This is a genomic window from Spongiibacter sp. (assembly GCF_984394615.1).
The window spans coordinates 1-56,219 of record NZ_CFHTQA010000015.1; the positions used below are offsets into that span (position 1 = coordinate 1).

The following is a 56,219-nucleotide window of genomic DNA, read 5'->3' on the forward strand; positions in this document are numbered from 1 at the left end:
TCGACCACATCGCCGACGATGTGCAGCGCAGTAATTTGATGCTGCCCATGCAGCACTTGGCACTGGAGCCGGACAGCATGGACATTGCCATTCTCAATGCCAAGGGCTTTGGCGGCAACAATGCCAGTGCCTGTCTGCTCTCCCCCTCGGTGGCGGAGCGCCTCGTCAAGGGACGTCACGGAAGCGCTGCTTGGTCTGCCTACTGTGATCGCCGGGAGGCAGTTGTCGCTCAGGCCCGCGCTTATGACGAGGCGGCACTGCGCGGTGACTTAAGCGTTCGCTATCAATTTGGTGAAGGTGTGTTAAACGAGAATGACCTCGATATTCAGCGGGGAAGTATCGGTATTGCCGGTTGGGCTGAGCGCGTCAGCCTTGAGCTGGAGTCCCCCTACGCAGACTGGCTGTCCAAGGACTGAGTCGCGAGTGGCCGTTGCGCTCGGCGCTAGTTGCCCCTCGGATAGCGGCTAGCGACGGGGCGGCAATTACGGATAGGTGACAAATTGCAAATGTGGCGCAATAGCCCTAACCGCAATTCACGTCGCAGGGGTCCTGGCTATGCGAGGATATATCCGACACCCAGATGCCATTCCAGTAGAGGTTGTGCCGGTCGACAACGATATGCTGCCAGACAGTGCGGAACTGCCGGGTCTGTGCTGTCGGGTGGAGCGTCCTTTCGCTCGCGGCAGTGCGGTACGATTTACCCTTCCATCAATGCCTGTTGATTTCACCGGCATCGGGCGAATCAGCTGCTGTTGCCGCCACGGCGACAGCTGGCTGGCCAGAATTTCCCTTTCCTCTGAGCAAGCGCTCTATCATCTGCGTATGGTGGAGCAGCTCTGTCAAATTGAAGCCTATCGGCACTGTGTGTCCGAGCATCAGGGGCGACAACTCAATGCCGAGCAAGCCGCCGCCGAGTGGATATCTCGTTACGCGGCGGACTTCGATCAGTATTTTGCGATGAGTTAGTGCTTTTCGCAGAATATCCCCGCATTTATGAGCAAGACAGCCGTACGCATTCATGGTTGAATACTCCCCCCTGACAACCTTGGGGCGTGAAAGGAGTCCGTGAATGAACTATGAAGCCAGCGCGCGCGTGGTGATTGATTTGCCCAAAGACCGAGTGTGGGCGATGTTGCAGGATTTGACCTTGGCTCATCACTATGTCCCCGGTGTACAGCGCTGTGAACTGCATGAAGGTCCGGCATCCGGTGTCGGTGCCAGTCGTCGTGTCTACCAGAAATTTGGCCGCTGGCTGGACGAGAGCGTCGTGGAATGGAATGAAGGGCGAGGATTTGTGCTGCGCTTGCATCGCAAAGACAAAGGCGCTCCGGCTCCCTTCCGTCAGGCGCAATTTCGCTATCAGATAGATGATGCCGGCAATAGTCAGACGGCATTTACTGCCCGCTTGAGCTTCTCCATGCGCTGGGGGAGGATAGGTGCATGGCTGTATAAACGTGTCATGCGTGGCCCGGTCAATCGCATGATTCGCGATGTGGCGGCGGGCATGAAAGACTTCTATGAATCTCGGGCCGATGCGCCCTCTGAGGCTGTGAGAAAACTGGATTGACGATGGATGCACTGCGCCTGCTTCAGCAGCGAAATTCCGCAAGTAAACTCTGCGAGCCAGCGCCGGGTAGTGAGGTGCTGGACGAGGCGTTTGCCGCCGCAGCACGAGCGCCGGATCATGCGAGGCTGAGACCCTGGCGGTTTCGCCTCGTAGAAGGGGAGGCCCGCTCCCGCCTTGGCGATATCTACGCCGACGCCGCTGTGGTGCGGCGCCCGGAGAGCACAGAGGCCGAACTGGAGAAATTCCGAAAACAACCGCTGCGTGCGCCGATGATTCTGATTGTGTCGGCGGTGATTCAGGAGCATCCAAAGGTGCCGGCTGTAGAGCAGCGGTTGGCGACTGGCTGTGCCGCCTACGGTTTTCTGCTGGCGCTGGAGGCCCAGGGGTATGCGGGAATCTGGCGAACCGGGGATCACGCCTTCGACCGCGGAGTTATGTCAGCCATCGGAATGTCAGATAACGAAGAAATAATAGGCTTTCTTTATATCGGAAGTCGCGATGGCAGTGCCAAGCCCCTGCCTGAGGTGGCGACGTCAGATTTTGTTGAGACATGGACGGGACTATGAATACGGTCACACCCCCAGTATTTGAAACATTGGCGCTGCGTATGGAGCAGCATGTCGCATGGGTAGCCCTCAACCGCCCCGACAAAGCTAACGCCATGAACGAGGCCATGTGGGCAGAGCTGCAACAGTGTTTTGAGTGGCTCGATGCCGAGCCCTGTGTGCGCGTGGTTGTGCTTTGCGGTGAGGGCAAGAATTTCTGTGCGGGTATTGATCTGGGCATGTTTGCCGGATTGGCAGACCTGATGTCCCAGCAGCCGGAGCTGGGGCGGCGTATCGAGTGGTTCCGTCGCCACATTAAAATGTTGCAGGGCAATCTCACTGCTATAGAGCAGTGCCGTAAGCCCGTTATTGCGGCTATTCAGGGCAACTGTGTGGGTGGTGGTATCGATATGATTTCCACCTGCGATATGCGTTTTTGTGCGCAGGGCGCCAATTTCTCTATCAAGGAAATTGATATTGGCATCGTGGCTGATGTGGGTACATTACAGCGCCTGCCCAAACTGATTTCTCCGGGGCTGGTCAGTGAGCTGGCGCTGAGCGGGCGCAATGTCGATGCATCGGAAGCGGAACGGATTGGCTTGATTAACCGCGCTTACAATTCCTATGAGGAGATGGTCGACGCGGTGTCTGAGCTGGCCCAAAGTATTGCCCGCAAGTCGCCTCTGGCTGTTCGCGGAACCAAGGAAATGATCCGCTATTCGCGCGACCACAGCGTAGAAGACGCGCTGAATTATGTCGCGACATGGAATGCTGGCATGCTCAGCCAGGAAGACGCCATGTTGGCAATTTCTTCAGCGCCGGGTGAGTCTCCAGACTTCAAAGACTGATCTCAATATTAATAATCGTTCAGGAATGGGGGTAAGCGCCTTACTGCGCTTGTTCCCTGACTTGGTGTTGGTAAACTACCTGTAACCAATTGCTGCACCCTGTGCAGTGTTGGTGCCATAGTGATATGCAAAAAAATACGATATTCAAAAATTCACTGCTGACTTTCCTGCTTCGTCCACTGTTTCTGTTCACCTCCCGGCTGATTGGCTGGAAAGTGCTGGGGCAGAAGCCGGAACAGAAAAAGTGTGTATTGATAGCGGCGCCACATACCAGTAACTGGGACTTTCCCACCATGATGGTGATTGCTTTCGTGCTGGGCCTTGATGTGCACTGGATGGGTAAGCATACCTTGTTTCCCAAAGGGCCACTGGGCGCCATTATGCGCTGGTTTGGTGGCATCGCTATCGACCGCCGCAAGCGTCATAACACGGTAGAGCAGATGGCTGAGGAATATCGTCGCCGTGACGAACTGTTGGTGGTCATTACGCCGGAGGGAACGCGGAGTGAAGTTGACCGCTGGAAAGGCGGTTTTTATCACATTGCCTGTGCGGCGAATGTGCCCATCGTGTTGGGCTTTGTCGATGCCAAGACAAAGACCACAGGGCTGGGGCCAACCTTTTATCCCACCGGGGATTACGAGGCTGACCTGAAAGAAATTATGGCGTTCTACGAGAATATGCAGGGCCTGAAGAAACGCTAGTGCGAGTGCTCCGGGTCGGCGTTTCTTCGTAGATAAATAACAAAAAAACGAAGACACCTTATACCGGGGCAATTTATGAGCGTAAGAAACCGCTGGTCGACCACCCTGTTGACCATCGCCAGCCTGATTCTGGCGCATTCTGCCAGCGCCATGCGCGCCGCCGATGTTAATACCGGCACGATCGCAGACAATCCCTCTGACAACTGGCTTGCTCACGGTAAAGATTACCGCGAGCAGCGCTACAGCGAGCTCAAGCAGATCAATCGCGAATCGGTGACTGAGCTGGGCCTGGCCTGGTCCTTTGATACTGATTTCAATCGCGGCCTTGAAGCAACCCCGATAGTGGTTGATGGCGTGATGTATGTCACCGGCAACTGGAGCGTGGTGTATGCCTTGGATGCCCGCAGTGGTGAGCTGCTGTGGAAGTACGATCCCAAGGTTCCCCGGGAGTGGGCCAAGATGGCCTGCTGCGATGTCGTAAACCGCGGTGTCGCTGTCTACGAAGGCAAAGTGATTGTCGGCACGCTAGATGCCCGCCTGATCGCCCTGGATGCCGAGAGTGGTGAGGTCATCTGGTCCGTACAAAGTGCTGATATTGAGAAATATCCGTACACCATTACTGGGGCTCCCCGTGTCGCCAAAGGTTTGGTATTCATTGGGAATGGTGGCGCAGAATACGGTGTTCGCGGCTTTGTCAGCGCCTTTGATGTGAATACTGGCGAGATGCGCTGGCGCTTCTACACCGTCCCCGGCAACCCGGCCGACGGGTTCGAGAATGATGCCATGGCGCGAGCCGCTGAAACCTGGACGGGTAAATGGTGGGAGTTCGGTGGTGGCGGCACCGTCTGGGACTCAATCGTCTACGACGACGAGTTGGATCAGTTGTACATCGGTGTCGGTAACGGCTCTCCCTGGAACCAGCGTATTAGAAGTCCTGAAGGTGGTGACAACCTCTATCTGTCGTCGATTGTCGCGCTGAACCCCGATACCGGTGACTACCTTTGGCACTATCAGGAGACCCCTGCCGAGACTTGGGACTTTACCGCCACGCAGCATATTATGCTGGCCGACATGGAAATCGATGGTGAACAGAAGAAGGTTATCTGGCATGCGCCGAAAAACGGCTTCTTCTTTATCATCGATCGCGAGAACGGCAAGTTGCTGTCGGCTGAACCCTACGCCAAGGTGAACTGGGCAAGCCACTACGATATGGCGACCGGTCGGCCGGTTGAAACCGATATCGCGCGTTATGAAGGCAAGCCGGAGCTGATTCGGCCATCGTCCATGGGCGCGCACAACTGGCACCCGATGGCGCACAGCCCCGATACCGGCTATGTCTATATTCCCGCCATTGAAGCTCTGTTCCAGTACGCGGATGTCGAGGAATACCTGCACCGCTGGGGGCAGTGGAATCTGGGCGTGCCTCTGGAGCAGCCTGCATTGCCCGACCCGATTCTGGCGCAGTTGCTGACGACGACGATGACTCGAGGCTCATTGCTGGCCTGGGATCCGAAAACACAGAGCGCTGCCTGGGAAATTCCGCATAAACTGACCTGGAATGGCGGTCTGCTGGCGACGGCGGGAGGGCTGGTCTTTCAGGGAACGGCGGATGGGCAATTCATTGCTGTGAATGACAAGACCGGTGAAAAACTTTGGAGCCATGATGTCCGCACGGGCGCCATGGCGGCGCCAGTGACCTATAGTCTTGACGGCGAGCAATACGTGACTCTGCTGGTCGGTTGGGGTGGTGCTTTTGGCTTGGTCGCGGGTCTGGAGCGTGAATACACGCCACCGCCGAGCCGGGTTCTGACCTTTAAATTGGGGGGCAATGGCCAATTGCCGCCAAATCCCGAAAAGCAGCTGCACGAGCCGCCGCCGCGTTTGACTGAGGATGAGGCTGTGCTGGAGCAGGGGCGCAAGCTGTATTACGCCTACTGCGCGGCCTGTCATGGTACTGAAGTGATTTCCAACGGCGCCATCCCTGATTTGCGTCATTTGCCGCGCGCGTTTCACGACAACTTTAACGCTATCGTGCTGGACGGCATCATGAGCAAGCTGGGTATGGTCGGCTTCAAGCAGGTGATTGATGAAGATCAGGCCTACGCCATTCACGCTTATATCCTTGATGAAGCAAACAAGGACAAAGAGTCCCGTGAGCTACCCGAGTGGTGGCGCAGCTTTAAAGCTTGGGTATATAGCGGACTCGCTTGGTTGATAGGCTTAATTAGCTAGAAAAACGATCTGTGATTTTGAAGGGGCCGCTGGCCCCTTTTTTGTGTATAGAAAGCGGGTGTTAGTGAAATCTGGCTAGCATAAGCGATGCGTCCCATGAATAAGTGTTTGTGTATTTGGTGTTGGGGTTCAGTTAGTTAGACTGCCTGCTAACGTATTCCCTATGGTAACGGCAGGAGTTTTACACTGGGGTTACGGGTTTTCCACATAATCTGTGGATAAGTTGGTGGGTAAGTTGTCAGTTTGGCCCGCTAAGCGCGATAGACTCGGGGTTGTAACAAATTGGTCAAATTTTAATCATTATATTAAATTCTATAAAAAACATATAGTTACGATGTTTTCTTGATTTTGCCTGTGATTTTTTGCCGCTAAGCGATGAACTTTGGGTTATTGGGCCCTATCTGTGAATAAGTGTTACGTCAAGAGTTGACTTATGTAACGTGTTACCAATTGCAACGCTGCATAATTCTGGGGCTTTGGCGGGCATCAAGATGGTGCGCGTGTCAGTTCTCGGGGCCGCTATAGCTGCAGCCACTGGTGCAGGTTTCACGCATTTCGATACGTTTTAGTGCGGGCAGGGATGGCTTCAGCGCTCGCCAAATCCATATCGACAGGTTTTCGCTGGTGGGGTTTTCAAGGCCAGGGATGTCATTCAAGTAGTAGTGGTCAAGCTGGTCCAGAATAGGCGCTATCGCCTGCTTGATATCGCCAAAATCCATGATCCAGCCTGTGTGGGAGTCGGGCTCGCCACCAACAACGACCCGTAGCTGGAAGCTGTGGCCGTGCAGGCGGGCGCATTTGTGGCCCTCGGGGACGTTGGGTAGGCGATGGGCGGCTTCGAAACTGAACTCTTTGAAAATTTCCACGGATAAAGGACCTGAGCCTGAAGTTAGGGCGAGCTATGGTAATCAGCCTTACTAAAGCTGTACAGAACAGCGTGCTTCGCAGGGTGTTCAAAGGCTGCGCAAAGTGGCGAATTATTGGGCTTCATGTAGTACAAAAAATGAGCAAAATCAGTTGGATAGGCTTTTTTTACAGTTTTTTAAAAAAAATCCCCTAGAAGGTTTGACAAGCAAGGTCATTACTGTAGAATGCGCCTCACTCGATTGAGGGGTGATTAGCTCAGCTGGGAGAGCATCTGCCTTACAAGCAGAGGGTCGGCGGTTCGATCCCGTCATCACCCACCAAATCGATCGAGTGTAAGAGTATGCGGACCGGTAGTTCAGTTGGTTAGAATGCCGGCCTGTCACGCCGGAGGTCGCGGGTTCGAGTCCCGTCCGGTCCGCCAACTTTTACCACTGCTTGCAGTGATTTTCTGACCTCCTTTCTGTTTTTAATATTCCTTTATTTTTACCTGCTTTGTCAGTGCGTCGAATTTCCGCTGCACGCGTCTGCGCTACTTGAATGAATGTGATTGCCACGCCGTATTTGTGCGTCAAATCGCGCTATCATCGGCTTCTACTATAAAAGCTGGAAGGCGAGTGCCCTATGTCATCACTGACAGAAGCCATTCTTTTTTTTCGCGACGATGACATCGTCAAAGAAATGTATTTCTCTGAGTTTGAAGCTGTTCTCGACGACGTCGTCGGTGTGCCGGACTTCGCCGGCGAGCAGTTACAGGCTGTGTTCGTACAGATAAATGGCGCATTGAAGGTCACGGGTGCGGTTTTCTTTACGATCAGCTTTGACAAGCGAGGCCGTATTGCCGGCAGCTGGAATATCCCCCTTCGCCATTTGTTAGACCACGCGAACTTTGGCCCTGACTTAGGTGCGGGCATGATTCGGGTCGCCTGCCGCAGTGCCTGTCCGGTGTCCTGGTATCGCCAGCAACTCTGGGACCCGGAGATGGAGAACAATCAAACGTTCATAGCCATCAGTGTGGCGGTGCAGCGCAATCGACTGGGTATTGTCAGTGATGAAGCGTCGGCACCGACCGCGGCGGCAGTATCGCCATTTTTTCAGGAGAGTGCGCCTCTGGCACCGCCTGCCGCTCGTGCCGATTCTGTCGATGCCGATCAACCGATATTTCACCGGGCTTACCGCGCAAGATTGAAAGCGCTGCGACAAGCTGAGCAGCTTCGGCTGGCGACCCAGGCTGAACGCTTTGAAACGCTCGCCGAAAAGCAGGCCGAACAATTCGCTGAAAAATTGGCGGCGACTGAAAAGGCGCTGGCACGGGCCACAAAGACCGGGGCTGAGCTGGAGGCTCGCTGTCGGCAATTGCAGACACAAATGACCAAGCAGCAGGCTGAGCTGGAGAGTCGAAATGCCGAATATGAGGCGTTGCTGGAAAAAGGCGGGGAGGCTGCGCAGAGTGAGCTTGACGCGCTGAAAACTGGCTACCAGGAGCGCCTGCAGAGAGAGCTGGAGCACCACGCTGCCGATTACGAGGAGCGCCTGCGAAAGCGTGAGACAGAATTGTATCAGCGCGCCACTGAAATCGTCGGATTGCGTGATGAGCTGGGGCGCCTGCGCGAGCAGAACAACGAGCTCATGCTCAAGGACGATAATGCGATTCTGACCGAAATGGCGGAGAAGGGAGTGGTGTTTGTTGCCTATCACCCCGGCATTGAGCATCTGGTGATCGATCGTCATGACATGCCCGCCTATCTGCGTGATCCACAAGCCTATGCCGCCGAGCGCTGTGAGGTCAGCTTGGAGCAATATCAGCGATGGTTGGTCCACTACCGCCTGCCGGTGTGCTGTTATCAGGACGAGCGCGGGGAATACTGCGGTCAACCGCTGGATAAGGTGATGAAGCCGAAGTTATTCCGCTCGGGAGACAGCGACCGCTGCGAGGCGCACAAGCTTGGCTGAGGTGGCAGTCACCTCACTGATTGATGCCTTATATACCGATACTCCCTGCGTGGATGTGTTGCGCTTGGATCGTCAGCACGCGCTGGCGCCTGGCAATAAATGGTTCAAACTCAAGGCCAATCTGAGCGAAGCGCGGCGCCTTGATGCCCACTGTCTGGTTAGTTTCGGTGGTGCTCACTCCAATCACCTTCATGCTTTGGCGGCGGTTGCTCGGGAAGCGGCCTTTCCGTGCTATCTGTTTGTGCGCGCAGATGCGGGGCAGCAAACGCCCTGCCTGCTAGATGCGGCGCGCTGGGGGGCGACGATTATTCCCCTCAGTCGGAGCGATTATCGGCGCCGCCATGATCCGGAGTTTGTCGCCTCCTTAGTGCATGAGCTTCCAAAGCCTTATGTGATTCCGGAGGGTGCGGCGAATGTCCTTGGGGTGCAGGGTTGTGCGGATATTGCAGCGTTGCTGCCAGATCGGGCTGCGGCGTATGACCTGGTGATGCTGGCTTGCGGTACGGGCAGTACCCTTGCAGGCTTGGCTTGCGCCGTTGCTGACGGCGTGGCTGTGCGTGGTGTGCCGGTAGTGAAAAAGGCTGAGCAGTTCATGCCCGCCGATATTCAACGCCTGCTGACCAAGATCGATCACTTCAGAAATAACTGGTCTTTGGACTACCGTTTTATTGGCAAGGGGTTCGGGCAACTGACGCCAGGACTGATTGAGTTTATTAAGACGTTTGAGCAGCGCAGTGGTATCCCTCTCGACCCGGTGTACACCGCTAAGCTTTTCTACGCAGTGGAAACCTTGACGTTGTCGGGGGAGCTCAACGCGTACTCGCGGATACTGGCGGTGCACACCGGTGGTTTACAAGGAAGGCGAGGCTATCCCGGGGTGTTTGGCTGCAGTTAGTCGCGAGGCCAGTCATCGGGAACGACAAAGCAGCGTTCGAGGTGCTTATTGATCAGCATGACGGGGCGCAGTTCTGCTCGATCGAGCTGACGCTCATCGAGCGGCCGGGCATTTTCGTAATCAGCATCTAGCCAATAGGGCTTTTCCAGCAATCGCCATTGCCAGTGTTCGTCCGACCGTTGGCGAAATTTCCCGATGTGGAACCAGTCCCCGGTGGGGTGATCTGGGTTCAGGCCGTGACTCCAGGCTTTTTGTTGTTCCGGATAGAACAGCATCCCCGCCACGCGCACTTGGGGCTCGCATTTAACAATCCCCGCAGTTTTCAGCGCTTGTTGGCCGGCTGGGGTCTGCGACAGCTCTAGCTGGTGCGAGAGCAGTCGTTCCAGTTTGCGGTCCAGACGGTCGGCGCTGTTGGGGCCGAGCCATTCTCGAAAGGGCAGCTCGCCGGCGTGCCGAGCAAGGAAGAACTTCACGGCCAGTTCTAAGTGAAATGTGTGATCTTTCAACATGTCGTGATAAAGCACGTCGAACTCGCCCAGTGTTCGTCCGTCCTGCCTGACTGGCAGGTTGTGGGTCAGCAGTTCGGTATGTGGGTCTTCAATCAGAAAAAAATGCCAGAGTGATTCAAACACGAGGCCCAGCCTTGGACTCCGGCAGTGCTGCTCGAGGTGATCGCGCAGGCGGCGATCATTCCGGTCCAGCTGCTCCAGCCATTCCCGTCGTTGGCTCGTCAGCGGGAGATCCGGAGCGGCAATCCCTGTCGTCTCGTTGAGAAGTGGGGGGGGCAAAGCAGCTCCATGCCAAGGCGCGCACAGGGGGCGAGTTCAGCTGGGGGAGGCTTTGTGGGAAGGCATTTGCCATCATCCGCGGGTCGTTGCTCGATCAAATGTTTCCGCCATTGTAGACAGAAATTGCGTCGTAATTTTACTTTTCAGGGTGAGGTCGTCGCCGGGAGCACAATCGGTGTTTGCATTGCCTTCCCGCTGGGCGGTTATAATGAGCGCCCAGCGCATGGCAGCAGGTGTTATGGAACAGTTCCGCAATATTGGGGTGATCGGCCGTGAAGGTAATGGCGTTGCCGAAACCCTTCGTCGTCTGTTGGATTTTCTCCAGCAGCGTGGCCTGAGTGCCGTTCTCGATGAGCAGATTGCCGGGCTGATGGACAGCCATGCACTGCGAGTTTGCAGTCGCCGGATGATTGGCGAGATTTGCGATTTGATTATTGTGGTGGGCGGCGACGGCAGCCTGCTGGGAGCGGCGAGAACACTGGCTCGGCACAATGCGCCGGTGCTGGGGGTCAACCGCGGCCGTCTCGGTTTCCTGACGGATATCTCGCCTGACGATATTGAGGCACAGGTGGGCGCAGTGCTTGACGGGCATTACCGTCTTGAAAAGCGCTTCCTGCTCGATGTGGAGTTGATCCGCAACGGTGAGCGAGTGGGCAAGGGCGATGCCCTCAATGATGTGGTCCTCAACTCCGGGACCTCTGGCCACATGATGGAATTCGAGCTGTTTGTCGACGGGGAGTTTGTCTACCGTCAGCGCTCAGATGGCTTAATCATTTCCACACCGACCGGTTCTACGGCGTATTCCCTCTCGGCGGGCGGCCCGATTATGCATCCGCGCCTGGATGCCATTGTTATCGTGCCGATGTTTCCTCATACGTTGAGCAGTCGGCCGATTGTGATCGATGGCAAAAGTGAAATCACCATGGTGGTCAGCGAACGCAATACGGCGAAGCCGCCAGTGACTTGCGATGGTCAGCTGCGCATGACCAGCGAGCCGGGAGATATCATCACCGTTCGCAAGAAACCTCACCGTATGAAGCTCATCCATCCGCTGGACCACTCCTTTTACGCCAGTTGTCGTGACAAGCTCGGTTGGGGGGCGCATTTGCCTGCCGGGGATGACGATGACTGAGTACTTTATTGCGCTGGATTTGCCGTTGGGCGAGGATCTGGCAGATTTCTCCGCACTGCTGTGGCAACAGGGCGTTGCCCATCATATTGCCGAAGAAGGTAATCGCCAGTTGCTGCGAGTCGGGGACGCCCAGCAGCAGGAACAGGTACGCGCCTTGTACGCACGTCTGAAGACTGGTGAGCTGCACATAGAGCGCCGCTCGGCTCCAGCGCGTTCGGCGCCCGTGTTGCAACGTCGAAGTGGTCCCGTGGTATGGGTGTTGTTGCTGCTGAGTATTGCCGGGGCGTTGCTGCCGCAGCTTGATCGCAGTTTTGAGTCTGTGGCGCTGTTGACGTTTTACCCGCTAGACCTTGAAAGCGGCCAGCTGCTCGCTCAATGGCCAGTGGGCGAGCCCTGGCGTTTGCTGACGCCGATGTTTCTGCACTTTGGTTTGATGCACATTGCCTTTAACGGTCTTTGGTTGTGGGAACTGGGGGGCATGATCGAGCGCCGCCAGGGTGGCATGGCGTTGCTGGGGCTGGTGCTGCTGGTCGCCGCGGCGTCAAATATGGCGCAGGCAATGATGACCGTGTCGTTGTTCGGCGGTATGTCCGGCGTTATCTACGGACTGCTCGGTTACATTCTTGCCTGGAACCGCCTGCGCCCGGTGGAGGCTTTCCCGTTGGTACGCGGTGTGGCAACGGTCATGCTGATCTGGCTGTTGGTGTGCATGGCGGGTTTCACCCGCCTGTTGGGGCTTGGCGAAATTGCCAACACGGCCCATTTCAGCGGTCTGGTTATGGGGTTGTTGCTGGGAGTGGCAGCATCTTTTCTGCGCCGTCGCCCCGTATAACCGCCGCGGGGTTCGTCCTGTCTCTGGTATAATCTCAAGCTTTTGTTTCAGCCGTCTGCGGAGGGCACCATGGATTTTGAAAAGCTGATCGATAACCTCGATCCCAGCATCTATGAATCGCTCAAGCGAGCGGTGGAAATTGGTAAGTGGCCGGATGGTCGCACGCTTACACCCGAGCAGCGCGAGCGCTGTATGGAGGCGGTGATTGCCTACGATTTCCGTCGCAAGCCGGAGCAGCAGCGCGTTGGCTACGTGGATCTGGGCAGCAAAGCCGAGGGCGAAAGCTGCAGCGGTCACGGCGATACCGATGCTGAAAAACCCATCAAATGGACGGAGAGCTGATGGCTTTGTCGAGTGTTGCCGGTGCGGCTTCGAAAATGCATACGCACCTGGACAATCAACTGGCGCATTATCAGTTGCCGCTGGGTGAACATAAGGTAGATATGAACCGCCTGATCGGCCATCCGCTCCGGCTGGAATATATCCATCAAATCAACTGCGTGCACTGTGGTCGTCTGACCAAAAAGAGCTTCAATCAAGGTTACTGTTACCCCTGCTTTCAGCGGCTGGCGCAGTGCGACAGTTGCATTGTCAGCCCGGAGAAATGCCATTATTTTGAGGGGACCTGCCGGGAGCCGGAGTGGGGCGAAACCCACTGCATGATCGATCACATTGTGTATTTGGCGAATTCATCCGGTGTGAAAGTGGGCATTACCCGCAACACACAGCTTCCGACGCGCTGGATTGATCAAGGTGCGGTGGCAGCTCTGCCGATTTTTCGCGTCAGCAACCGCCTGCAGTCGGGGCTTGTCGAAACGGTGTACAAAAATCACGTCGCCGATAAAACGAGCTGGCAGGCCATGTTGAAGGGTAGCCCGGATAACATGGATCTGGCAGCGCGTCGCGATGACTTGGCGGGGGAATGCCAGTCTGAGATAGCTGCGCTGCAGGAACGCTTTGGTTTGCAAGCGATTCAGCCCATTAGTGATGTTGACGTCTTGCATATTGAGTACCCCGTGGCGGAATATCCGACCAAGGTCAAATCATTTAATCTCGACAAAAATGCCCTGGCCGAGGGCATCCTGATGGGTATTAAAGGTCAGTACCTGATTTTTGATACCGGCGTGATCAATATTCGCAAATACGGCGGTTACCACCTGGAGCTGAGCAGCCCAGCGCTGTAAGCCGCCGCATTGAGGAGAGCAGTATGCGCGACGCGCAGCCCAGCACTATCTACCTGAAAGATTACCAAGTTCCCGATTACCTGATCGACAAGACGGCCCTGCGCTTTGAGCTTGGCGAGGCGCATACCGAGGTCAGTGCAACACTGAGCCTGCGCCGTAATCCCGATGCGGTACCGGGTTCGCCGCCGCTTCGCTTGCATGGTACCGAGCTGGAGTTGTTGTCGCTGTCTATTGATGGCCGGGTGCTGGCTGAAGGGGACTGGCGTCAGGAAGGCGAGGAGCTGGTGATTGCCGAGGTGCCGGAGCAGTTCTCCCTGCACTGTGTGACGCGCATTTATCCCCAGAACAATACCTCGTTGGAAGGCCTGTATAAATCCAGTGGCATGTTTTGTACTCAGTGCGAAGCCGAGGGTTTCCGCAAGATTACCTACTATCTGGACCGCCCCGATGTCATGGCCGAGTTCGAGGTAGAAATTCTTGCCGATAAAGGTCACTACCCGGTACTGCTGTCGAACGGCAATTGCGTGCTCACCGAAACCCTGGCGGATGGCCGCCATCGCAGCGTTTGGCACGACCCCTTCCCGAAACCCGCCTATCTGTTTGCATTGGTCGCGGGCAAGCTGTCGCGAATCAGCGATCGCTATACCACCATGAGTGGTCGGGACGTTGACTTGCATATCTACGTCGAGGACAAGGACCTCGATAAATGCGATCACGCCATGGCCTCGTTGAAAAATGCCATGCGCTGGGACGAAGAGGTCTACGGCCGTGAGTACGACCTGGAATTGTTCAATATTGTCGCTGTTGACGATTTCAATATGGGGGCGATGGAGAATAAGAGTCTCAATATCTTCAATACCTCCTGTGTGCTCGCCAAGCCGGAGACGACGACTGACGCCGGCTTTCAACGCGTGGAAGGAGTGGTTGCCCACGAGTATTTCCACAACTGGTCTGGGAACCGGGTCACCTGCCGTGACTGGTTCCAGTTGAGCCTGAAAGAAGGATTTACGGTATTCCGCGATGCGGCTTTCTCGGCCGATATGGGGTCGCCCACTGTAAAGCGGGTAGAAGATGTCACGCTGCTGCGCACCGCCCAGTTTGCCGAAGATGCCGGACCGATGGCGCATCCGGTGCGGCCGGACTCCTTCATCGAAATCTCCAACTTCTACACCGTGACCATTTATGAGAAGGGTGCGGAAGTCGTGCGCATGATCCACACCCTGCTCGGGCCGGAACGCTTTCGGGCGGGCAGTGATCTGTATTTCGACCGCCACGACGGGCAGGCCGTCACCTGCGAAGACTTTGTCGTGGCGATGGAAGACGCGAGTGGCGTCGATCTAGGACAGTTCCGTCGCTGGTACTCTCAGGCGGGGACGCCGCGATTAACGGTGGCGGGAACCTACGATGAGCAGGCACAGACCTACACGCTCACCGTAGAGCAACACTGCCCACCAACGCCCGGTCAGCCGGAAAAGCTGCCGTTGCATATTCCGCTGGCGATGGCGCTGCTGGGGGACGCGGGGCAATTGCCGCTGCAATTACAGGGCGAAGCTGCCAATGTTGAACGCAGTGATAACACCGAACAGGTATTAAATGTCACGGAAGCGCGGCAACAGTTTGTGTTCGAGAAGGTCATCGAGGCGCCCGTGCCGAGCCTGTTGCGGGGCTTTTCAGCCCCGGTGAAGCTGGAGATGGATTATCGTCGCGAAGACCTGCTGCGCATTATGCGGGTGGATGGCGATGGTTTCTGCCGCTGGGATGCCAGCCAGCAACTGGGACTGATGGAAATTCGCGCGGCGATGCAGGCGCTCTCAGCGGGACAAGCAGTTGCGGTGGGTGATGACTATGTCGATGCCTGTCGAGGCCTGCTTGGCGACGAGAGCCTTGACCCGGCGATGGTGGCATTGATGCTGCGGCTGCCCTCGGAAGCCTATCTGGCCGAATTGATTTCGCCGGTGGATGTTCAGGCGATCCACGCTGCCCGCGAAGCGGTACGCCGCTGTCTTGCGGATGCATTGACGGATTCGCTGTTGGCCGCTTACCGCCGCTGTGAGAGCAACGAGGTGTATCAGGCCAGTGCGGAACAGATCGCCCGCCGCAGCCTGAAAAACACGGCTCTGGCCTATCTGATGCTGACTGGCGAGGGCGCGGCTCTGGCTCAGGCGCAGTTTGAAAACAGCCGCAATATGACGGATCGACTGGCGGCGCTGACAGCTATCGTGAACAGCGAGATGACCTATAAATCGCAGGCGTTGCAGACGTTCTATCAGGACTGGCAACACGAACCGCTGGTGATTAACCAGTGGTTCCAGGTGCAGGCGATGTGCAGCCTGCCGGGCACGCTGGATCGTGTGAAGGAGCTGATGCAGCACCCCGCGTTTGATATCGGCAATCCGAATAAAGTGCGTGCCTTGATCGGGGCGTTCTGCGGTCAAAACGCGGTGAACTTCCATCGTGAAGACGGTGCGGGCTACGCGTTTCTTGCCGATCAGGTACTCGGCCTGAATCGCCGCAATCCACAGATTGCTTCTCGACTGCTGGGGCCGCTGAGCAAGTGGCGCAAGTATTTACCCGAGGTACAAACAAAAATGAAAGCTGAGCTGGAACGTATTCTGGCGGAGCCGGAGTTGAGCAGTGATGTGTACGAGGTTGTGTCGAAAAGCTTGAGTTAATCGCATGGGTATAAAAATCAATTCTGTTATAACAATATGCTAGTTTGTTATAACTGTATGATTTTTAAGGATTTTTATTGATTGTTTGGCGGGCTGTGATAAAGTTGGAGCCCGTTAAATAGGCAGTGACAGGCATCATGGACTTGGATCTCGACGCGCTCAACGCAGAGCTGCGGAATAAATCGGCACAAGATATTATTCGCTGGGCGGTTTCGCTGGGCGAGCCGGCGATGGCGTCTACCAGTTTTTCGCCGAATGCCGCCGTTATGCTCAAACTCGTTACTGACGTTGCGCCAGAGATGCCGGTCGTCTGGGCTGATAGCGGATACAACGTGCCCGATACCTACCGGGTGGCTGAGAAGCTGATTCAGTTGCTCCAGCCCAACCTCAAAGTGTATATCCCGGAAATGACCGCCGAGCGCCGCAATGCCATCATGGGCGGCATTCCCCATCCTGATGACAATCCCGATTTGCACAGTGAGTTCACCCGGCAGGTGAAACTGGAACCGTTTAACCGCGCTTTCGAAGAGCTGAAGCCCAAGATCTGGATCACCGGTATTCGCAAGGAAGAGACCGCTTTTCGTCAAAGCCTGGACGTGCTGTCCTGGGACGGTCGTGGCATTTTGAAGGTGGCACCGATTTTCTATTGGAGCGAAGACGACGTGCAGGCGTTTATGGATGAGCACGCATTGCCGAGCTGCAAGCACTACTTCGATCCCACCAAGGTTGCTGAAAACCGCGAGTGTGGCCTACACACTTCTGCGTAAGTGCGGTTTGGCGGTTCAACGGTTTTGGACCGCTCGCTTTTCTCCCTCCTGACTTTTTCCGGCCGCCGCATTTCGCTATGCTGGCGGCATTGTAGCTATTGGTCCGACTATGTACTCCCTTATTCGCCCCTTCTTGTTCCGTTTTTCAGCGGAGCGCGCGCATCATTTGTCGCTGAATGCCCTGTCTGTCTGCCACCGTCTGGGATTGACGCCACTGCTGGCGCGCCGCCCACCGGACTGTCCGGTTGAAGTGATGGGGCTGCGGTTCCCCAACCCCGTGGGACTGGCCGCAGGCTTGGACAAAAATGCCCGGCATATCGACGCGCTGGCCGCGCTGGGATTTGGCTTTATCGAAGTGGGAACGGTGACGCCCAGAGCGCAGCCCGGAAACCCCTTGCCGCGGCTATTCCGCCTTCCCGCCGCAGACGCCATTATTAACCGTATGGGCTTTAACAATGACGGGGTCGATGCCTTGTTGGCAGCGGTGAAGGCGAGTCGTTACGACGGAATTCTCGGTATCAATATCGGTAAGAACAAGGATACGCCTGCAGAGCAGGCCGTCGACGATTACCTGCATTGTTTGCGTAAGGTCTATCCGCTCGCCAGTTATGTCACAGTCAACTTGTCGTCGCCCAACACACCCGGGTTGAGAGACCTGCAGTTTGGTGAGCCGCTGAAACAACTGCTCGCGGCCTTGAAGTCGGCTCAGAAAGCGTTGGCGGAGGAGCATGGGCGCTATGTGCCACTGGCGGTAAAAATTGCACCGGATATGGTCGAAGACGACGTGCGCGGTGTCGCCAGGGCGTTTGTTGACGCAGGTATCGACGCGGTTATCGCCACCAATACCACGATCTCCCGTGAGGCCGTGAAAGGGCTGCCGTACTCGGAAGAAACCGGTGGCCTGAGCGGCGCACCCGTGCGCGATGCGTCGACGGAAGTCATCCGGATTCTGGCGGATGAACTGGCCGGAGCGATGCCGATCATCGGTGTCGGCGGGATTGATAGTGAACAGGCGGCGGAAGAAAAAATCGCGGCGGGCGCCGAATTGCTGCAGGTATATACTGGCTTCATTTACCGCGGTCCCGCACTCATTAAAGATGCGGTTCGCGGCGCGGCTCGAGCACTGGAGCGCAAGCGTGGCTGATGCCAGCGTTCTGGAGGCCTTCAGCGTCGCGCTGACGACCTTTTTTGCCACGATTGGGCCAATTGATGTCGCTGCGATGTTTGCCGTTTTCTCCGGCGGTTTGAGCGATAGTGAACGTCGCCGCACGGCCTTTCGAGGTGTCGCTATTGCCACCGCCTTGTTGCTGATGTTTGCCCTGCTGGGAGAATGGATTCTGACCATGCTGGGCATTTCGCTGGCGGCGCTGCGGGCTGCCGGCGGCATATTGCTGCTGCTGATTGGTATCGAGATGGTCTCGGCCAAGGGCAGCGGCGCGACGACGACGACCCGAGAGGAAAACCGTGAGGCGGAACTGCGGGCGGACATCGCCGTGTTCCCGCTGGCTACGCCGCTGATAGCCGGGCCCGGCGCCATAGGCGCTGTTATTCTGCTAATGGCTCACGCCGAGGGCAATCTGGTTGAGCAGGCCGCGGTGATAAGCAGCCTGCTGTTGGTGTTGCTGATTACGCTGCTGTCATTGTTGCTGGCCAGTCGCCTGCAAAACCTGCTGGGCGTGACCGGTATGCATATGATCAGTCGTGTATTCGGCGTGCTGCTCTGTGCGTTGGCGATGCAGTTCCTGTTTGATGGTATCGCTCAAAGCGGCCTGCTCGGTGCCATCAGCACTGAGGGGGCAGGGGCCGCGCTTAACGGCTAAAGCGTTCCCCCAGTGCAACAGCCTCGGGGCCTTCAAACACCATTTTTGCCTCTTTGATAGAGATGCTGCACATCGGCTTTTTGGGGAGCCCCAGCGCGCGCAGTTGACGGGCCAGCGGGTGCCGGTCGCCAATCTCTGGAATATCGCCCCCCATGCTGAATGTCAGTCCCTCGCCCTCAGTAATGCCGACGGTTTTCCATGCCTGATGGTTGCGAATCGCCAGAGAGGGAGCTTCCTGCGCCGCAGCTTTGCTATTGCCGCCAGCCTTGGCGGCAATTTTAAACACGAGCTGCCCATCATCGCGGAAGCAGCCCTCGGCCCGCTCCTCGCCAAATTGAATATCCACATCGGTCACCCATTTGGGAAAACCCCAGATGAAGCGCCCGGCGTGGGTTGTGAAGTCCTGGTTTACCGGCATACGGTAGATATAGTTACACAGCTTGCCACGCATCATTCGCCACATGGCACCGATCAACGGTAACGGGCGCGACTGTCCCGGTGTGGTGACGGGGAAGGAGATAGCGGCCTCATTGTAGTCGCCCAGATCGTTTTCGCGGTAATCCACCGCGAGCAGCTGCATTAGCGCTTTTCCCGGCCATATCTCAACGACGCGGAAGCCGCTGTCGGCAATAAGCTGCTGCGCAACGCGACTGTCGACCGTGAAGACGTTCATCAACATGGAGGCGGCGTTGACATGGACGGGCAGGGTGATTTCCTGTCCATCAATCAAATAGCGGCCATCGCCAAGCGCTTCGCAGGTCTGGTCGGTTTGCTTTCCACTCACCAGCTCTTCCTGAGCCAGTATGGCTGTGTCTTGCATGAGGCACCTATCTTATTGTTTGTGGTTATGGGATTGTAACTCTACTTTCTCAGTTGGAAAATATCATGCAGTAATTCCCTGGTCAGCCGCTATGCCGCTGGCCTGCGCTGGGGGATAATAGTGATTGTTGTACTCACCGATCCCCGAGGACATTGCTATGCCCGCCTTTCCCAAATTCAAACCGCTTTTGCCCAGTCTGTCGGCCGGGCGTGACGTGGGGCTTGCCGAATTGGGGTTGAGGGGGTCGAGACGCTTGCTGCAAACCGTTGCGACGGTGTACCCCCGGGCGCTGAAGTGGTTGCTGCAATGGCGTCAGCCAACGCCGGCGGAGTTGCGCGAACTGTTTGAGGCCTTGGGGGCGACGTATATCAAGTTCGGACAGTTTATTGCCAGCTCGCCGTCGTTATTTCCCAGTGAGTATGTTGAAGAGTTCCAATCCTGTCTGGACCAGACGCCGCCCATTCCTTTTACCACGGTGAGACAGATTGTGGAGAAGGAGCTGGGGAAACCCCTGGAAGCCGTTTTTGCATCATTCGAAACAACGGCCTTGGCGTCGGCGTCAATCGCGCAGGTTCATGCTGCCCGGCTGGCGAGCGGCGAAGATGTAGTGGTCAAGGTGCAGAAGCCGGGTGTGCGAGAAGTGCTGACTACAGACATGAATACCGTGTATCTGCTGACGCGTCTGGTCGAACTGATTACACCGAATATGGACCGCGATGCAGTGGCGGGACTAGTTGCAGAGATGTATCAGTCGATGATTGATGAATGCGATTTCATCAAGGAGGCCGAGAACCTCCGTGTGTTCAGGGAGTTTCTGGCAGCCAGTGGCAATCAGCAGGTGATCGCGCCTAAACCCTATCTCCAGGCATCGTCGGCGCGCGTGCTGACGATGGAGCGCCTCTATGGCTCGGCATTGACGGATACTGCGGTCATTGACAGCGTGGGTATTGATCCGGGTGAGAGCCTGTTTCACGCCTTGAATACCTGGTTTGCGAGCTTGACCCAGTGTCCTTTCTTTCATGCGGACTTGCATAGCGGTAATTTGCTGCTTCTGAAAGACGGCCGGGTCGGCTTTATCGATTTTGGCATGGTCGGACGGATTCAGCCGGAAGCCTGGCAGGCCATGTTCAGCCTGTTTGCTGGGGTGAGTCAGCAAAACTATCGAATGATGGCCGAAGCCATGGTGACGGTGGGGATTACTCGGGAGGCAGTGGATATCGACGCCTTGACCCGCGATATTGCGGCCTTGTTTGATGGTCTTAATGCCATGGATCCGGCGCAGGTACTGGAGAATCGTGGCGGGGACGGTATCAATGGACTGATGAATGACCTCGGTAATATCGCTCGTAACTACGGTATTCGATTTCCTCGCGCCTTCACCATGTTGTTAAAACAGTTCCTATATTTTGATCGCTATGTCGAATTATTGGCACCGGGGGTCGACCTGTTTCACGATGAGCGTATTGACCTGATGCTGGGTCGCTGAGCAAGGCTGGGGCAGCCGAAATCGTTGGTGATGCAGGAGTAGGTAGTACACACGATACAGCTGTTTTCTGCTGTGCGGTTTACTGCGGCACATGAGTGCGGCCTGAGTAAATAGCAGCCGTAAACCATTCTAAGATCGTCATCGCTAATTGAGAGGGGGAGGATTTGCTGCGATTCCAGAACCCTTTTTCCCTCCGCCAAAATATGCTGCTACTGGGCGCGGTGGCTGTCGTTGCAGGATGGTTGATTGCGAATCTGAATCTGTTGCTGAGTGTTCAGTTCCTTTTCTTGGCCCTGTGTATTGCTGCGGTTTGTGGTCTGCTGTGGTTGAGCAGCCGCCCCTTTTTCGACGAGCTGTCAGCACTGGTCGGGCTGCTGGAACAGAGCGAGGAGCGTGGTGACTGGCTTGAATCTCATGCTGACACAGTAGATCGGGACTTGACCGGCTTGTCCCGGGCTCTGCAGGGATTGTTACGTTCTATGGCAGAGCGCGAAGCGGCCCTGATGGCCACGCAGAACGAGTTGGAGTTGCGAGTCAGTGAAGTCGCCATCAGTAACACAGAGCTGAATGCGGCGCTGCGTCGTTTGCGTGCTGCGCAAGAGCACATGGAGAGCAGCGAGAGAATGGCGTCACTGGGGAGTCTGGTGGCGGGGGTTGCCCATGAGATTAATACTCCGGTCGGTATCGGGGTGACGGCAGCCTCGTCCATGCAGACACTTGTGCAGACCGTGAGCGACAAATACGAGCGAGGTGAGTTGGGTCACCGGGAGCTCTGCGGGCTTTTCGACAGTGCCGAACAATACTGTCAGTTGCTGATGAGCAACCTGAAACGCGCGGCAGAATTAGTACATAGCTTTAAGCAGGTAGCGGTAAATCAGACGGCCGATGACCTGAGTCACTTTGATCTGCAGGCCTATACTGAAGAGGTTTGGTGCAGTCTGAGCCCTCAGTTGAAGGGAACCTCGCTAAGCTATGCGCTGGAGTGCAAGGGCGATATGGCGGTGAGGGGCTACGCTGGCGCTATTTCCCAGATGTTGACGAATCTGGTGATGAATTCATTGATGCATGGGTATGCATCGGGGGTGGCCGGCACGCTCTCCCTGTCGCTTCAGCGCCGTGGGGATATGGTGTGTATGCGCTATTGCGATGACGGTGATGGCGTGGCCCCGGAACACCTGGACAGTGTATTTGATCCTTTTTTCACCACGAAGCGGGGGGCTGGTGGCAGTGGTCTGGGGATGTACATCGTGTACAACCTCGCTACGCAACGCCTTCAGGGCGAGATTACCCTGCAGAGTGAGCCGGGCCAGGGGCTATGTGTGGAGCTGATATTTCCTGCGGACCTTGGCGGTGAAAAGCCTTTAGTAGATAGCAGTCGCGATGTGGTTGAATAGCAAACGAATATGGATGTCGAGGAGTAAATCGTGGCGATTGATGACCAGTTGATGCTCGCCAAAGACCATGCGTCTAATGCCGATGGCACACTGCCGAGCAAAGGGTGGAAAGTCCTCATTGTGGATGATGAGGAAGAAATCCACGTGGTAACTCGCCTGGCGCTGCACGACTTCAGCTTTGGCGGCCGCCATCTTGAATTTATGAGTGCGTACTCCGCATCGGAGGCGAAAGAGCTGATCCGCGACAACCCCGATATCGCGATTATTCTGCTCGACGTCGTTATGGAGACCGACAATGCCGGTCTTGATGTGGCGCAATACATCCGCCAGGAGGTGGGCAATCACTTTGTCCGCATCATTCTTCGCACCGGCCAGCCGGGACTGGCACCGGAACGGCGGGTACTGAAAGTCTACGATATCAACGATTACCGGGCGAAAACGGAACTGACTCAGGATCGGCTGTTTTCGGTAATCTACACGGCGCTGTCGTCATACCGGGATTTGATCTCCTTGGCACGCAGCCGGCATCAGCTCATTGGTCTGGTTAATGAGGTGGAGCAGGTTTCGCACCTTGTCGCCAGAGATCTGCAGGTGCCGTTGAATGAGGCGGTAGCGAGTATTCGCAAGTTGGCGGCGCCCGGCGATACGCCGCTACCCGAGCCGCTGGCTGAAGAAGTGCTGTATCTCCGCGAAAATGTCTATGCGATGCAGTCCGCCTTGAACAAACTCGTTGCGTTAACGTCGGTAGGGCGCTTTAACGAAAGTCGGGAAATGGTGGATTGCAACGCCGTGATTCACGATGTGTTGGTGAATCTGGAAGAGGAATTCCGACTGACCCACGCCAACCTGTTCTGTGAAACGCTGCCAACCATACTCGCCTGCCGACGGCAGCTGGTCCAGCTGTTCCAGAATCTCATCGGCAACGCTATTCGCTTTACCACGGGCCACGCGCCGGAAATCCATATCAACGCGGTTACCCACGAGCGAAACTGGCTGTTTTCGGTTTCTGATACCGGGGTGGGGATCAGTCCCGAGGAGCACAGCGGCTTATTCAATCTTTTTCACCGCGACAGTTCCGGTGGTGTTTCTCAGGAGTCCGGTGTGGGCCTGGCGATCTGTGAAAAGATTGTGCGCTGGCACGGCGGCAAAATTTGGCTGGAGTCAGAGCTCGGTAAGGGCTCAACGTTCTACTTCACTATTCCTCTGAGCGAGTAAGCGGAGTCGATATGCAGGCAGAGTGGGTGCTGGCCGGAATTCCTTCAGCGGTCGTCTGTGTCGACATAGAAGGCCATATTCGCTACATCAACTCGGCAGCCGAGCGCCTGCTTTTCTGTAATCACGACAGTCTTATTGACGCGCCGATGTGTTCGTTGCCTGTCCGCGGCGCAGGTGGGGTCGTGTTGACGGCCGACGCTGTAGCGGCACTGGCAGCGTCGGGCAATGAAGCAGCTATCCGCTTGCAGGCTGGTCAGGGCGACAACAGTGAGCAACAACTGATCCTACGGGTGAATACCGTCAATGACGGGGATGGGCATTGTGTCGGTTACAGCCTGCTGCTGAGCGGGCTGGAGGCAAGCGGGGACAGTGATCAGGCGCTCGATCCGCTGACTTCTCTCATGGGTCGCCGCGAATTTGAGCGTCGCATCGATAACCTGGTTAATGATGCCGCGGTCAGCTCGCGTACTCATGCCTTGCTGTATATCGATATCGATCAGTTCAAACTGATCAACGACACCAGTGGTCATGGTGCCGGCGATAATCTGATAAAAGCCGTCGCGGACTGTTTGCAAAGCGAGCTGTTTGCCGGTGACTTGCTGTACCGTCTGGGCGGCGATGAGTTTGGCATTTTGCTAAGCAACGTCGACCACTATGAAGCGCGGTCGATTGCGACTCGGTTGATCAAATCTGTCAAACGCATGAGCTTTACCTGGAGTGGTATTGCCCATCGTGTCTCTATCAGTATTGGCGTGGTAATTATTAACGACCAGTCGCAGGAGCGGCAGGCGGTGATGAGTCAGGCGGATGTGGCGATGTATTCCGCGAAAGAAAACGGTCGTGGACGTTTGCATGTTTATGATGTTCATGACAAAAAACTCAGCCGCTTGCAGGACGAAATGGACTGGGTGCACCGCATTAACGATGCACTGGGCAGCGGCGCATTCTGTCTGATGCGGGAGCGCATCGTGCCGCTGTGCGATGAGCAGGGCGCGGCGCGGGAGTACAACGAACTGCTGGTACGAATGCGCTATCAGGGCGAGCTGCTGAGTCCCGGGCAGTTCATGCCGGCCGCTGAGCGGTTTGGTCTGATGCCGCAGATCGACCGCTGGGTCGTAAAGGCGGTATTCGACTATTTACAGAGCAACCCTGAGGTCGTGGCCAGTCAGCCGCTGTTTGCGATCAATATCTCCGGGCAGTCCCTGTGTGAAGAGTCCTTTCTGGAATTTGTTTATCGCCAACTGCGGCGCAGCCATATTGACCCCGGCTTGATCTGTTTTGAGATTACCGAAACCGTCGCGATTACCAACTTTTCGGCGGTCAGCCGTTTTATCGACCGGGTCCATGAGCTCGGTGGCCAGTTTGCGCTGGACGATTTTGGCACGGGTATGTCTTCTTTCGGCTACCTTCAGGAGCTGGCGGTCGATTTCGTAAAGATTGACGGCATGTTTGTGCACGATATTGATAAAAACCCGGTGCACGAGGCGATGGTTCGCTCCATTAACGACATCAGTCATGTTCTCGGTAAAAAAACCATCGCGGAATTCGTCGAGCGCCAGACGGTGTTTGATTACCTTGCAGAAATCGGCGTGGATTTCGCGCAGGGCTATCTCCACGGTCGCCCCGTTCCCCTCGAAGAGAAAATTAGCTGATCGGGACCATTTCTGCGCTTTTCTGAGCGAATGCGCTCTAGTTCACACTCTGACGGCATGTTATAAAAAGGGTTATTACTCATTAACCCGAGCGATATCGGCGCCGGGAACAGCCATAAGAGAACTCCATGCTGTTTGCCAAAACTTGCAAGTCAGTCAGCCAGAAAATCTTCCGTGACCCCGCCAGAGGCTTGGATATCGCCGCCAGCGCCACCATCGATCCCAAGGAAGCGAGTGTCGCTGGAACCGATGTCAGTGCAGAGGACGTTGAGGCGATCTGGCAGGATGCAGAGGCGCTTCACCGCAGCGGTATGCACCCGATGGTCAGCGTCTCCCTGCGCAGAAAAGGTAAACAGATACTGCACCGCAGTATTGGTTTCTCGGGTGGATTAGATGAGGGCCAGCCGGTTAGCGCTGCGCTCGATACACCCGTTTGCCTGTTCTCCGCGTCCAAAGTAATCAGCGCGGTACTGGTCCACAAGCTTGCCGAAGACGGTTTGCTGGATCTGCTGAATCCGGTCAGTCATTACATTCCCGCGTTTGCCCAGGGCGGAAAAGCGCGTATTACCATATATCAGTTGCTGGCCCACCGAGCTGGAGTGCCTGGATTGGCTGCTGACACGCCGACGGAAGTGCTGTTCGACTCCGAGGAAGCCCTGCGGCGCATTTGCGCAGAGCAAGCACTCTGCGAAGATGGACGAGTGGTGGCCTATCACGCGATTACCGGGGGCTTTGTGCTCGCTGAACTGATTCGCGTGTGCACCGGCAAGGACGTGAACAGCTATCTGGATGAGGTGATTCGCAAGCCCATGGGAATGCGCTACTTCCGCTATGGCCTTGATCCCAAGGACCATGCGGCCGCAGCGCAGAACTATGTTAGTGGTCTGCCTAATGTGGGGCCGGTTGGCAATCATCTTGAAAAGGTGCTGGGCGCCGATGTGGATTCGGTGGTACGACTCTCCAACACCGAAGCCTTTCTCAACGCGCAAATTCCCTCAGGTAACCTGTATGCCACGGCCGAGGAAGCGTCCCGGTTCTTCGAAATGCTCAGGCAACAGGGCGAGTGGCAGGGCAAGCAGATTCTCTCCCCACTGACCGTGAATCGCCTGACTCGCGAAGCCGCGCGGCCACAATTTGATCGCTCACTGATCATTCCCATGCGCTACAGCGCGGGTTGTATGTTGGGGGGGCGCTATGTTGGGGTTTACGGTCGCCATACCCCGTTTGCCTTTGGTCATCTGGGATTCTCCAACATTCTTTGCTGGGCGGATCCGCAACGCGATCTGTCGGTGGCGGTGCTGAATACTGGCAAACCTGTCGTTGGCAACCACATTGTGAGTTTGTTGAAACTGGTTGATGGAATCAGTCAGCGCTGTGGGCCCTGTGAAAATATGCAGGCTTTGAATAGCAAAATGCCGCGATTTTCGCTGAAAACGCGGTAATTTCATTATCACTTAACTCTGTTATCATGCCGTTAAGCCATCGCTGCCGACTGAGTACAATCCCTATGGTGCTGAGTAGTAGCGACTGTTAACGTGGTACAACTGAAACGGCCACGCTAGGAATTGCAGGATTATGCCGTCAACGATCAAGAAGCTAGAAAAGCAACTGGAAGAAGCGAACAGCTACGAGGAATGGAAGTCCCTTGCCATTGAGCACGATCGTGGATCAGGACGTGCGCATTGGAAGAAAATCGACAAAACCAGCTTGTATGACTACGCCTCCATTCGCTCTCGACTGGAGCGCCTGCGGTATTTTCGTGAAAACAACGACAATATTGGCTTGCTGTTCACCCTGAATGAGGGGATTCACGGCAATATGGGCGGCATGGGCAAGCCGGTGTTGTACTCCCGCGCCAAGTTCGGGACGAAAAACCTGATCGGCGACTATGTCGACGCGATTGTGGATGCGCTGGAGCACCTGCGTACGCTGGATAGCGATCACCCCGATTTTCTCGAGCGTCTGGATTTTTTCCGTCGCGCCAGCAAATGCTACGGCAAGTCGGCGCTGATGCTGAGTGGTGGCGCGATTCTCGGCAACTTCCATGTCGGTGTGGTGAAGTCGCTGGTAGAGCAGGATCTGCTCCCCGACGTGATTTCCGGTGCCAGTGCCGGCTCGCTGATTGCCGCAGTGCTGGGCACGCGCTCTGACGCTGAGCTGAAGGAATTTCTGGATACCGAGCGATTGATTGATGAGCTGCGGCTGGAAATGGACCTGGTCAATAACGGCCTGTCCAACGCCACACCGCGTATCAATCACCGCATGCTCAAGGAAAAAATTGCCAAGCTGATACCGGATATGACCTTCCAGGAGGCCTACGAGAAAACCGGCAGACACATCAATATCTCCATTTCTCCCTCTGATGTGCACCAGACGTCACGCCTGCTGAATGCCATTGCGTCACCCAATGTCTACATTCGCAAGGCCGTGCTGGCCTCCTGTGCGGTGCCCGGTGTGTTTCCGCCGGTTATGCTGGAGGCGAAGAATGTTCATGGGCATCCGCAGCCTTATCTGGCGACGCGCCGCTGGATAGACGGTTCATTCAGTGATGATTTGCCTGCCAAACGGCTGGCGCGCCTCTATGGTGTTAATCACTTCATTGTCAGCCAGACCAATCCCATTGTGTTGTGGATGCTGCACGATGCGAAATCGTCGCAGGCCGGTGTGGTAAGTTCTTTGCGACACTTCACCATGCGCAGCCTGAAAGAGTGGTACAAGGTCAGCAATACGCTGGTGCAGAAGTACTTCAAGTCCTCGCCCAAGATTCGCCGGATGGCGAACATGGCCAATGCGGTGGTGAGTCAGGAGTACACGGGTGATATCAATATTATTCCGCGCTATCGCTTTTTCGACCCCCGAAAGCTGCTCAATGAATTGACGGAAGAACAGCTTCGGTTCTTTATCCGTGAAGGCGAAAGGGCGAGCTGGCCGAAGATTGAAATGATTCGCACCAGTACCAAAATCAGCCGCAAACTGGCGGATATTCTCGAAGAATATGAAGCTGAAGAATTGACCCACCTTTCCAAGCATCACCTCGGTGCCGAACTCCCGCAGGGACGGCGCGCCTGAGACTGCGCGAATATGTCGCAGTTCGGCCAGTTGCCAAGGTCTGGGCAACTGGCTATCTTGCTTGCCAAGTTGCGGCGTCGCCGCATTGGTATAGCAGAGAGTGGAGTTGGCGATGGTAGAAGCCACTGAATTTACCCCTTATATCTCCGCCTTTGGCGGTGTGTTGATTGGCCTGTCGGCGGTCTTGCTGATGTGGTCCGTGGGCCGCATCGCCGGTATTTCCGGCATTGTCGCCGGGGCTGCGCTGGAGCACGGTGGTGAGCGAAACTGGCGCCTGGTTTTTTTGCTGGGGCTGTTTATGGGCGGCTTTGTGGGCGCCTATCTCACCGGGGCGCTGGAGGATGTTCGCCCTGTGCTTTCAACGCCGATGCTGGTCGTCGCCGGCCTGGTTGTGGGCGTGGGGACGTCGATGGGGTCCGGCTGTACCTCTGGTCACGGGGTTTGCGGTATTTCCCGCCTTTCGATGCGTTCCATTGTGGCAACGCTGACCTTTATGGCCAGTGGCTTTGTCACGGTGTTTGTTCTGCGTCATTTGCTGGGAGAAGGCCTGTGAAATATCTGATGGTATTGCTCTCCGGCGCTTTGTTCGGGGCGGGAATCGCTGTGTCGGGAATGGCTAATCCGGCCAAGGTGCAGAACTTTCTGGATTTATTCGGCCAGTGGGATCCCAGCCTGGCGTTTGTCATGGGGGCTGCGCTGATCGTGGTGGCGCCTGCCTACCACTGGTTGTTCAAAGCCGAAAAGCCGAAGCATGGCGAAAAGTTCCATTTGCCGACCGCTAAGCACATCGACAGGAAACTGGTGGGTGGCGCGGTGTTGTTTGGTATCGGCTGGGGCTTGAGCGGTCTTTGTCCGGCCCCCGCGCTGGTCGCTATTTTGACGGGCATAGGTCAATTCGTGGTGTTTGCACTGGCAATGCTCGCCGGCATGGTGATTTACCGGCAGTTTATTGCTCGCTGACTCCGGCTATGCCGCTGGTGGGTGTTGGGGCGGATTTCCGCAGCTCGGGTTGATATTTTTTCCTTCTCTCACATAGAGAGGATGTTGCGCATGCGGGCGCAGGTGTAAACTTGTCTCCTCACAACAATAATGGCACGGAGTGCGCATGTCGGTAACAATGCAGTTTGATCAGGATCTCGATACAGTTTGGGCGCGTTTACAGGATCCGGACTTCCGGGTTGAACGCAGTCTCGCCTTGGGTGAGCTCAGCGCAGATTGTGAAATAGAAGATTTCGGCGACAGCCTCACGGTGGCGATGGAGCGCGAAGTGACTCGTGAGCTGCCCTCCGTGCTGGCGAAGGTCTTCAATCCCAAGCAGACCCTTAATTTCCAGGAAGAGTGGCAAGCCGACGGCGACGGTTGGAGTGGCACTATGCAGATCACGATCAAGGGCCAGCCTGTAGTGATTTCCGCGGAAATGGCGTTGCAGCCCCAGGGTGATGGCTGTGAGTATCGGGTCAGCCATCGCTGCAAGGCAAAAATTCCGCTGGTCGGCGGCAAGGTGGAAAAGTTTGTACTGTCTCAGACCGACGATGGCGCCGTTGCTGAGCTGGACTACCTCAAGAAGGCGTTGGCTTAAGCGGCTTTGGGGAGGTGCTGTTGCAGTGCCTCCTGCAAATCTGCCGGCTCGCGCAGTCGTTTGATCTGCTCAAAAAGCTCCTGAGCCTGCGGATATGTGCGGCGCAGATACCCTAACCACTGTTTACTGGGGCCGCCGACATGGCGCGGGGCGCATGTTTGCAGGCTGTCTTCAAACAGTGCGTAGAGCAGAGGAAAAACGGCTTCCCAAGACCACGGCTGGTGGCTGTTGCCGAGTCGCTGCTGCTTGATATGCAGGGCGAGGTCAGGGCGGGACAGCAGTCCGCGCCCGAGCATAATGTCCTCGCAGCCGCTGTCTCGCTGGCACAGGTCGGCGTGCTCGGGGGTCCAAATTTCCCCGTTGGCAACCATGGCAATGCCAAAGCGCTCGCGAGCCGGGGCGATCTGATGCCAGTGGGCGGGCGGTGTGTAGCCGTCTTCCCGTGTTCTGGCGTGAATAGTCAGCAAGCTCGCGCCCCCCGTTTCTGCCGCATTGACGACGTCATGAAATCGCAGACTGTCGCGGAAGCCGAGTCGAATCTTTACGGTGAGGGGGACGTCATCCGGAAGCTGCCGGCGGATGCTGCTGACAATGGCGTAAATCAGCTCAGGTTCGTCCAGCAATATTGAGCCGCCCCGATGGCGGTTGACGCATTTGGCTGGGCAGCCGAAGTTCAGATCGATGCCCGGTGCGCCCAGTTCAGCGGCGCGCGCCGCGTTGTCGGCCATGACGCCGGGCTCACTGCCTAGCAGTTGCACGTACACCGGTGTGCCACTTGGTGTCGTACCGCCGTGATGCAGTTCGGGGCAGAGACGGTAAAACACCCTGGCAGGCAACAGTTGGTCGGTAACGCGAACAAACTCCGTAATACAGCGGTCTATACCTCCAACGGCGGTCAGCAGGGCGCGCATACGTGCGTTGACGACGCCCTCCATTGGGGCCAGATGAATATGCATGGTGAACCGGTATATCGTTGACATTGAATGCGCGAGCGCGGGGCCGCATTATAGCGTGTTGAGGGGTAACTGTAGATGGGTTGCAGGTTGGTAGGATGGCGAGCGTGAAAGCAAAATTTCTTGTTGCGGGCATTTATGCCGCGGCCACTGCATTGGGGCTGTACGGACTCAGTGCGCCCGCACGCGAGCAGTTGGAGCAGACGGTTGCTGAGGAACAGAAGATCTTCAACGCTGATGACGCTCAGTGGTTCGGCGATGATCCGGTCGTGCGTCAACCTCTGGAACTGTTGTCCATCCTGCCCGGTGATGAGATGCCCCGCGCGAATATGGCGATAGATGGTCAGGAACGCCTTGTCGGGGTCGGTACGCAATTACTGCCACCCTGTTTGAAGGTGGCGGAGGTGATGGCGGAATCCGTACTGCTGGATAGTTGCGGCGCGTTCCGCTTGCTGTCGCTTCGCGGTACACAAGATGACGAGGGTGACGATCGCTTTGAGTATCGTAGTGAGCTGGCAGATTATGATTTTGCCGCCCGGGCGTCGTCCGTGGTTGATCTCCGCAACGATACGCAGGTCAGAGCACTGATAGCCGAGTATTTGCAGCGGCTCTATGAATCACCGCTGTCACTGCGCGGCAGTCTGGATGTGCAACGCCGCAAGACGTCAGCGGGCCGCCGCCACTACTATCTTTACCCTGGCGATGACCCACGCCTGTTCTCGCAACTGCCCCTCAAAGGGGGCGACCGCCTTCACGCCATCAATGGTATGGCGCTGGCCGCGCCGGACGTTCTCAATGATCTGTATGACCGGCTCGGCAGCAGTCGCGATATTACGTTGACGCTGGATCGCGATGGCGAGGCGCTGGTGGTTCTGTTGTCACTGCCTTCCCGTGGCAAGCTCGCAGGGCTGTCTCAGCCCTAGCCGCCTCGCTTGCGCGCGGCAAAAGAAAAATCATTGAAATTCCTTAATATTTCGCAGTCGTCATGGGTAGTATACTTGGCAAAAAATGGCCTAGGCGGCTTGTTGCAGTGGCTGTGCACTGCTCAAAGGCGCTCGCCGACAAAGCAAGTGAATGGAGAGCATGATGAGCGATTTTAAAAAGTGGGAATGTGTTATTTGCGGTTTCATCTATGACGAGGCAGAAGGTCTGCCCGATGATGGCATTCCTGCAGGCACCCGCTGGGATGATGTCCCCGAAGACTGGGAATGCCCGGATTGTGGTATCAGTAAATTCGATTTTGATATGGTCGAGTCCTGACCTGTACCTTCGCGCCCCGCCTGCTCTGGCGGGGCCGATTTCGCTCTTCCGGTAACGGTCGGCAAAAATCCCTCCCTGCTATGCGCCTTCTGCTAAGCCTCTGTTACACTAAGTCGGTTTAATGTTCTGGTGACCCGAGCTTTTGACGAGGTAATTATGCGAAAGATAAAAACAAGTCTGCTGTGTTCCCTGTTGGTTCTGATGGCAGCCTGCGCCCCTGAAGTGGGTTCAGAAGCCTGGTGCGCCGCGATGAAAGAAAAGCCGAAAGGTGACTGGTCGGCGAATGAAGCTGCCGATTACGCCAAACACTGCGTGTTTAAATAAGCGGTTCTGCCAATACACCGGCGTCGGTTTCGATGCCGGTGTATTCGTTAGGATGCTGAAGGATGACGGCCAATTGTGACAGTGTGGTCGGAGATGGATCGGTTTGGTAAGAAAAATGTCATACAGTTTCTCTAGTATGCGGCGCTCGTGGGGCGAATTTGAGGTAGTACGACGAGGTGGATAAGTCGGCGGTAATTAAGCAGGTACTAAGCCCTCGCGTCAGTGCCAGTGTCAGTCTGATATTACTGTTGCTGCTGATGATGGTGCTTGCCAGCGTGTTCTGGTCAGCCGCTGCTTTCAGTCGCGATGTCACTCTGCCGGTGTCCAGGCCCGTTGCGGCTGTCGCACAGTCTGCTGGCGGACCCCAATACAATGTACAAAGTTTGCTTGCGGTGCCTTTGTTTGGCGAAGCTCCGCAAGACGACAGTGAAAAAATCATCCAGCAGGATGTACAACGCAGTCGCCTGAAAATTTCGGTGCTGGGACTGGTATCGGGCAGCGACGAGAGCGGTGTGGCCATACTGCGTCACGGCAGCAAGACCAAAGCCTATTCCGTTGGTGAAAAAATAGAGGTGGCGGGCTCGGTGACGCTTTTGGCGGTCATGTCAGACCACATCATCATTGAAAACAATCGTCGTCAGGAAAAAATCGAGCTGGAGAAACGTCAACTCAGCGGCGGCATTACGGCGGCCCCGTCGGCGAGCGCCCAGCCGGCAGACGACGAGGTGATTAGCCTGGATCGGCCGGAGATCAAAGAGCTGATTGGCGAAGACCCCATGGATACGGTGCAGAATAGTCCGCTGAAACTGGTACGGTTCTTCTCTGCCAGTCCGGTTACCGAGAATGGTCAGGTCAAGGGCTATGCTCTGTCACCGGGGCGGGATCCGCGTCTGTTCAAGCTGTTGGGTATTGAGCCGGGTGATGTGGTGCTGTCCGTGAACGGACAGTCGCTGGCGGATCTGCCAGCAACCGAGCTGATGAAATTAATGGAAAACACGCAATCCTTCGAGCTGCTGGTGCAGCGCAACGATTCGATTCTGAGCAAAAGACTGGATTTATGAAAACACTTTTTCTGAGCATGTCACTGCTGCTGGTACTGGTTTTGCCACTGCAAGCCAGCGCGGAGCGCTTCGACCTGGACATGCAGAATGTCGACATTGGCGAGTTCATCGATACGGTTGCCAAGCTCACTGGCAAAACCATTGTGGTCGACAGCCGGGTGAAGGGAAAAATCAGTGTTCAAAGCCATCGCAAACTGGACGCCGACGAGTTGTATCAGATTTTTCTGCTCCAGTTAGGCGTGGAGGGGTACTCGGCGGTAGAAGCCGGTGACGGCATCCTCAAAGTCATCCCCAACCAGGCGGCAAAAATCGAGGGTATTGAAGTACAGCGCTCGGCCTCATCGCTGGGGCGCAGCGAATCCATTATCACGCGTATTGCCCAGCTGCAGAATGCCGATGCCGACGAGCTGGTGAAGTCGTTGCGCCCGCTGGTCGACAACAAAGTCGGCGTTATCACCAGTTATTCCGATTCCAACATCATCCTGATTACTGACCGGGAATCTAACGTGCGCCGCCTGATGTCGATTATCGACGCGGTGAATTCCGTTGATGCGCAGTTGATGGAAACGGTGGTGCTGCAAAACTCTTCAGCGGAAGAAGTTGAACGTGTTCTCAATAAGGTGCTGTCACAGCAGACCCGCAAGCGCGGTTCTTCAAAGCCTGTTGTTGCCGCCGATCCGCGTACCAATACGCTGATCCTGTTTGGCGATGATGAGGCGCGCAGTTACTTGCGCCGCCTGGTTAAAGACCTCGACAGTGAAGTCAGTAGCCAGTCGAATATTCGTGTCAAATACCTCAAGTATGCTAAAGCCGAAGAACTGGTGACGGTGCTGAAAAGCATCAGCGATACCATTGTTAAAGATGAGCAAAGTGCCGGGCGTACCACCGCCGGTGGCGGCAATGCGCTGTCGATCAATATTGAAGCCCACGAACAGACCAACTCCGTTGTGCTGTCAGGTAGTCCGCATATTATTAATGACCTGGAGAAGGTGATTCGCGATCTGGATATCCGTCGCGCTCAGGTCTTGGTAGAGGCGATTATTATTGAAGTCACCGACAACAAGGCAAAGGAGCTGGGGGTGCAATGGCTGTTCCGCGGCGCGGATGACGGCACGGTACCTGTTGGTGGGATCAACTTCAGTGGTGGCGCCTCGGGGACTGGCAGTTCACCGGGAATCATTAGTTTGCTGGCTGGTGAAGAGGCGGCTGCGACGGCTCTGAGTGGTTTGCGTGGTGCCGCCATCGGTTTCGGCAAAATTTCAGACGGCTTCAGCTTTGCGACCCTGGTATCCGCGCTGGCCAGTGATTCGGAGTCCAATATCCTGTCGACACCAAGCCTGCTGACGTTGGATAACGAAGAGGCCTCTATTCTGGTTGGTCAGGAAATTCCCGTGTTAACCGGATCTACCGCCAGTTCGACCAACACCAACCCCTTCCAAACCATCGAGCGCCAAGAGGTGGGTACCAAGCTGCTGCTGACTCCGCAAATTAATGACGGCGACGCGGTCCAGTTGAGCATCGAACAGGAAGTATCCTCGCTCAGCCCATCGACCTCGGCTGCCGACGTCATCACCAACAAGCGCACGATTAAAACGACCGTGCTGGTCAATGACGGTGCCACCATTGTGCTGGGTGGCCTGATTGACGATCAGGTTAATGAGCAAAGTGCCAAAATCCCCCTGCTCGGCGATATTCCCCTGTTGGGCCGCCTGTTCCGTGCGGACAATACCAGCACGTCTAAACGTAATCTGATGGTCTTTATTCGCCCGACGATCGTTCGCGACCAGGCGACTCTGTCAGAAATCAGTGGTCGCAAGTACAACTATATCCGCGCCGAGCAGTTGGCGAAGGCGGCCGAGGGCATCAGCCTGTTCCCGTTCACTGATCTGGCGGTACTGCCGGAGTGGGCGGGCATGGCTCCTTCGCCGGTTGATCTGTTGCCGCGCAAACCAGTGCCGCCACCGATGGCGCCCGCAGAAAAAGCACGCGAGCAGGAAGTCGAGGCGCTGGAGTCGGAAGCGGAGCGCAAAGAGATGCTCCAACCCCGGCCTCAGAGTGAGGCGGTTGAGGAGCCCATCTTCATTGACGAGCCGCAGCTGATCGAAGAGTCCGAGCAGAACTGATATGTCGCGAACGCTGAGTTACGCCTTTGCGCGCAACAATGGGCTGCTGGTACAAGAGGTTGATGGCGATCACCTCGAGCTGCTGTGCTGCGCGTCAACTCCCCCGGCTGCACTGGCCGAAGTGCAGCGGGCGCTGTCTGCGCCCTTCACACTGACACTGTGTGATGAGGCCGAGTTGCAGGACAAAATTAATGAGGCCTTCCAGCGACAGCAGGGCGATGCCATGTCGGCGATGGGAGATATCAGCGACGAGGTGGATCTAGATCGCCTCGCCGAGGAAATTCCCGAGTCGCAGGATTTGCTGGATGCCCAGGACGATGCGCCGGTTATCCGCCTGATTAACGCGCTGTTTGGCGAAGCCCTGAAACGTGACGCCTCTGATATTCATATCGAAACCTACGAAAAGAGCATGTCGGTGCGCCTGCGTGTCGATGGCATTTTGCAGGAAGTGCTCACCCCTAACCGCCGACTGGCGCCGCTGCTGGTGTCGCGTATCAAAGTCATGTCGCGACTGGATATTGCCGAGAAACGCGTGCCCCAGGACGGACGGGTATCGCTGCGTATCGCGGGTCGCTCGGTGGATGTGCGGGTATCGACTATCCCGTCAAACTACGGCGAGCGCGTGGTCATGCGTTTGCTCGACAAGCAGGCCGCCCGCATTGATCTGAGCCAGTTGGGTATGCCCGCCAAGACGCTGACAACGTTGACCGACCTGTTGCACCAGCCCAATGGCATTATTCTGGTCACCGGCCCCACCGGTTCTGGTAAGACGACAACGCTTTATGCGGGTTTGATGGCGCTCAACGATCGCAAACGCAATATTCTTACCGTTGAAGATCCTGTGGAGTACGATATCGAAGGTATCGGTCAGACCCAGGTTCACGCCAAGGTGGGAATGACCTTTGCTCGCGGCCTGCGCGCGATTCTTCGCCAAGACCCTGATGTGGTGATGGTCGGGGAAATCCGCGACCAGGAAACCGCCGAAATTGCGGTACAGGCCTCGTTGACAGGCCACTTGGTATTGTCGACGTTGCACACCAATACCGCCATTGGCGCGATTACCCGTCTCGTAGATATTGGTGTTGAGCCTTATCTGATTGCGTCGAGCCTGAAGGGGGTGCTTGCGCAGCGCCTGGTGCGGCGACTCTGCCACGAGTGCCGTGAGCCCATTCAGCTGGATGCAACAGAGGCGCGCTTGCTCGGTGACAGCAGCCTTGAAGGTAAACAAGCCTATAATGCGGCGGGCTGTGACGCCTGCCAGCACACGGGCTATCGCGGCCGACAAGGTGTGTATGAGCTGCTGGTGATCGATCGTGAAGTGGGTGAGATGGTCCACAATCGCGCCGGTGAGCAGGAAATACAGCGCCATGTTGCCGGGACGATGAATACCCTGATGTCGGAAGGGCGCAGACTGGTTCTGGAAGGGCAGACCAGTCTGGACGAACTGCTGCGCAGTGTTCGCGAGGGAACGGATGCCAGCCTTTGAATATCGTGCCCTGGATGCCAAGGGAAACAGCAAGCGTGGCGTAATCGAGGCGGACTCCAGCCGTCTTGCCCGTCAGGCGTTACGTGAAAAGCAACTGTTTCCCGTAGAAATTAATGCCAGCCGGGATAAACGTCGTGGCGGCGGCAGTGGATTCTCGCTGTCCCGTCCCAAAGTCAATATCGCCGATCTGGCGCTGTTTACCCGGCACCTGGCGACGCTGATCCAGTCCGGTATTCCGGTTGAAGAAGCGCTGGCCGCGACGGCCAAGCACACGCGAAAGGCCTACCTCAAAGGCATTGTGCTTGAGCTGCGCTCCCGTGTGTTGGAGGGCCACTCGCTCGCCGATGCGCTCAACGACCACCCCAATGTTTTCAATTCGGTTTATCGTGCACTGGTCAGTTCGGGCGAGAAGTCCGGAGATCTGGCGGAAGTCCTCAACCAATTGGCTGAATACACCGAAGACAGTCAAAAGCTGCGCGGCGTGATAGTGCAGGCCGCGTTGTATCCGCTGGTGTTGTGCTTTGTGGCCCTTGGGGTGATTACCGCGCTGATGACTTACGTGGTGCCCAAAGTGACGGCGCAGTTCGATCACTACGATCAGGTACTGCCGCTGCTGACGCGAATTCTTATCGCTATCAGCGATGGTATGGCCAGCTATTGGTATACCGTGGTCATCGCTGTTATTGCCGTCGTGCTCGGTGCCCAATGGTGGCTGCGCGACCCCGAGCGGAAATTGCGTGCCCACCGCCTGCAGCTGCGCCTGCCTATGTGGGGGCCGTTAGTGCGCGAGCTCGATTCGGCGCGGATGTTGCGAACGCTGGCCATTCTGCTGTCTTCTGGTGTGCCGTTTTTGGAAACGCTGAAAGTGGCCTGTGCCACGCTCAGCAACGAACACCTGAAGCAAAGTATGGATCGCGTACGTGAAGAAGTCCGCGAGGGGAAGAGCTTCAGTCGCTGTCTGCAGGATGAGGCGGAATTACCGCCGATGGCGGTGTATATGATTGCCAGCGGTGAGTCCAGTGGTGAGCTGGAGCAAATGGTACAGCGCGCCGCGGCAAATCTGGAGCGCGAGCTGCAGGCCCGCGTACAAATGTTTATCAGCCTGTTTGAACCCTTGTTGATCGTGGTTCTCGGGCTGGTAGTCTTGTCCATCGTGCTGGCCATCCTGCTGCCGATACTGCAATTGAATAACTTGACACAATTCTAGGAGGTCGACGTGGAGTCGCTTGCATTTAACCACCGCCGTCAACAGGGTTTCACACTGCTGGAGATCATGGTGGTCATCGTCATTCTCGGTTTGCTTGTCGCCGTCGTGGCCCCGAATGTACTGCAGAATCAGGACCGCGCCATGGTGGAGAAAGCCCGCGCCGATATTGCGGTGCTGGAGCAGTCGCTGGACATGTACAAACTCGATAATCACGTTTATCCGACCACTGACCAAGGGCTGATGGCTTTGGTGAAGGCACCGCAAACCGGCCCCCAACCGAAAAACTATCGCAGTAACGGTTACATCAAACGCCTGCCCGACGATCCCTGGGGCAACCCCTACCAGTACATTCAGCCGGGTGAGCACGGTCCTTACGACCTGTATTCGCTGGGTGCCGACGGTGAAGAGGGCGGCGAGGAGCTGGCCAGTGATATCGTCAACTGGCAGGAATAAACAACGCGGATTCTCCCTGCTCGAACTGCTGGTCGTCATTTTTATTATCGGCCTGATGAGCGGGGTGGCTGTGCTGACCTTGCCGGGCAAAGACGGTGAGGCCATGCTGCGTGAAGAGCGGGCGGAGCTGATGACCAGTCTGCGCAGTGCACGCTCAGAGGCGGTGTTCAGCGGCCGAAGCCTTGGGCTGCTGTGGAATGGCAGCAGTGGCCGCTACGTCACGCTGACAGAAAGCGGCTGGCAGCCCATTACGGTTGGGCCGCTGTCTCGACAACTTGAAATGGACAGCAGCGTGCGCGCTGAAATCTCCATTGCGGGTGAGCCGCTGAAAATGCCCGAAGAGGAAGAGGGTCGCCGCCAGATGACGCCACAGATACAGTTTCTGGGCGATGGTCAGATCAGTCCCTTCGAGTGGCGCCTGCGTTCAATAGATGGCGACACGCTGGTGTTTGACGACAGTCTGAAGGTGAAGGATTAATGGGACGGCAGCGGGGTTTTACACTGCTGGAAATTATGGTCGCGCTGATGATTTTTGCGACCGCTGCGGTTGCCCTGAGTAAAAGTCTCAGTGAGGCCACGCTGAGCACGGGTGAGCTGGAAAAGCGCCAGTTTGCCGACCTGGTCGCGCAAAACCTGGTGGTTGATATTCTTCGCGAGGGTTTTGGCAATCGCAATACAGGCAAAGCCTCGCTGGCGGGTTACGACTTCGTCTGGCAGCGCAGTGTGGCTGATACGCCCCATCCCTCCATGCGTCGCGTGGAACTGACAGTGCGTATGGAGGGCGAGAAGGACACCTTGGCGACACGCATGGCCTTTCTCAAGAAATGAGTAGAACCCCGCAGAAGCCTTGTGCGTTTAACCGAATGCGGTGCCCGGGGCAGCGGGGCTTTACCCTGGTCGAACTGCTGATTGCTATCGGCATTATGGCACTGCTCGGGGTAATGGCCAGTGCGCTGTTAAACGGGGCGCTACAGAATCAGGACCATGTGGCCGAGCGGCAACAGCAACTGGAGCGCGTGGCGCTGGCCTTGCAAATGATGCGTCGCGATCTGGAGCAGCTGACGCCGCGGATTCCCCGTGATGAGCAGGGTGACCCATTACCGGCCCGATTGGTGGCCGAGCAGATCGGGGAGAACAGCGAGCTGGAGTTTGTGCACGGCGGACGGCGGTTACTGCCGGGGCAGGTGCTGAACAGCAGCTTGGAGCGCGTGCGCTACGAGGTGGAAGACGGTGTATTGCTGCGTTACAGCGCGGCGGTTGCCGACCCCACTGAAAACAGCCCTCGGCAGCGCCGCGAACTGCTGGAGGACGTGGGGCGTTTTGTTGTGAGCTTTTACGACGGCAGCCGCTGGACAAGTTTCTGGCCGCCCAGCACGCAGCTCAATGCGCTGCAACCGACTGGTTTGCGCATTGAACTGGATGTTGGTCCCTGGCCCGATATTGAAATGAACGTGCTACTGCCGGAGCTGGTGCAATGAGGGCGCCTCCAGCCAAGCAGCGTGGCGCCGCGCTGATGATGGTACTGCTGATGGTCGCCATCATGCTGGTGCTGTCGGTAAACCTGATCGACGCTGTGCGCTACAACAGTCAGCGCCTGTTCAATCAGCGATTGATGGATCAGGCCTACTGGTATGCGCTGGGTGGAGAGCGCATTGCGGTATTTGCGCTGGAAGACATTGCCGGTGAGTCGGTGGTGACACTGAATCAGAATTGGGCGCGCAAGGATATCGTGTTTCCGGTAGACGGTGGCTCTATCGCCGGGCTGGTTGAGGACGAGCAGGCCTGTTTTAACGTCAATCGCCTGTATTTGTCGGATGAAGCCGCCCAAAGTGGCAGTCGCAGCCCCGCCCAGCAGGTGCTGGAAGGCTTGCTGCTGAATCTGGAGTTGAATCCTCAGCGCGCAGCCTTTATTACTCAGCGGCTGAGCGACTGGGTCGATGCCGACTTTTCTCCCGAGGGGACGTACGGCGCGGAAGATTTGACCTACACGGCGGCAGACTATCCTTATTTGCCGCCCAACCAGCCTCTCGACTCGCTGAGCGAAATGAGCTTGTTTGCCGAGTTCGAAGAGGATGAAGAAGCGGCACTGCGACCGTATTTATGCGCGTTGCCGGAGATTGAAACGGGGCTGAATATCAATACCCTCAGCCCGGAAGACGCGCCACTGCTGGCGGCTGCGATTGGGAATATTCTGGCGGTGCCCGTGGTGCAGCAGATTATTGAAGAGCGCCCGGAAGAAGGCTGGGCGACGGTTGAAGATTTTGTCGTGATGCTGGGGCTGTCAGAGGGGCAGCCCATTCCGGCAGAGTTGCAGGCCGGGCTGACGGTCAAGTCGCGATATTTTCGCGGCCTTGCCGATGTGTTGTACGAGCAGCGACGCCTGCGTTTGTACAGCCGCTTGGTGTTGAACAATGGCAAGGTTTACGCCTATGCGCGTGAATATGGAGAAGTTTTTTGAGCGAACGACTATTGCTATCCATGCCCGCAGACGGTGATCTTCGTATTCACTGGCTGCACTGGAGCGACAGCACTCAGCAACGTCTGGATACCGGCAGCATAGAGGCTGGCGGTTCACTGGACGATCTCGGTGAACGGTTTGCCGGGGTGCCTTGCTACGTCATTGTGCCCGGTGAATGGGTGAGCTGGCAGCAGGTTGTTCTGCCCAAAGGGGGGCGTGTGGGTCTCGCTGCGCTGCCTTTTCAATTGGAAGAACAGCTTTGCAGTGATCTGGATTCGCTGCATCTGGTCTGCGGCAACATTGTGGCGAATCAGCCCAGCGATGTGCTGGTGGTTGATCGCCAGCGCATGGACGAGTGGTTTGCCCTGTTAAAAGACAGCGGTTTAAAAGTAAAAAGCCTGCTGCCTGACTATGCTGTTTTGCCGGAAAACGTGGTGCTGCTGGACGAGCGCAGGGCGACCGTGCGCTTGCCTGCAGCGGCGGCCAGCTTGAGCACCGATAATCTGTCAGCTTGGTGGCAGGTCGCCGGAGGTGATGTAAGCCCGCGTTGTTACAGCGAGCAGGGGGCGGCGATTGCCGTGAGCTTACCCGCAGAAAGCACGCAAACCTATGAACAGCGGCTGGAGCAGATTGCCAGGCTGTTTTCGCCCTGGCCGATGAATCTTCTCAGTGGCGATTATCGCCTGAAAGAAGAGAGTAATGTCCTCTGGCAGCGGCTGCGCTGGCCGGTGGCACTTGCGGGGCTGCTGTTAGCACTGCACTGGCTCAGTCTGGGCCTGGAAATTGCCGACAGCCGTCGCCAGATTGCGCTCTATGAACAGGGCATTGACGATATTTATCGAGACACTTTCCCCGGTGCGCGTATTGTCAATGCGCGCAGCCAGATGCGTAGCCAGTTGGCGGCGTTGGAGGGAGGGAATGTTGAGCAGTCGGCGTTCATGCCCTGGTTGGACCGCATTGCCCGCGCCAGTAAAGGAGACAGTGGTATCCGCCTGCAGCAGCTCAACTACGAGAAAAATGCCGTTAAAGTGCTGATCGCTGCCGATGGCTACGAGCAGGTAGACCGATGGGTAGCGGCCTTGTTGTCACAGGGCTTTGAGGTTGAACGCGGTGCGTTTGGTCAGGAGCAAACAGGAATCACTGGCCAGCTGGTATTGCGGGAGGGCGGCAAATGAAGTCACTCAATGCTCTGTTGGATGGACGCTCGGAACGCGAGCGCTGGATTTTACTGGGCGGCATTTTTGCGGGTATCCCGCTACTGGTGTGGTTACTGCTGTGGCAGCCGTTGCTGGATGCGCGCGCCAGCGCTGAGGAGCGTCTGGCCCAACGCCAGCAGATTTATAGTTGGATGCAAGGCGCCGCTGCGCAAGTGACCGCCGCGCGCGGGCGAGGGCAGTCACTCGGCACCGTCAGTGGCTCTCCGCAGCAGCAGATTACCAGTGCTGCCCGCCAGTTTGGTGTGAATATCAGCCGCATTGAACCGCAAAGTAACGGTCGGTTCCTCGTGCAAGTGGCGATGACGGATTACAACAGCGCCGTGCGGTTTATCGATGCCTTGCTGATGGCCGGTATGCCGCTGGATTCTCTGTCGATGGGGCGGCTGGATGTGCCTGGCCGGGTGTCGCTGCGAGCGACTCTGGGAGGCGCATAGTGAAACGCTTGGGTGTCGCACTTCTCGCCATTGTTGTTTTACTTGGCAGTCTGGTCTGGCAAGCCCCGGCCTGGCTGTTGACCGATACCTTGCGAGACCGTTTACAGGGTGTAGAGCTGGGGGCGGCCTCGGGCGGGCTTTGGCAGGGGCGACTCAGCCACGTTGTGGTGCAGGGCTTGCAGCTCGACGAGATTCATTGGCGTGTTCAGCCGTCTGGCCTTTGGAATCAGCGGCTGCTGCAGGTGACGACTGCCGCGCCAGTGGACGTCTCTGCTGAGTTGGGACTGGCTGATGCAGAAACACTGATCGCGTCGGATGTTCAGGCAAGAGGGCAGATTGCGCCCCTGTTAGACGCAGTGGATGTACCCAGTATGGGCTTCGATGGGCAGTTTATTGCCCGACTCGAACAAGCCCAGCTGACGGCGAAAGGGTGCAGCGAACTGCAGGGTAAAGTCAGTATTGATCAGCTCAGCGGCGATGTAGATGGGCTTGATGCTCTGGGCAGTATCCAATCAACACTGAGCTGCAGCGGTGGACAGATTGTGGTGAGTATCGATCCCGATAACCCGATGAAAGTCCGGGGCAACCTGCGTATTGCGATGAATGGTATGCCGCGCGGGCAGATACAGTTGAGTCCGCCTGAGGGCAGCGCGCTGTACAACAGTCTCAGCCAATTTTTTGGCAAGCCGCGGAACGGCAAGGACTTCGTGCTGCGCTTTTAACGCGAGTCCTGCGTCGACGACGGGCTCAGTCCGCATTGTTCGAGTAGTTCACCGCTGAGTTGTACATGACGCTGGAACGCCTTGAGGAACTGCTCGCCGCGTTCTGTCAGCTGTTTCTGCCATGCCTGATACGCGGAGGGCAGGGCAAGCTGTACTGCCAGCTCTCCGCTCAGCCCCTCCAGCTCAGTGAGCAGTGCTTGTTGATGCCGGTTGGCGAGGCTGGCCTCGGCCTGGATGCCGGCAATAAAGAGCTTGTGCAGTACCTGAGCGAATATCCTGGCATTTTCATTGGCGCTTCCGGTCAGGCACAGCTGTCTGCCGTTAAGGCGCTGTTCGAGCAGCGCGTTAGCCTGTTTCAATCCACTATTCGACTGGCGCTGAAAGCGTAACCATTCCCCTCCAAGACCCCGGCGGATATCCGCGAGTATGGGGATCAACTCGCGATAGCGATGATAGTCGAGGCCTGCCAGCCACTGCTGTTGTAATACCCGCCAGTGTGCCAGTGCGGTGACTGCAACATCCCGCTGTTCGGGTGGGTAGGGCTGACGGTGCTGAGCGGGGGCCTGCCATAGCTCGCGAAACTCCGGGCCGGCAATCAAGGCATTGAAAATCAGTGCGGGGAGTTGTTTGCGCTTCTGGCGTTTGGCTGACAGCAGGCTGGCTTTCAACTCGGCTTCACTGTCGTCCAGTATCTCAATACAGGCGTCCACCTCATCCAAAAATCGCAAGGCAAAGAGTAACGCTGACGCATTATCGCCGTGACGGCCCAATATACTGTTCTTCTCTGCGAGGGTCTGGCCCAGCGCGCAGCGGCGCAGGCGCAAAAACTCCAGCAGATTGATCTGCTCGCTGTCGACGGGGAATGTTATTGCCGCTGCGCTTGGCAATGCGGGGAGGGCGGCTGGGGCAGGAACGGGAGCTTGCCTGTCGAGCGTACGGCTCAGTGATTGGGTATATCGCTGCCAAAGGGCCTCATAGGCATCAGGTCTGTCACCGCAGGACACCAGCAGTGAGCTGAACAGCAGGTAGCAAACAATGCGGGTCACGGTGTCAGAGTGGTGACGATCGCGTCAATCAGTTCCGGATCAGTGGGTTTGGTTTTCGAGGGAAACGCCGTGGCTTCGCCTGAGCGGGGGTTGAACAGGTATTTGTAAAAATTCCATTTCGGCGCGACGCCGCTTTGCGACACAGCCAGTTTCAGCAGCGGTTGGGGCTCTTCGCAGCGTACACAGCCGCGGCGGAATACCGGAAAGGTGACACCGTAGTTGGCGTGACAAACTTTGGCTGTCCGCTCACTGTCTTCATATTCCTGCCCGCCGAAGTCGCCGGTGGGAATACCCAGTATCAGCAGGCCCTGATCGCGATAGCGTTGATACAATGCCTCCAGGCCATCAAATTGCGAGGTGTAGCCGCAGAGGCTGGCGGTGTTCACAATCAACACAGCGCGTGCCTGCTGCAGGGTTTTGCACAGGGGTAATGACCCCGCTTCCAGAGTGGGAAGCTCGCTGTTGAGATAGTCGGGACATTGCCAGTCAGCTTGACTGGACGCCGCCGCTTGGCCAGCCATAAGCAAACCTAGCATCAGCAGCGAGAGAGCGATGCGCATTGGAGAACCGCCTGTTTAGAACTCGCTGTCTTCGTAGAGAGAGCGGTGACAATTGCGAGGTGTCGACAGCGATGATTCTTTCTCGTCGCTGCGCACCGGAATGGGCGCAAGAGGAGGCAGTGTTATGGTTTGCCAGAGTGAAACCAGAGCGGCATAGCATTTTTCGATCATGGTGTGTCGACCTCCGTTGTGGCAGTAACGCCATCTTTGCATAGACATCCTCGCACAGCAAAGCTGCGTAGTACTATACGAGTTGTCGCGGTGGACCGATCAGTCGCGAGAAACCTGGAGAAGTGATGTTGTTGAAGCAGTTGCTGGCGCTGGTAGACCTGGAAACAACCGGGCCGAGGCCGTCTGCAGACCGTATTACTGAGGCGGCGGTGCTACGTCTGGAGAACGGCGAAGAGCAGCGCTGGGAATCGCTGTTCAATGTGGATGTTGCTATCCCTGCTTTTGTTCAGCAACTCACCGGTATTTCAGCCGAGATGCTGGCGGGCGCACCCCGTTTCTGCGATCGCGCGGCCGAGCTTTTTCAGCTACTCGATGGCGCGATATTGGTCGCGCACAATGCCCGTTTTGACGCGGGCTTCCTCAAGCAGAGTTTTACGGCGAGCGGCTATGATTACCGTCCGCGAATTCTTTGTACTCTCAAGCTGGCCCGCGCACTTTATCCACACTGGCCCAAGCACGGTCTCGACGCCCTCTGCGAGCAGATTGCCTATCACCGGGATACCCGCCACCGTGCAATGGCCGATGTGTTGGCGATGAAGGCCTTTCTGGATTACGCCATTGCGGATGTTGGTGAAGCGGAGGTCATGGCCCAGTTTGAGGCGCAGCTACAGCGCCCCAGCCTTCCGCCACAGCTTCCACCTGAGCAGCTCAGTGCCGTTCCGGATCGTCCGGGTGTTTATCGCTTTTATGGTGACGGCGATGCGCTTTTGTATGTCGGCAAAAGTGTGTCTATGCGCAAACGGGTGCTTTCGCATTTTCGCAGTGATATGCATTCCAGCAAGGCGCAGAAAATGCTTCGCCGACTCACGCGCATTGAGGTCACCGAAACCGCTGGAGAACTCGGTGCACTGTTGCTGGAAAGCCAGCAGATCAAAACCCTGAGCCCGCTTTACAATCGCCAGTTGCGCCGTCAGCGCGAACTGTGTGTGGTGCAATTACAGCCCGATGAACAGGGTTATTTACACCCCGTGTTTATTGGCGACGAAGCACTGGATTCGGTAGAGGGGATTTTTCTTTTTCGGCACCGGAAGCAGGCGACAGCCTTGTTCTTGCGTATTGCCCGCGAGCAGCAGTTGTGTCTGCGCAGGTTGGGGCTTGAGAGTGGACGTGGCAACTGCTTTGCCTACCAGCTCAAACGCTGTGCCGGGGCCTGTTGCGGCGAACAGAGTGCGGCTGAGTACAATGCGCGGCTGCTGTCTCAATTGGCGACGCGTAAGCTGGAGAGCTGGCCGTTCTCCGGCCCTGTGCTGATTCGTGAGCAGCGTGCCGACAGGCGCCGCACTGACTGGTTTTTGGTGGATCACTGGCGCATCTTCGGTTGTTTTAGGGGGCGTCGCCCCAGCCAGAAACGCTGTCATGAAGCGCTGTCGCAAGCTCCGGCGTTTGATTTCGATCTCTACTGTATTTTGCTCGAATTCCGCAAATCCCGGGAGTGGCTGCCGCTGCCCGTCACCAAGTCGTGAAGCGCGGCGGGGAATGTCCTACAATACGCGCCCGGATTGGAACTTGCCGTGTTGCAAGCCCGACGATATCGACTGTCCAGCTATATAGGCCGCGTATGAGCATTTCATCATTTCACCCCCCGAAACGTACCCTGATGGGCCCCGGCCCCTCCGATGTGCCCCAGCGTATTCTCGACGCGTTGGGCAGGCCCACACTGGGTCATTTGGATCCACTGTTCATCGGCATGATGGATGAGCTGAAAAGCCTGCTGAAATACGCCTTCAAGACGGAAAACGAACTGACTCTGCCTATCTCGGCGCCGGGGTCAGCGGGGATGGAAGCCTGCTTCGTTAATCTCGTGGAGCCGGGTGACAAGGTTGTAGTGTGTATCAACGGTGTGTTCGGTAAGCGGATGCTTGAAAACGTCACCCGTACCGGCGGCGTACCGGTGATTGTGGACAGTGAGTGGGGCAAGCCGGTAGACGTTGCGAAAGTGGAGGCGGCGCTCCAGGCCAATCCCGATGCCAAGGTGCTGGCCTTTGTTCACGCTGAAACATCGACCGGAGCGGTAAGTGATGCCAAAGCGCTGTGTGCGCTGGCGAAACAGCACGGTTGCTTGAGCCTGGTCGATGCCGTGACGTCACTGGGTGGCGTGGAGCTGCGTGTGGACGAATGGGGTATCGATGCTATTTATTCCGGCAGCCAGAAATGCCTGTCGTGTACGCCGGGACTGTCGCCGGTCAGTTTCAGCCACGCTGCCGTTGAGGCGATTAAAGCGCGTAAACACCCGGTGCAGAGCTGGTTTCTGGATATGAATCTGATTCTCGGTTACTGGGGCGAAGGCGGCAAACGCGCCTACCACCACACGGCACCGGTCAATGCTTTGTACGGTTTGCACGAGTCTCTGGTGATCTTGCAGGACGAGGGGCTTGAGAATGCCTGGGCCCGCCATGCGGCCATGCATCGTTGTCTCGCCGCCGGTCTGGAAAGTTTGGGTATTCGCTTCGTGGTGGATGCCGACAGCCGATTGCCACAACTCAACAGTGTTTACATCCCTGAGGGGGTGGATGATGCCGCGGTTCGCCAGCAACTGTTGGAAAAACACAATCTTGAGATCGGCGCTGGACTTGGCGATTTCGCCGGCAAAGTCTGGCGGATTGGCCTGATGGGCTACAGCGCAAGGATGGAAAATATTCGCTTATTACTGTCGGCGTTGGCCGAAGCCATGCAGGCGCAGGGCTATGATTGTGATGCGGCTGCAGCTATTGCGGCGGCAGAAGCTGCTCAGGGCTGACATCCCTCATGTTGTTGCTGGGGCGCTATGCCCCGGTTTGCTGTTTCGGTTTATGCCGATAGTTCAGCGCCGAGACTCTGCTAAGCTGCGATGGCGGTCTTTCTGTTTAGCGCCGCGATATAAGAAGGATACAAAGCGTGAGTATTTCGGTTCAGTTTATTGAGCAGATTCGTTCGGACTTGCTGAAAAGCATTGAGGACGACGCCATCAGTCTACCGACCTTGCCTGAAGTCGCTCTGGAAATCCGCGAGGCTGCCAATGATCCCGATATCGAGATTGCGGCGCTGGCAGCGATCATTGAGCACGACAGTTCTATTGCCGCCAGACTGATAAGGGTGGCGAACAGTTCGCTGATGCGCGGACTGGAACCGACCTATGATGTTAAAGGTGCCATCTCCCGAATTGGCCTGGGGTACACTTCAACCATGGTCACCACCTTGGCCATGCAGCAAATTTTTCTCTCGAGCAAAGAAGTGCTCAATAAACGAATGCGGGCACTGTGGATGCACAGCGCGGACGTAGGCGCAATCTGCCACACCTTGGCGCGCGGGCAGCGACACCTAAAGCCGGAGTTGGCAACACTGGCAGGAGTCGTTCATCAAATCGGGGCGCTGCCGGTCCTGTCCTATGCAGTGGGGCGCGGCTTTCTTCGGGATCATCCTGAAATGCTGGATCAAGCGCTGATTTCGCTAACGCCGGAATTGGGGCGTACGATCCTTGAGTCTTGGGGCTTTCCCGAGGAGCTGGTGAAGGTGCCCCAGGCTCACCTGGATTTTACCCGTCAGTGCGAGCGCTCGGATTACGCTGATTTGGTGACCGTTGCCAATCTCCACAGTTACGTGGGTACTGACCACCCTCTGGCGTCTGTCGACTGGTCCAATGTGACCGCCTTTGCACGCCTGGGTTTGCCGCTCAGCCCGGACGGTATGGACGAAAGCTATCATCAGCAGATCGAGCAGATGCAAGAGCTGCTGCGAGCCTGAGAGGCTCAGTCTTTGGGCTGAGCGTCGAATTGTTGACCGTTTACCGCCTTGCTGACATCGCTCATCAGGTATAGATAAAGCGGCATAATGGCCTCGGGATCGGGGTTGCTGCCGGGGTCTTCGCCGGGATAGGCCGTGCGGCGCATAACGGTGTTGGTGGCACCGGGATTGATGCTGTTGACTCGTACCTTGTTCAGCTCAAATTCTTCATCGGCAAAAATATCCATCATTGCCTCGGTGGCAAACTTCGATACTGAGTAGGCTCCCCAAAATGCGCGGCCTTTGCGACCAACGCTGGATGAGGTGAAAACCAGCGATGCACCGTCCGCGGCCGCCAACAGTGGCAGTAACGCCTGTGTCATCAAAAACGCGCCGGTCACGTTGACCTGCAGCACGTCCTGCCAGCTATCCAGCGTGGTTTGTGCCAGTGTGCGGCGCTGCCCCAGAAGGCTGGCGTTGTGCAGCAAGCCGTCGAGTTTGCCAAATGCATTTTCCAGTGCCTCGGCCAACTGCTCGTAGTCGGTCTGACTGGCGCCCTGCATATTCATCGGGAAAATGGCGGGCTCGGGATCGCCTGCGGCGACGATTTCATCGTACACCGCTTCCAGCTTTTCGGTCGTGCGACCGAGCAAGATCACTGTCGCGCCGTGCCGGGCAAAGCTGATGGCGGCAGCGCGGCCGATACCGTCGCCGGCGCCGGTAACCAGAATGACCTTGTTTTTCAGACAATCCGGGTTGGCATGAAAGTCAGCGGGCAGGCGTTGTGGCACGGTCAGTCCTCTAGCAGTTGGAGATCGCGAAGGGCGGCAAGCAGCCCCTGCGGGGTGTCGATAATACGATCGGGGTTCCAGTCTTCGGGGGTTTCGCCCTCCGACACATAGCCGTAGCGACAGGCAATGGTGGGCATCTGTGCATTTTGTCCTGCCTCGATATCGCGACGGTGGTCGCCCACGTAAACGGCTTCGTCGGCGCGGATGCCAAGCTGGGCGCAGGCCAGCAGTATTGGCTCGGCGGCGGGTTTGCGTTCCCGCACGTGGTCGGGGCAGATCGCGGTGGCACAGCGTTCGGTCAGGCCGAGTTGCTCCAGCAGGGGAGTGGTAAAGCGCTCGGGTTTGTTGGTAACAATGCCCCAGGCAATATCGCGGGCTTCCAGCGCCTGTAACTGCTCATCCATGCCGGGGAACAGCGAGGTCTGTTCTGACAGTGCCTGTTCGTAGCGATCAAGGAAGGCGTTCAACAGGCCGTCAAAGTCAGGATGTTCCGGCGTCAGTGAAAAACCGAGGTTGACCACCGCGCGGGCGCCGTCCGATACCCGGTGGCGAACGGCGTCATAGTGTTGCAGCGGAAGGCCGTGCTCGCTCAGCAGGCTGTTCAGTACTCGCGTGAAGTCAGCGGCTGTGTCCAGCAGCGTGCCGTCCAGATCGAAAAGAACCGCTTTCAGCATCACAGCGGCTTGGTGACATGAACCATGTAGTTCACATCCACATCGCGCTCGTTCAGGCGGTAACGTTTGAACAGCGGGTTGTAAGTCAGACCGGTCATATGCTGCAGCTGCAGCTCGTTTTCGCGCAGCCACTCTGCCAATTCTGCCGGGCGGATAAATTTGCCGTATTCGTGGGTGCCTTTTGGCAGCAGGCCCAGGATATATTCGGCGCCAACGATGCTCAGGGCAAAAGCCTTGGGATTGCGGTTGATGGTGGAAAAATACAGGTGGCCGCCGGGTTTGCAGAGTTTAGCGCAGGCGCGAATGACGGACGCCGGGTTTGGGACGTGTTCCAGCATTTCCAGGCAGGTGACCACGTCGTAGTAGCCCGGCTGATCGTCGGCCAGCTCCTCGGCGGTGGTCTGGAAGTAGTCGACCTTGGCGCCTGACTCCAGTTGATGCAGGCGAGCCACATTGAGCGGCTCCTCGCCCATGTCGATGCCGGTGACCTTGGCGCCGCGCAGGGCCATGGCTTCAGACAGAATACCGCCGCCGCAGCCGATATCGACGACACGTTTTTCTGCGAGTGGCGAGCGCTCGTCGATGTAGTTCACGCGCAGGGGGTTGATGTCGTGCAGGGGTTTGAATTCGCTGTTGCGGTCCCACCAGCGATGGGCCAGCTCTTCAAACTTGGCGATTTCTGCGGGGTCGACATTGCCGTGTTGCGGGGATGTCTGCATCTTACTCTCCACTGATTTTGCGGCGCCAGTACTGCGCTTTTTCAATAAGTTCGCGGCTGTCCAGCGTGGTCAGCGCGCCATTATCCAGTATTCGTCGGCCCTTGATCCAGCTGTGCTGCACGCGGTGGCTGATTTGGGTGTACACCAGTTGCGATACCGGTGTGTATACGGGCTGCTGGGCGAGATCGGATAAGTCGATGGCAATGACATCGGCCTGTTTGCCGGCTTCGAGACTGCCGACCAGGTGGTCGATGCCCAGCGCCCGGGCGCCATTGATTGTCGCCATGCTCAAGGCGTAGTGGTCGGGCACGGCGGCGGCATTACTGGCAACGGCCTTGCCCAACAGAGCAGCAGTACGTAACTCGCCGAATAGGTCCAGATCGTTATTGCTCGCGGCGCCATCAGTGCCTAGTGCCACATTGACCCCCGCGGCACGCATGGCTTCGACAGGCGAAAACCCGCTCGCAAGTTTCAGATTGGACTCCGGACAATGGATGGCGTGGCTGCGGTGCTGCGCCAATAAAGCGATATCGTCCTCACTCAAGCAGGCCAGGTGGACGCACTGGGTACGCGGCCCGAGAATGCCCAGCTTGGCAAGGCGCTCAATGGGGCGGAGGCCGGTCTGTTTTACCGCGTCGTCGACTTCCTGGGCGGTTTCCTGCAGGTGAATCTGAATCGGCGCATCCAGCTCCTCGGCAAACATTGCCACTTTGCCCAAGGCGTCGTCGCCGACCGTGTAGGGGGCGTGGGGGCCGAAGGCAACGAAAATCGTATCGCTGTGCTTGTAGGTGTCGCGCAGAGCGAGGCCCTTGCGGAAATACTCCTCCGGACCGCTGCCCCAGGCGCTGGGGAAATCAAAAATAGGAAAGCTGAGCTGGGCGCGAATGCCGGCGCGACGGGCGACGTCGGCGGTGACTTCCGGGAAGAAGTACATATCGCTGAAGGTCGTGGTGCCGCCACGCAGCATTTCAGCAATGGCCAGTGCGCTGCCATCGCGCACAAATTCTTCGCTCACCCAGCGGCCTTCTGCGGGCCAGATGTGGTCATTCAGCCAGGTGTGCAGCGGTTGGTCATCGGCCATGCCGCGAAACAGGCTCATGGCAGAGTGGCCGTGGGCATTGATCAGGCCAGGCATAAGCGCGTGTTCGGGGAGCTCGACGTGCTCCTTTGTGTTGAGCCTTCGGGCCTCATCAGCTGGCAGGATGGCGTCGATCATGCCGTCGCGAATAGCAAGGGCGTGGCCTTCCAGTACCGGGCAGCCTTCGGTCATCGGCAGTATCCAGCGGGGAAAGAGCAGTGTGTCGATATCGGTATGATCAGCGCGGTTCATGCGTATCCCGTCGTGGTTGTCGGTCAGTTGTTGCGCGGGGCCTGGATATCGGCCGGACAGCGGCGCAAGTATACCTGTTCTGCAAGGCTGTTGTCGGGATAGTGCAAGGATTTTCGGCGATATCGAGCTGTCTATGCGTCATTGAAATATGCTAATATTGCCGCTTTGTTCCCGCTCCCTGTCGCCTCTCTCGGGTGGTGTGATTGTGGTGGAAAAAAGCGCCGGGACAGGTCAGCACAGGTGTTGGCCGCAGGCGCATAAAATAAGGATGCTTGCTATTCATGGCTGACAACGCAAAAGAAATACTGCCGGTCAATATTGAGGACGAACTGAAGCAGTCCTATCTGGATTACGCCATGAGCGTTATCGTCGGTCGGGCGCTGCCCGATGTGCGCGACGGCCTCAAGCCGGTTCACCGCCGGGTTCTGTTTGCCATGAGCGAACTGAGTAATGACTGGAACAAGGCGTACAAGAAGTCGGCGCGTGTTGTCGGTGATGTTATCGGTAAATATCACCCGCATGGTGATTCAGCGGTTTACGACACCATTGTTCGTATGGCTCAGCCTTTCTCCATGCGCTACATGTTGGTTGATGGTCAGGGTAACTTTGGCTCCATCGATGGTGACAACGCGGCGGCCATGCGTTACACCGAGATTCGCATGCAGAAAATCTCCCACGAGATGCTGGCGGACCTCGACAAGGAAACGGTCGACTGGGTGCCCAACTACGATGGCACCGAGAAAATTCCGGCCGTGCTGCCGACTAAAATTCCCAGCTTGTTGGTAAATGGTTCTTCCGGTATCGCCGTAGGCATGGCCACCAATGTGCCACCCCACAACCTGACGGAAGTGGTGAACGGCTGTCTGGCGCTGCTGGATAATTCGGATATCACCGTCGAAGAATTGATGGAGCATATTCCAGGGCCGGACTTCCCCACGGCAGCGATTATCAATGGTCGCGCCGGTATTGTTGAGGCCTATAAGACAGGCCGTGGCCGCATTTATGTTCGCGCCCGCGCCGAGGTCATCAGCAATGAAAAGACCAACAAAGACACCATTGTTGTTACCGAACTGCCGTATCAGGTGAACAAGGCCCGGCTGATCGAAAAGATCGCCGAGCTGGTGAAAGATAAGAAGATAGAGGGTATTGCTGAGCTGCGCGACGAGTCTGACAAAGATGGCTTGCGTGTGGTGATCGAGATGAAGCGCGGTGAATCAGGCGAAGTGGTGCTCAATAACCTCTACGCCCAGACGCAACTTCAAAACGTCTTCGGTATCAATATTGTCGCGCTGGTTGATAATCAGCCGCGTATCCTCAATCTCAAAGAACTGCTGGAATACTTTATCCGTCACCGCCGTGAGGTAGTGACTCGCCGTACCGTTTACCTGCTGCGCAAGGCCCGCGAGCGCGGCCACGTGCTGGAAGGTCTGGCAGTTGCCATTTCCAACATTGATGAGGTGATTGCCACCATCAAGGCGTCGGCGACGACTCAGGAAGCTAAAGATAATCTGATTTCACGAGGCTGGGGTCTCGGCGAAGTCAGCGGCATGCTGGAGCGAGCGGGCGAGGATGCCTGCCGCCCGGACGATCTGGAAGCCCAGTTCGGCGTGCGCGATGGCAAGTACTGGCTGTCACCGGCCCAGGTTCAGGCAATTCTGGATCTGCGTCTGCAAAAGCTGACCGGACTCGAGCATGAGAAACTGCTGGCCGAGTATCAGGAAAAACTGGCTGAAATCGCCGAGTACTTGAACATTCTGGCTAACCCGGATGTGCTGCTGGACGTAATTCGCGGTGAGCTGAATCAGGTGGTTGCTGACTTCGGTGATGACCGTCGCACTGAAATTGTGGCGTCGCAGCTGGACCTGACCCACGAAGACCTGATTCCCGAAGAAGAGCGTGTCGTCACCATTTCTCACAGCGGGTATGCCAAGTCGCAGCCGCTAGATGCCTACGCGGCCCAGCGCCGCGGTGGCATGGGTAAATCCGCGACCGCAGTAAAAGAAGAGGACTTTGTTGAGCACCTGCTGGTTGCCAATACCCACGACACGATTCTGTGCTTCAGCAACATCGGCAAAGTGTATTGGTTGAAGGTGTATCAGATTCCGGTAGCGGGGCGTAACTCCCGCGGACGCCCCATGGTCAACCTGTTGCCACTGGGTGAAGACGAACGCATTACCTCAATTTTGACGGTACATGAGTACACCGAGGGCTACTTCATCTTCATGGCGACGGCCAATGGCACGGTGAAGAAGACGCCGCTGGAGGCCTTCTCGCGGCCGCGCAGCGTAGGGCTGATAGCACTGGACCTGGATGAAGGTGATGTGCTGATCGGTACCGCGATTACCGACGGTGGCAACGACGTTATGCTGCTGACCAGCGGTGGTAAAGCGGCGCGCTTTGCCGAGGGTGATGTACGTGCCATGGGTCGTACTGCTCGCGGTGTGCGCGGTGTACGCATGGACGACGATCAGCAGGTCATCTCGATGATCATCCCTCAGGAAAATGGCCGGGTGCTGACCGTGTCGGAAAATGGCTACGGCAAGCGCACAGATGTTGAAGAGTATCCCTGTAAAGGGCGCGGCAACCGCGGCGTTATCGCCATGACCATGAGTGAACGCAACGGCGCACTGATCGGTGCGGTGCAGGTATTCGATGGCGACGACCTGATGCTGATTACGGATCAGGGCACCCTGGTGCGCACGCGCACCGATGAGATTTCGCTGCTGAGCCGCAACACTCAGGGCGTTAAAGTCATTCGCCTGCGCGAAGATGAACGCCTGGTAGGTGTTCAGCGGGTCGCTGAGCAGGATGCCGACAGTGTGGTTGGCGAGGACGGGGACGACGCTCTAGCGGCAGATACCGTTGCGCCGACAGACGCTGATAGTGCTGGCGAAGCCGGAGACAGCCCGGTCGCAGAGTAAATGTGACCGGTCATTATTTTATACACCGTAATTGAAACAACAGGATTGGAGCAGAACAGATCATGGCGCGTGTCTACAATTTTTGCGCAGGACCGGCAGCGATTCCCGAAGCCGTACTTCGTCAGGCTCAGGAAGAACTGCTGGATTGGCGGGGCCGTGGCCTGTCAGTGATGGAGATGAGCCATCGTTCCGACGAGATGGTAGGCATTGCCAATGAAGCTGAAGCGGATCTGCGTGAGCTGCTGGGTATCAGCGATGACTATGCCGTTCTGTTTCTGCAGGGTGGCGCCAGTACGCAGTTTGCGTCAGTGCCGCTGAATCTGGCCGAAGACGGCGATGTTGTGGACTACGTCAATACCGGGCAATGGTCGAAAAAGGCGATCAAAGAAGCCGGGCGCTACGCCAATGTAAATGTGGTGGCCAGTTCCGAGGACAGCAACTTTTCCAGCATTCCGGCTTTTGACAGCTGGCAGCTCAGTGACAATGCGGCCTATCTGCACTACACCCCCAATGAAACCATTGGCGGCGTTGAGTT

General features: G+C 56.8%; 56 protein-coding genes, 2 tRNA genes and 1 pseudogene (1 of these 59 running past the window's edge). 48 read left to right on the forward strand and 11 right to left on the reverse strand.

What is annotated here, in order from left to right; translation table 11 throughout:
- The 7 genes and pseudogenes from AC5DB9_RS07590 to AC5DB9_RS07620 all read left to right on the forward strand — a co-directional run.
- A pseudogene (locus tag AC5DB9_RS07590) lies at window positions 1–416 on the forward strand (beta-ketoacyl synthase); the annotation flags it as partial.
- Window positions 417–555: 139 nt separating this feature from the next.
- Window positions 556–966, forward strand: a complete 411-nt coding sequence (locus AC5DB9_RS07595; RefSeq protein ID WP_272993637.1) for a hypothetical protein — start codon at window positions 556–558, stop codon at window positions 964–966.
- A gap of 103 nt (window positions 967–1,069) precedes the next feature.
- A complete protein-coding gene (locus AC5DB9_RS07600; RefSeq protein ID WP_022959790.1) occupies window positions 1,070–1,567 on the forward strand; it encodes an SRPBCC family protein in 498 nt (165 codons plus the stop codon).
- Window positions 1,568–1,569: 2 nt separating this feature from the next.
- Window positions 1,570–2,133, forward strand: a complete 564-nt coding sequence (locus AC5DB9_RS07605) for a nitroreductase family protein (RefSeq protein WP_022959789.1) — start codon at window positions 1,570–1,572, stop codon at window positions 2,131–2,133.
- Window positions 2,130–2,960, forward strand: coding sequence for a crotonase/enoyl-CoA hydratase family protein (locus AC5DB9_RS07610; protein WP_272993641.1), 831 nt, complete (start codon window positions 2,130–2,132; stop codon window positions 2,958–2,960). The genes AC5DB9_RS07605 and AC5DB9_RS07610 overlap by 4 nt, the downstream gene beginning before the upstream one ends.
- 125 nt (window positions 2,961–3,085) lie before the next feature.
- Window positions 3,086–3,661, forward strand: coding sequence for a lysophospholipid acyltransferase family protein (locus AC5DB9_RS07615; RefSeq protein WP_022959787.1), 576 nt, complete (start codon window positions 3,086–3,088; stop codon window positions 3,659–3,661).
- A 75-nt stretch (window positions 3,662–3,736) separates the two neighbouring features.
- A complete protein-coding gene (locus AC5DB9_RS07620) occupies window positions 3,737–5,893 on the forward strand; it encodes a PQQ-dependent dehydrogenase, methanol/ethanol family (RefSeq protein ID WP_272993644.1) in 2,157 nt (718 codons plus the stop codon).
- Window positions 5,894–6,396: 503 nt separating this feature from the next.
- Here the strand turns inward: AC5DB9_RS07620 and queD are convergent.
- Window positions 6,397–6,759 carry a 6-carboxytetrahydropterin synthase QueD gene (queD, locus tag AC5DB9_RS07625; protein WP_272993646.1) on the reverse strand — a complete coding sequence of 121 codons (363 nt, stop codon included), beginning with the start codon at window positions 6,757–6,759 and terminating at the stop codon, window positions 6,397–6,399.
- 245 nt (window positions 6,760–7,004) lie between these two features.
- On the opposite strand from queD, the gene AC5DB9_RS07630 reads away from it, so the two are divergent.
- The 4 genes from AC5DB9_RS07630 to AC5DB9_RS07645 all read left to right on the forward strand — a co-directional run bounded on the left by AC5DB9_RS07630 (window position 7,005) and on the right by AC5DB9_RS07645 (window position 9,605).
- Window positions 7,005–7,080: transfer RNA gene (locus AC5DB9_RS07630), tRNA-Val, on the forward strand.
- 24 nt (window positions 7,081–7,104) lie between these two features.
- Window positions 7,105–7,181 (forward strand) — tRNA-Asp (locus AC5DB9_RS07635).
- A gap of 200 nt (window positions 7,182–7,381) precedes the next feature.
- Window positions 7,382–8,710: a hypothetical protein gene (locus AC5DB9_RS07640; RefSeq protein ID WP_272993648.1), complete on the forward strand. Its 1,329-nt coding sequence runs from the start codon at window positions 7,382–7,384 to the stop codon at window positions 8,708–8,710.
- A gap of 1 nt (window position 8,711) precedes the next feature.
- A complete protein-coding gene (locus AC5DB9_RS07645) occupies window positions 8,712–9,605 on the forward strand; it encodes a 1-aminocyclopropane-1-carboxylate deaminase/D-cysteine desulfhydrase (RefSeq protein ID WP_272993654.1) in 894 nt (297 codons plus the stop codon).
- Here the strand turns inward: AC5DB9_RS07645 and AC5DB9_RS07650 are convergent.
- Window positions 9,602–10,393 carry a DUF1853 family protein gene (locus AC5DB9_RS07650; protein WP_272993649.1) on the reverse strand — a complete coding sequence of 264 codons (792 nt, stop codon included), beginning with the start codon at window positions 10,391–10,393 and terminating at the stop codon, window positions 9,602–9,604. The two genes, AC5DB9_RS07645 and AC5DB9_RS07650, sit on opposite strands and share 4 nt — an antisense overlap.
- 238 nt (window positions 10,394–10,631) lie before the next feature.
- Here AC5DB9_RS07650 and AC5DB9_RS07655 point away from each other — a divergent pair, with 238 nt between their 5' ends.
- The 8 genes from AC5DB9_RS07655 to AC5DB9_RS07690 all read left to right on the forward strand — a co-directional run bounded on the left by AC5DB9_RS07655 (window position 10,632) and on the right by AC5DB9_RS07690 (window position 18,800).
- Window positions 10,632–11,525, forward strand: a complete 894-nt coding sequence (locus AC5DB9_RS07655; RefSeq protein WP_028968445.1) for an NAD(+) kinase — start codon at window positions 10,632–10,634, stop codon at window positions 11,523–11,525.
- Window positions 11,518–12,357, forward strand: a complete 840-nt coding sequence (locus tag AC5DB9_RS07660; RefSeq protein ID WP_272991234.1) for a rhomboid family intramembrane serine protease — start codon at window positions 11,518–11,520, stop codon at window positions 12,355–12,357. The genes AC5DB9_RS07655 and AC5DB9_RS07660 overlap by 8 nt, the downstream gene beginning before the upstream one ends.
- 69 nt (window positions 12,358–12,426) lie before the next feature.
- On the forward strand, window positions 12,427–12,699 hold the full coding sequence (locus tag AC5DB9_RS07665; protein WP_272991233.1) for a YeaC family protein: 273 nt from the start codon (window positions 12,427–12,429) through the stop codon (window positions 12,697–12,699).
- Complete coding sequence (locus tag AC5DB9_RS07670) at window positions 12,699–13,541, forward strand: DUF2797 domain-containing protein (RefSeq protein ID WP_414711317.1); 843 nt, start codon at window positions 12,699–12,701, stop codon at window positions 13,539–13,541. Before AC5DB9_RS07665 ends, AC5DB9_RS07670 begins: the two co-directional genes overlap by 1 nt.
- A gap of 23 nt (window positions 13,542–13,564) precedes the next feature.
- Window positions 13,565–16,213: an aminopeptidase N gene (gene pepN, locus AC5DB9_RS07675; RefSeq protein WP_272991231.1), complete on the forward strand. Its 2,649-nt coding sequence runs from the start codon at window positions 13,565–13,567 to the stop codon at window positions 16,211–16,213.
- A gap of 137 nt (window positions 16,214–16,350) precedes the next feature.
- The gene (locus AC5DB9_RS07680; protein ID WP_272991230.1) at window positions 16,351–16,980 is read left to right on the forward strand and encodes a phosphoadenosine phosphosulfate reductase domain-containing protein; all 630 of its coding nucleotides are present in this window, start codon (window positions 16,351–16,353) and stop codon (window positions 16,978–16,980) included.
- 109 nt (window positions 16,981–17,089) lie between these two features.
- Window positions 17,090–18,124, forward strand: coding sequence for a quinone-dependent dihydroorotate dehydrogenase (locus tag AC5DB9_RS07685; RefSeq protein ID WP_286845635.1), 1,035 nt, complete (start codon window positions 17,090–17,092; stop codon window positions 18,122–18,124).
- The gene (locus AC5DB9_RS07690; protein ID WP_022959774.1) at window positions 18,117–18,800 is read left to right on the forward strand and encodes a MarC family protein; all 684 of its coding nucleotides are present in this window, start codon (window positions 18,117–18,119) and stop codon (window positions 18,798–18,800) included. Before AC5DB9_RS07685 ends, AC5DB9_RS07690 begins: the two co-directional genes overlap by 8 nt.
- On the opposite strand, the gene AC5DB9_RS07695 is transcribed toward AC5DB9_RS07690, so the two are convergent.
- Complete coding sequence (locus AC5DB9_RS07695) at window positions 18,790–19,620, reverse strand: acetoacetate decarboxylase family protein (RefSeq protein WP_272990292.1); 831 nt, start codon at window positions 19,618–19,620, stop codon at window positions 18,790–18,792. The genes AC5DB9_RS07690 and AC5DB9_RS07695 overlap by 11 nt on opposite strands.
- A gap of 157 nt (window positions 19,621–19,777) precedes the next feature.
- Here AC5DB9_RS07695 and AC5DB9_RS07700 point away from each other — a divergent pair, with 157 nt between their 5' ends.
- The 9 genes from AC5DB9_RS07700 to AC5DB9_RS07740 all read left to right on the forward strand — a co-directional run bounded on the left by AC5DB9_RS07700 (window position 19,778) and on the right by AC5DB9_RS07740 (window position 30,015).
- On the forward strand, window positions 19,778–21,106 hold the full coding sequence (locus tag AC5DB9_RS07700; protein ID WP_272990295.1) for an ABC1 kinase family protein: 1,329 nt from the start codon (window positions 19,778–19,780) through the stop codon (window positions 21,104–21,106).
- A 164-nt stretch (window positions 21,107–21,270) separates the two neighbouring features.
- On the forward strand, window positions 21,271–22,500 hold the full coding sequence (locus AC5DB9_RS07705) for a sensor histidine kinase (protein WP_272990298.1): 1,230 nt from the start codon (window positions 21,271–21,273) through the stop codon (window positions 22,498–22,500).
- Between the two features lie 30 nt (window positions 22,501–22,530).
- Window positions 22,531–23,715, forward strand: coding sequence for a sensor histidine kinase (locus AC5DB9_RS07710; RefSeq protein ID WP_028968441.1), 1,185 nt, complete (start codon window positions 22,531–22,533; stop codon window positions 23,713–23,715).
- 11 nt (window positions 23,716–23,726) lie between these two features.
- Entirely contained in the window at window positions 23,727–25,367 is a 1,641-nt protein-coding gene (locus AC5DB9_RS07715; protein ID WP_273009206.1) for a putative bifunctional diguanylate cyclase/phosphodiesterase, read from the forward strand.
- A 128-nt stretch (window positions 25,368–25,495) separates the two neighbouring features.
- A complete protein-coding gene (locus AC5DB9_RS07720; RefSeq protein ID WP_273009204.1) occupies window positions 25,496–26,809 on the forward strand; it encodes a serine hydrolase domain-containing protein in 1,314 nt (437 codons plus the stop codon).
- A 133-nt stretch (window positions 26,810–26,942) separates the two neighbouring features.
- Window positions 26,943–28,436 carry a DUF3336 domain-containing protein gene (locus AC5DB9_RS07725; RefSeq protein ID WP_022959768.1) on the forward strand — a complete coding sequence of 498 codons (1,494 nt, stop codon included), beginning with the start codon at window positions 26,943–26,945 and terminating at the stop codon, window positions 28,434–28,436.
- A 112-nt stretch (window positions 28,437–28,548) separates the two neighbouring features.
- Window positions 28,549–28,989, forward strand: a complete 441-nt coding sequence (locus tag AC5DB9_RS07730) for a YeeE/YedE family protein (RefSeq protein ID WP_272990791.1) — start codon at window positions 28,549–28,551, stop codon at window positions 28,987–28,989.
- Window positions 28,986–29,396, forward strand: a complete 411-nt coding sequence (locus AC5DB9_RS07735) for a YeeE/YedE family protein (RefSeq protein WP_022959766.1) — start codon at window positions 28,986–28,988, stop codon at window positions 29,394–29,396. The genes AC5DB9_RS07730 and AC5DB9_RS07735 overlap by 4 nt, the downstream gene beginning before the upstream one ends.
- A gap of 145 nt (window positions 29,397–29,541) precedes the next feature.
- Window positions 29,542–30,015, forward strand: a complete 474-nt coding sequence (locus tag AC5DB9_RS07740; RefSeq protein WP_272990788.1) for a DUF2505 domain-containing protein — start codon at window positions 29,542–29,544, stop codon at window positions 30,013–30,015.
- On the opposite strand, the gene AC5DB9_RS07745 is transcribed toward AC5DB9_RS07740, so the two are convergent.
- Entirely contained in the window at window positions 30,012–30,995 is a 984-nt protein-coding gene (locus AC5DB9_RS07745) for a tRNA-dihydrouridine synthase (RefSeq protein ID WP_272990787.1), read from the reverse strand. The genes AC5DB9_RS07740 and AC5DB9_RS07745 overlap by 4 nt on opposite strands.
- A gap of 80 nt (window positions 30,996–31,075) precedes the next feature.
- On the opposite strand from AC5DB9_RS07745, the gene AC5DB9_RS07750 reads away from it, so the two are divergent.
- From AC5DB9_RS07750 to gspN, 15 genes are all read left to right on the forward strand, one after another.
- The gene (locus AC5DB9_RS07750) at window positions 31,076–31,891 is read left to right on the forward strand and encodes a hypothetical protein (protein WP_272990784.1); all 816 of its coding nucleotides are present in this window, start codon (window positions 31,076–31,078) and stop codon (window positions 31,889–31,891) included.
- A 163-nt stretch (window positions 31,892–32,054) separates the two neighbouring features.
- Window positions 32,055–32,228 (forward strand): rubredoxin, encoded by a 174-nt coding sequence (locus tag AC5DB9_RS07755; protein WP_022959762.1) that lies wholly within the window; start codon window positions 32,055–32,057, stop codon window positions 32,226–32,228.
- Window positions 32,229–32,429: 201 nt separating this feature from the next.
- Window positions 32,430–32,552 (forward strand): DUF3012 domain-containing protein, encoded by a 123-nt coding sequence (locus AC5DB9_RS07760; RefSeq protein ID WP_245542392.1) that lies wholly within the window; start codon window positions 32,430–32,432, stop codon window positions 32,550–32,552.
- 176 nt (window positions 32,553–32,728) lie between these two features.
- Window positions 32,729–33,613: a type II secretion system protein GspC gene (gspC, locus tag AC5DB9_RS07765; protein WP_022959760.1), complete on the forward strand. Its 885-nt coding sequence runs from the start codon at window positions 32,729–32,731 to the stop codon at window positions 33,611–33,613.
- Window positions 33,610–35,736, forward strand: coding sequence for a type II secretion system secretin GspD (gene gspD, locus AC5DB9_RS07770; protein WP_272990777.1), 2,127 nt, complete (start codon window positions 33,610–33,612; stop codon window positions 35,734–35,736). Before gspC ends, gspD begins: the two co-directional genes overlap by 4 nt.
- Window position 35,737: 1 nt before the next feature.
- Window positions 35,738–37,222 carry a type II secretion system ATPase GspE gene (gene gspE, locus AC5DB9_RS07775; protein WP_022959758.1) on the forward strand — a complete coding sequence of 495 codons (1,485 nt, stop codon included), beginning with the start codon at window positions 35,738–35,740 and terminating at the stop codon, window positions 37,220–37,222.
- Window positions 37,209–38,429: a type II secretion system inner membrane protein GspF gene (gene gspF, locus AC5DB9_RS07780; protein ID WP_272990774.1), complete on the forward strand. Its 1,221-nt coding sequence runs from the start codon at window positions 37,209–37,211 to the stop codon at window positions 38,427–38,429. The genes gspE and gspF overlap by 14 nt, the downstream gene beginning before the upstream one ends.
- 9 nt (window positions 38,430–38,438) lie before the next feature.
- Entirely contained in the window at window positions 38,439–38,882 is a 444-nt protein-coding gene (gene gspG / locus AC5DB9_RS07785; protein ID WP_022959756.1) for a type II secretion system major pseudopilin GspG, read from the forward strand.
- A complete protein-coding gene (gene gspH / locus AC5DB9_RS07790; protein WP_272990771.1) occupies window positions 38,857–39,360 on the forward strand; it encodes a type II secretion system minor pseudopilin GspH in 504 nt (167 codons plus the stop codon). Before gspG ends, gspH begins: the two co-directional genes overlap by 26 nt.
- Window positions 39,360–39,710, forward strand: coding sequence for a type II secretion system minor pseudopilin GspI (gene gspI, locus AC5DB9_RS07795; protein WP_022959754.1), 351 nt, complete (start codon window positions 39,360–39,362; stop codon window positions 39,708–39,710). The genes gspH and gspI overlap by 1 nt, the downstream gene beginning before the upstream one ends.
- On the forward strand, window positions 39,707–40,360 hold the full coding sequence (gspJ, locus tag AC5DB9_RS07800) for a type II secretion system minor pseudopilin GspJ (protein ID WP_273035468.1): 654 nt from the start codon (window positions 39,707–39,709) through the stop codon (window positions 40,358–40,360). The genes gspI and gspJ overlap by 4 nt, the downstream gene beginning before the upstream one ends.
- Window positions 40,357–41,340, forward strand: coding sequence for a type II secretion system minor pseudopilin GspK (gene gspK / locus AC5DB9_RS07805; RefSeq protein WP_022959752.1), 984 nt, complete (start codon window positions 40,357–40,359; stop codon window positions 41,338–41,340). The genes gspJ and gspK overlap by 4 nt, the downstream gene beginning before the upstream one ends.
- A complete protein-coding gene (gene gspL / locus AC5DB9_RS07810) occupies window positions 41,337–42,515 on the forward strand; it encodes a type II secretion system protein GspL (protein WP_272990765.1) in 1,179 nt (392 codons plus the stop codon). The genes gspK and gspL overlap by 4 nt, the downstream gene beginning before the upstream one ends.
- A complete protein-coding gene (locus AC5DB9_RS07815; RefSeq protein WP_272990763.1) occupies window positions 42,512–42,991 on the forward strand; it encodes a type II secretion system protein M in 480 nt (159 codons plus the stop codon). Before gspL ends, AC5DB9_RS07815 begins: the two co-directional genes overlap by 4 nt.
- Window positions 42,991–43,713, forward strand: a complete 723-nt coding sequence (gene gspN, locus AC5DB9_RS07820) for a type II secretion system protein N (RefSeq protein ID WP_272990761.1) — start codon at window positions 42,991–42,993, stop codon at window positions 43,711–43,713. The genes AC5DB9_RS07815 and gspN overlap by 1 nt, the downstream gene beginning before the upstream one ends.
- Here the strand turns inward: gspN and AC5DB9_RS07825 are convergent.
- From AC5DB9_RS07825 to AC5DB9_RS07835, 3 genes are read right to left on the reverse strand one after another with little or no spacing between them, the layout of a single operon-like run.
- A complete protein-coding gene (locus AC5DB9_RS07825; RefSeq protein WP_022959748.1) occupies window positions 43,710–44,759 on the reverse strand; it encodes a DUF3080 family protein in 1,050 nt (349 codons plus the stop codon). The two genes, gspN and AC5DB9_RS07825, sit on opposite strands and share 4 nt — an antisense overlap.
- A complete protein-coding gene (locus AC5DB9_RS07830; RefSeq protein WP_272990759.1) occupies window positions 44,756–45,319 on the reverse strand; it encodes a glutathione peroxidase in 564 nt (187 codons plus the stop codon). Before AC5DB9_RS07830 ends, AC5DB9_RS07825 begins: the two co-directional genes overlap by 4 nt.
- A 15-nt stretch (window positions 45,320–45,334) precedes the next feature.
- Window positions 45,335–45,532: a hypothetical protein gene (locus tag AC5DB9_RS07835; RefSeq protein ID WP_272990757.1), complete on the reverse strand. Its 198-nt coding sequence runs from the start codon at window positions 45,530–45,532 to the stop codon at window positions 45,335–45,337.
- 83 nt (window positions 45,533–45,615) lie between these two features.
- On the opposite strand from AC5DB9_RS07835, the gene AC5DB9_RS07840 reads away from it, so the two are divergent.
- The 3 genes from AC5DB9_RS07840 (at window position 45,616) to AC5DB9_RS07850 (ending at window position 49,270) form a co-directional block, all read left to right on the forward strand.
- Window positions 45,616–47,013: a 3'-5' exonuclease family protein gene (locus AC5DB9_RS07840; RefSeq protein WP_272990755.1), complete on the forward strand. Its 1,398-nt coding sequence runs from the start codon at window positions 45,616–45,618 to the stop codon at window positions 47,011–47,013.
- Window positions 47,014–47,108: 95 nt separating this feature from the next.
- Window positions 47,109–48,287 (forward strand): pyridoxal-phosphate-dependent aminotransferase family protein, encoded by a 1,179-nt coding sequence (locus tag AC5DB9_RS07845; RefSeq protein WP_272990752.1) that lies wholly within the window; start codon window positions 47,109–47,111, stop codon window positions 48,285–48,287.
- Window positions 48,288–48,424: 137 nt separating this feature from the next.
- Complete coding sequence (locus AC5DB9_RS07850) at window positions 48,425–49,270, forward strand: HDOD domain-containing protein (protein WP_022959744.1); 846 nt, start codon at window positions 48,425–48,427, stop codon at window positions 49,268–49,270.
- Between the two features lie 5 nt (window positions 49,271–49,275).
- Here the strand turns inward: AC5DB9_RS07850 and AC5DB9_RS07855 are convergent, their stop codons facing one another.
- From AC5DB9_RS07855 to AC5DB9_RS07870, 4 genes are read right to left on the reverse strand one after another with little or no spacing between them, the layout of a single operon-like run.
- The gene (locus AC5DB9_RS07855) at window positions 49,276–50,040 is read right to left on the reverse strand and encodes a YciK family oxidoreductase (protein ID WP_272990749.1); all 765 of its coding nucleotides are present in this window, start codon (window positions 50,038–50,040) and stop codon (window positions 49,276–49,278) included.
- A 2-nt stretch (window positions 50,041–50,042) separates the two neighbouring features.
- The gene (locus tag AC5DB9_RS07860; RefSeq protein ID WP_022959742.1) at window positions 50,043–50,714 is read right to left on the reverse strand and encodes an HAD-IA family hydrolase; all 672 of its coding nucleotides are present in this window, start codon (window positions 50,712–50,714) and stop codon (window positions 50,043–50,045) included.
- Window positions 50,714–51,433, reverse strand: a complete 720-nt coding sequence (ubiG, locus tag AC5DB9_RS07865) for a bifunctional 2-polyprenyl-6-hydroxyphenol methylase/3-demethylubiquinol 3-O-methyltransferase UbiG (RefSeq protein WP_022959741.1) — start codon at window positions 51,431–51,433, stop codon at window positions 50,714–50,716. Before ubiG ends, AC5DB9_RS07860 begins: the two co-directional genes overlap by 1 nt.
- Before the next feature lies 1 nt (window position 51,434).
- The gene (locus AC5DB9_RS07870; protein ID WP_272990746.1) at window positions 51,435–52,763 is read right to left on the reverse strand and encodes a TRZ/ATZ family hydrolase; all 1,329 of its coding nucleotides are present in this window, start codon (window positions 52,761–52,763) and stop codon (window positions 51,435–51,437) included.
- A gap of 281 nt (window positions 52,764–53,044) precedes the next feature.
- Between AC5DB9_RS07870 and gyrA the strand changes: the two genes are divergently transcribed.
- Window positions 53,045–55,684 carry a DNA gyrase subunit A gene (gene gyrA / locus AC5DB9_RS07875; RefSeq protein ID WP_272990742.1) on the forward strand — a complete coding sequence of 880 codons (2,640 nt, stop codon included), beginning with the start codon at window positions 53,045–53,047 and terminating at the stop codon, window positions 55,682–55,684.
- A 62-nt stretch (window positions 55,685–55,746) separates the two neighbouring features.
- Window positions 55,747–56,219: the beginning of a 3-phosphoserine/phosphohydroxythreonine transaminase gene (gene serC / locus AC5DB9_RS07880; protein ID WP_273009200.1), read on the forward strand. Its footprint extends 607 nt past the window's final position; 473 of the gene's 1,080 nt are visible here — the first part of the coding sequence; the start codon lies at window positions 55,747–55,749; its stop codon lies beyond the right edge, outside the window.

What these genes read in the sequence shown, in the direction of transcription:
- gspF (WP_272990774.1), top strand. Translation starts at nt 37,209, where the DNA reads ATGCCAGCCTTTGAATATCGTGCCCTGGATGCCAAGGGAAACAGCAAG.
- AC5DB9_RS07670 (WP_414711317.1), top strand. Translation starts at nt 12,699, where the DNA reads ATGGCTTTGTCGAGTGTTGCCGGTGCGGCTTCGAAAATGCATACGCAC.
- AC5DB9_RS07605 (WP_022959789.1), top strand. Translation starts at nt 1,570, where the DNA reads ATGGATGCACTGCGCCTGCTTCAGCAGCGAAATTCCGCAAGTAAACTC.
- AC5DB9_RS07845 (WP_272990752.1), top strand. Translation starts at nt 47,109, where the DNA reads ATGAGCATTTCATCATTTCACCCCCCGAAACGTACCCTGATGGGCCCC.
- AC5DB9_RS07600 (WP_022959790.1), top strand. Translation starts at nt 1,070, where the DNA reads ATGAACTATGAAGCCAGCGCGCGCGTGGTGATTGATTTGCCCAAAGAC.
- AC5DB9_RS07680 (WP_272991230.1), top strand. Translation starts at nt 16,351, where the DNA reads ATGGACTTGGATCTCGACGCGCTCAACGCAGAGCTGCGGAATAAATCG.
- AC5DB9_RS07755 (WP_022959762.1), top strand. Translation starts at nt 32,055, where the DNA reads ATGAGCGATTTTAAAAAGTGGGAATGTGTTATTTGCGGTTTCATCTAT.
- AC5DB9_RS07835 (WP_272990757.1), bottom strand. Translation starts at nt 45,532, where the DNA reads ATGCAAAGATGGCGTTACTGCCACAACGGAGGTCGACACACCATGATC.
- AC5DB9_RS07595 (WP_272993637.1), top strand. Translation starts at nt 556, where the DNA reads ATGCGAGGATATATCCGACACCCAGATGCCATTCCAGTAGAGGTTGTG.
- gyrA (WP_272990742.1), top strand. Translation starts at nt 53,045, where the DNA reads ATGGCTGACAACGCAAAAGAAATACTGCCGGTCAATATTGAGGACGAA.
- AC5DB9_RS07720 (WP_273009204.1), top strand. Translation starts at nt 25,496, where the DNA reads ATGCTGTTTGCCAAAACTTGCAAGTCAGTCAGCCAGAAAATCTTCCGT.
- gspD (WP_272990777.1), top strand. Translation starts at nt 33,610, where the DNA reads ATGAAAACACTTTTTCTGAGCATGTCACTGCTGCTGGTACTGGTTTTG.
- AC5DB9_RS07655 (WP_028968445.1), top strand. Translation starts at nt 10,632, where the DNA reads ATGGAACAGTTCCGCAATATTGGGGTGATCGGCCGTGAAGGTAATGGC.
- gspK (WP_022959752.1), top strand. Translation starts at nt 40,357, where the DNA reads ATGAGGGCGCCTCCAGCCAAGCAGCGTGGCGCCGCGCTGATGATGGTA.
- AC5DB9_RS07610 (WP_272993641.1), top strand. Translation starts at nt 2,130, where the DNA reads ATGAATACGGTCACACCCCCAGTATTTGAAACATTGGCGCTGCGTATG.
- ubiG (WP_022959741.1), bottom strand. Translation starts at nt 51,433, where the DNA reads ATGCAGACATCCCCGCAACACGGCAATGTCGACCCCGCAGAAATCGCC.
- AC5DB9_RS07870 (WP_272990746.1), bottom strand. Translation starts at nt 52,763, where the DNA reads ATGAACCGCGCTGATCATACCGATATCGACACACTGCTCTTTCCCCGC.
- AC5DB9_RS07725 (WP_022959768.1), top strand. Translation starts at nt 26,943, where the DNA reads ATGCCGTCAACGATCAAGAAGCTAGAAAAGCAACTGGAAGAAGCGAAC.
- AC5DB9_RS07815 (WP_272990763.1), top strand. Translation starts at nt 42,512, where the DNA reads ATGAAGTCACTCAATGCTCTGTTGGATGGACGCTCGGAACGCGAGCGC.
- gspI (WP_022959754.1), top strand. Translation starts at nt 39,360, where the DNA reads ATGGGACGGCAGCGGGGTTTTACACTGCTGGAAATTATGGTCGCGCTG.
- AC5DB9_RS07760 (WP_245542392.1), top strand. Translation starts at nt 32,430, where the DNA reads ATGGCAGCCTGCGCCCCTGAAGTGGGTTCAGAAGCCTGGTGCGCCGCG.
- AC5DB9_RS07615 (WP_022959787.1), top strand. Translation starts at nt 3,086, where the DNA reads ATGCAAAAAAATACGATATTCAAAAATTCACTGCTGACTTTCCTGCTT.
- AC5DB9_RS07660 (WP_272991234.1), top strand. Translation starts at nt 11,518, where the DNA reads ATGACTGAGTACTTTATTGCGCTGGATTTGCCGTTGGGCGAGGATCTG.
- AC5DB9_RS07830 (WP_272990759.1), bottom strand. Translation starts at nt 45,319, where the DNA reads ATGCGCATCGCTCTCTCGCTGCTGATGCTAGGTTTGCTTATGGCTGGC.
- AC5DB9_RS07840 (WP_272990755.1), top strand. Translation starts at nt 45,616, where the DNA reads ATGTTGTTGAAGCAGTTGCTGGCGCTGGTAGACCTGGAAACAACCGGG.
- AC5DB9_RS07740 (WP_272990788.1), top strand. Translation starts at nt 29,542, where the DNA reads ATGTCGGTAACAATGCAGTTTGATCAGGATCTCGATACAGTTTGGGCG.
- AC5DB9_RS07730 (WP_272990791.1), top strand. Translation starts at nt 28,549, where the DNA reads ATGGTAGAAGCCACTGAATTTACCCCTTATATCTCCGCCTTTGGCGGT.
- AC5DB9_RS07695 (WP_272990292.1), bottom strand. Translation starts at nt 19,620, where the DNA reads ATGCAAGACACAGCCATACTGGCTCAGGAAGAGCTGGTGAGTGGAAAG.
- gspE (WP_022959758.1), top strand. Translation starts at nt 35,738, where the DNA reads ATGTCGCGAACGCTGAGTTACGCCTTTGCGCGCAACAATGGGCTGCTG.
- AC5DB9_RS07665 (WP_272991233.1), top strand. Translation starts at nt 12,427, where the DNA reads ATGGATTTTGAAAAGCTGATCGATAACCTCGATCCCAGCATCTATGAA.
- AC5DB9_RS07620 (WP_272993644.1), top strand. Translation starts at nt 3,737, where the DNA reads ATGAGCGTAAGAAACCGCTGGTCGACCACCCTGTTGACCATCGCCAGC.
- AC5DB9_RS07640 (WP_272993648.1), top strand. Translation starts at nt 7,382, where the DNA reads ATGTCATCACTGACAGAAGCCATTCTTTTTTTTCGCGACGATGACATC.
- AC5DB9_RS07860 (WP_022959742.1), bottom strand. Translation starts at nt 50,714, where the DNA reads ATGCTGAAAGCGGTTCTTTTCGATCTGGACGGCACGCTGCTGGACACA.
- AC5DB9_RS07700 (WP_272990295.1), top strand. Translation starts at nt 19,778, where the DNA reads ATGCCCGCCTTTCCCAAATTCAAACCGCTTTTGCCCAGTCTGTCGGCC.
- AC5DB9_RS07715 (WP_273009206.1), top strand. Translation starts at nt 23,727, where the DNA reads ATGCAGGCAGAGTGGGTGCTGGCCGGAATTCCTTCAGCGGTCGTCTGT.
- AC5DB9_RS07685 (WP_286845635.1), top strand. Translation starts at nt 17,090, where the DNA reads ATGTACTCCCTTATTCGCCCCTTCTTGTTCCGTTTTTCAGCGGAGCGC.
- gspJ (WP_273035468.1), top strand. Translation starts at nt 39,707, where the DNA reads ATGAGTAGAACCCCGCAGAAGCCTTGTGCGTTTAACCGAATGCGGTGC.
- AC5DB9_RS07745 (WP_272990787.1), bottom strand. Translation starts at nt 30,995, where the DNA reads ATGTCAACGATATACCGGTTCACCATGCATATTCATCTGGCCCCAATG.
- pepN (WP_272991231.1), top strand. Translation starts at nt 13,565, where the DNA reads ATGCGCGACGCGCAGCCCAGCACTATCTACCTGAAAGATTACCAAGTT.